Annotated in this window: 32 protein-coding genes, 6 tRNA genes and 1 riboswitch; of the genes, 9 read left to right on the forward strand and 29 right to left on the reverse strand. The window is 41.1% G+C overall.

Annotated elements, in window-relative coordinates; genetic code table 11:
- On the reverse strand, positions 1-4,269 hold a 4,269-nt coding region (locus tag Q9Q35_RS08565), incomplete at its 3' end, for a MucBP domain-containing protein (RefSeq protein ID WP_304652992.1).
- A gap of 272 nt (positions 4,270-4,541) precedes the next feature.
- Between Q9Q35_RS08565 and Q9Q35_RS08570 the strand changes: the two genes are divergently transcribed.
- Positions 4,542-5,729 (forward strand): YSIRK-targeted surface antigen transcriptional regulator, encoded by a 1,188-nt coding sequence (locus Q9Q35_RS08570; protein WP_304652993.1) that lies wholly within the window; start codon positions 4,542-4,544, stop codon positions 5,727-5,729.
- A 100-nt stretch (positions 5,730-5,829) separates the two neighbouring features.
- On the opposite strand, the gene Q9Q35_RS08575 is transcribed toward Q9Q35_RS08570, so the two are convergent.
- From Q9Q35_RS08575 to Q9Q35_RS08620, 10 genes are all read right to left on the reverse strand, one after another.
- Positions 5,830-8,088 (reverse strand): MucBP domain-containing protein, encoded by a 2,259-nt coding sequence (locus Q9Q35_RS08575; RefSeq protein WP_304653020.1) that lies wholly within the window; start codon positions 8,086-8,088, stop codon positions 5,830-5,832.
- A 2-nt stretch (positions 8,089-8,090) separates the two neighbouring features.
- Positions 8,091-16,142 (reverse strand): MucBP domain-containing protein, encoded by an 8,052-nt coding sequence (locus Q9Q35_RS08580; protein ID WP_304652994.1) that lies wholly within the window; start codon positions 16,140-16,142, stop codon positions 8,091-8,093.
- A gap of 259 nt (positions 16,143-16,401) precedes the next feature.
- The gene (locus Q9Q35_RS08585; RefSeq protein ID WP_289190476.1) at positions 16,402-16,923 is read right to left on the reverse strand and encodes an NYN domain-containing protein; all 522 of its coding nucleotides are present in this window, start codon (positions 16,921-16,923) and stop codon (positions 16,402-16,404) included.
- Positions 16,924-16,925: 2 nt separating this feature from the next.
- Complete coding sequence (gene rlmB / locus Q9Q35_RS08590; protein ID WP_304652995.1) at positions 16,926-17,666, reverse strand: 23S rRNA (guanosine(2251)-2'-O)-methyltransferase RlmB; 741 nt, start codon at positions 17,664-17,666, stop codon at positions 16,926-16,928.
- Positions 17,666-18,061, reverse strand: coding sequence for a Mini-ribonuclease 3 (locus Q9Q35_RS08595; protein ID WP_304652996.1), 396 nt, complete (start codon positions 18,059-18,061; stop codon positions 17,666-17,668). The genes rlmB and Q9Q35_RS08595 overlap by 1 nt, the downstream gene beginning before the upstream one ends.
- A 1-nt stretch (position 18,062) precedes the next feature.
- Positions 18,063-19,472 (reverse strand): cysteine--tRNA ligase, encoded by a 1,410-nt coding sequence (gene cysS, locus Q9Q35_RS08600; protein ID WP_304652997.1) that lies wholly within the window; start codon positions 19,470-19,472, stop codon positions 18,063-18,065.
- A 264-nt stretch (positions 19,473-19,736) separates the two neighbouring features.
- Positions 19,737-21,227: a glutamate--tRNA ligase gene (gltX, locus tag Q9Q35_RS08605; protein WP_304652998.1), complete on the reverse strand. Its 1,491-nt coding sequence runs from the start codon at positions 21,225-21,227 to the stop codon at positions 19,737-19,739.
- 88 nt (positions 21,228-21,315) lie between these two features.
- Positions 21,316-22,425: a PIN/TRAM domain-containing protein gene (locus Q9Q35_RS08610; protein ID WP_304652999.1), complete on the reverse strand. Its 1,110-nt coding sequence runs from the start codon at positions 22,423-22,425 to the stop codon at positions 21,316-21,318.
- A gap of 18 nt (positions 22,426-22,443) precedes the next feature.
- Positions 22,444-23,814 (reverse strand): DNA repair protein RadA, encoded by a 1,371-nt coding sequence (radA, locus tag Q9Q35_RS08615; protein ID WP_304653000.1) that lies wholly within the window; start codon positions 23,812-23,814, stop codon positions 22,444-22,446.
- Positions 23,815-23,890: 76 nt separating this feature from the next.
- Positions 23,891-24,427: a dUTP diphosphatase gene (locus Q9Q35_RS08620; protein ID WP_304653001.1), complete on the reverse strand. Its 537-nt coding sequence runs from the start codon at positions 24,425-24,427 to the stop codon at positions 23,891-23,893.
- Between the two features lie 136 nt (positions 24,428-24,563).
- Between Q9Q35_RS08620 and Q9Q35_RS08625 the strand changes: the two genes are divergently transcribed.
- The 3 genes from Q9Q35_RS08625 to Q9Q35_RS08635 all read left to right on the forward strand — a co-directional run bounded on the left by Q9Q35_RS08625 (position 24,564) and on the right by Q9Q35_RS08635 (position 27,082).
- Positions 24,564-24,851 (forward strand): GNAT family N-acetyltransferase, encoded by a 288-nt coding sequence (locus tag Q9Q35_RS08625; RefSeq protein ID WP_039936561.1) that lies wholly within the window; start codon positions 24,564-24,566, stop codon positions 24,849-24,851.
- Positions 24,852-24,875: 24 nt separating this feature from the next.
- Positions 24,876-25,562 (forward strand): ribose-5-phosphate isomerase RpiA, encoded by a 687-nt coding sequence (gene rpiA, locus Q9Q35_RS08630; RefSeq protein WP_304653002.1) that lies wholly within the window; start codon positions 24,876-24,878, stop codon positions 25,560-25,562.
- Positions 25,563-25,747: 185 nt separating this feature from the next.
- The gene (locus Q9Q35_RS08635; protein WP_304653003.1) at positions 25,748-27,082 is read left to right on the forward strand and encodes a C1 family peptidase; all 1,335 of its coding nucleotides are present in this window, start codon (positions 25,748-25,750) and stop codon (positions 27,080-27,082) included.
- 50 nt (positions 27,083-27,132) lie between these two features.
- Here the strand turns inward: Q9Q35_RS08635 and Q9Q35_RS08640 are convergent, their stop codons facing one another.
- Positions 27,133-27,804, reverse strand: coding sequence for a 2,3-diphosphoglycerate-dependent phosphoglycerate mutase (locus tag Q9Q35_RS08640; RefSeq protein WP_304653004.1), 672 nt, complete (start codon positions 27,802-27,804; stop codon positions 27,133-27,135).
- Between the two features lie 91 nt (positions 27,805-27,895).
- Positions 27,896-29,266, reverse strand: coding sequence for a threonine/serine exporter ThrE family protein (locus Q9Q35_RS08645; protein WP_304653005.1), 1,371 nt, complete (start codon positions 29,264-29,266; stop codon positions 27,896-27,898).
- A 229-nt stretch (positions 29,267-29,495) separates the two neighbouring features.
- On the opposite strand from Q9Q35_RS08645, the gene Q9Q35_RS08650 reads away from it, so the two are divergent.
- Complete coding sequence (locus tag Q9Q35_RS08650; protein ID WP_304653006.1) at positions 29,496-30,608, forward strand: LCP family protein; 1,113 nt, start codon at positions 29,496-29,498, stop codon at positions 30,606-30,608.
- 227 nt (positions 30,609-30,835) lie between these two features.
- On the opposite strand, the gene Q9Q35_RS08655 is transcribed toward Q9Q35_RS08650, so the two are convergent.
- From Q9Q35_RS08655 to Q9Q35_RS08675, 5 genes are all read right to left on the reverse strand, one after another.
- A complete protein-coding gene (locus Q9Q35_RS08655; RefSeq protein ID WP_304653007.1) occupies positions 30,836-32,068 on the reverse strand; it encodes a CHAP domain-containing protein in 1,233 nt (410 codons plus the stop codon).
- 167 nt (positions 32,069-32,235) lie between these two features.
- Complete coding sequence (locus Q9Q35_RS08660; protein ID WP_304653008.1) at positions 32,236-33,216, reverse strand: beta-ketoacyl-ACP synthase III; 981 nt, start codon at positions 33,214-33,216, stop codon at positions 32,236-32,238.
- A 131-nt stretch (positions 33,217-33,347) separates the two neighbouring features.
- A tRNA-Leu gene (locus tag Q9Q35_RS08665) sits at positions 33,348-33,433 on the reverse strand.
- A gap of 50 nt (positions 33,434-33,483) precedes the next feature.
- Positions 33,484-33,927 carry a SprT family protein gene (locus tag Q9Q35_RS08670; RefSeq protein WP_304653009.1) on the reverse strand — a complete coding sequence of 148 codons (444 nt, stop codon included), beginning with the start codon at positions 33,925-33,927 and terminating at the stop codon, positions 33,484-33,486.
- On the reverse strand, positions 33,920-36,100 hold the full coding sequence (locus Q9Q35_RS08675) for a Tex family protein (protein WP_304653010.1): 2,181 nt from the start codon (positions 36,098-36,100) through the stop codon (positions 33,920-33,922). The genes Q9Q35_RS08670 and Q9Q35_RS08675 overlap by 8 nt, the downstream gene beginning before the upstream one ends.
- 127 nt (positions 36,101-36,227) lie before the next feature.
- Here Q9Q35_RS08675 and recQ point away from each other — a divergent pair, with 127 nt between their 5' ends.
- The gene (gene recQ / locus Q9Q35_RS08680) at positions 36,228-37,997 is read left to right on the forward strand and encodes a DNA helicase RecQ (RefSeq protein ID WP_304653011.1); all 1,770 of its coding nucleotides are present in this window, start codon (positions 36,228-36,230) and stop codon (positions 37,995-37,997) included.
- Between the two features lie 204 nt (positions 37,998-38,201).
- Here the strand turns inward: recQ and nadE are convergent, their stop codons facing one another.
- A complete protein-coding gene (nadE, locus tag Q9Q35_RS08685) occupies positions 38,202-39,029 on the reverse strand; it encodes an ammonia-dependent NAD(+) synthetase (protein WP_304653012.1) in 828 nt (275 codons plus the stop codon).
- A gap of 14 nt (positions 39,030-39,043) precedes the next feature.
- Complete coding sequence (locus tag Q9Q35_RS08690; protein ID WP_304653013.1) at positions 39,044-40,513, reverse strand: nicotinate phosphoribosyltransferase; 1,470 nt, start codon at positions 40,511-40,513, stop codon at positions 39,044-39,046.
- A 144-nt stretch (positions 40,514-40,657) separates the two neighbouring features.
- Here Q9Q35_RS08690 and Q9Q35_RS08695 point away from each other — a divergent pair, with 144 nt between their 5' ends.
- From Q9Q35_RS08695 to Q9Q35_RS08705, 3 genes are all read left to right on the forward strand, one after another.
- Positions 40,658-41,392 (forward strand): WecB/TagA/CpsF family glycosyltransferase, encoded by a 735-nt coding sequence (locus Q9Q35_RS08695; RefSeq protein WP_304653014.1) that lies wholly within the window; start codon positions 40,658-40,660, stop codon positions 41,390-41,392.
- Positions 41,393-41,470: 78 nt separating this feature from the next.
- A riboswitch (PreQ1 riboswitch) is annotated at positions 41,471-41,515 on the forward strand.
- Positions 41,516-41,533: 18 nt separating this feature from the next.
- Positions 41,534-42,526, forward strand: coding sequence for a nucleoside hydrolase (locus tag Q9Q35_RS08700; protein ID WP_304653015.1), 993 nt, complete (start codon positions 41,534-41,536; stop codon positions 42,524-42,526).
- Positions 42,526-43,080, forward strand: a complete 555-nt coding sequence (locus Q9Q35_RS08705) for an ECF transporter S component (RefSeq protein ID WP_304653016.1) — start codon at positions 42,526-42,528, stop codon at positions 43,078-43,080. Before Q9Q35_RS08700 ends, Q9Q35_RS08705 begins: the two co-directional genes overlap by 1 nt.
- Before the next feature lie 45 nt (positions 43,081-43,125).
- Here the strand turns inward: Q9Q35_RS08705 and Q9Q35_RS08710 are convergent, their stop codons facing one another.
- The 9 genes from Q9Q35_RS08710 to Q9Q35_RS08750 all read right to left on the reverse strand — a co-directional run bounded on the left by Q9Q35_RS08710 (position 43,126) and on the right by Q9Q35_RS08750 (position 48,394).
- Positions 43,126-43,824 (reverse strand): GntR family transcriptional regulator, encoded by a 699-nt coding sequence (locus tag Q9Q35_RS08710; RefSeq protein ID WP_278873499.1) that lies wholly within the window; start codon positions 43,822-43,824, stop codon positions 43,126-43,128.
- A 24-nt stretch (positions 43,825-43,848) separates the two neighbouring features.
- Complete coding sequence (nagA, locus tag Q9Q35_RS08715) at positions 43,849-44,985, reverse strand: N-acetylglucosamine-6-phosphate deacetylase (protein WP_304653017.1); 1,137 nt, start codon at positions 44,983-44,985, stop codon at positions 43,849-43,851.
- A 74-nt stretch (positions 44,986-45,059) separates the two neighbouring features.
- Positions 45,060-45,860 carry a pyrroline-5-carboxylate reductase gene (gene proC, locus Q9Q35_RS08720; protein WP_304653018.1) on the reverse strand — a complete coding sequence of 267 codons (801 nt, stop codon included), beginning with the start codon at positions 45,858-45,860 and terminating at the stop codon, positions 45,060-45,062.
- 65 nt (positions 45,861-45,925) lie between these two features.
- A tRNA-Gln gene (locus Q9Q35_RS08725) sits at positions 45,926-45,997 on the reverse strand.
- Between the two features lie 3 nt (positions 45,998-46,000).
- Positions 46,001-46,086 (reverse strand) — tRNA-Tyr (locus tag Q9Q35_RS08730).
- A 181-nt stretch (positions 46,087-46,267) separates the two neighbouring features.
- Positions 46,268-47,737, reverse strand: a complete 1,470-nt coding sequence (locus Q9Q35_RS08735; protein WP_304653019.1) for a peptide MFS transporter — start codon at positions 47,735-47,737, stop codon at positions 46,268-46,270.
- Between the two features lie 413 nt (positions 47,738-48,150).
- Positions 48,151-48,223 (reverse strand) — tRNA-Thr (locus Q9Q35_RS08740).
- A 10-nt stretch (positions 48,224-48,233) separates the two neighbouring features.
- A tRNA-Glu gene (locus Q9Q35_RS08745) sits at positions 48,234-48,305 on the reverse strand.
- Between the two features lie 16 nt (positions 48,306-48,321).
- Positions 48,322-48,394: transfer RNA gene (locus Q9Q35_RS08750), tRNA-Asn, on the reverse strand.
- Positions 48,395-48,454 lie beyond the last annotated feature (60 nt).

Below are 48,454 nucleotides of genomic sequence, written 5' to 3' on the forward strand. Positions count from 1 at the left end.
AACTTTACCTAATGGTGCGTACGTAAATGTTACCGTTACGTCATCTTTACCAAATGTACCTTTAGCGTTATCAGATACTGCCTTCAAGTAGTAACCATCGATCACTTTAGCGTCGCCTGTTACATCGTAGTCAGTTCCTTCTTGATAATCTGTGCCTTTAGTTACGTTTGGTGTTAATTCTTTGCCGTTTTCGTCAACGAATTTTTCGACCAAGCTGTACTTAGCTACTTCATCTTTGACGTAAACAACTGGTGTATCTTCACCTGGCTTATCTGGTGTGACAGTTGTCTTACCTGGATCTTGTGGGTGATATCCTGGAACATCTGGGATCGGTGTTGTGCCACCCTTGGTTGGATCACTTGGATCATTAGGGTATTGTGGTTGATCTGCACCTGGAATTGGATTGCCTTCTGGATCAACTGGAACAACTTTACCTAATGGTGCGTACGTAAATGTTACCGTTACGTCATCTTTACCAAATGTACCTTTAGCGTTATCAGATACTGCCTTCAAGTAGTAACCATCGATCACTTTGCCATCGCCTGTTACATCGTAGGCTGATCCTTCTTCATAGTCTGTACCCTTAGTTACGTTTGGTGCTAATTCCTTGCCATTTTCGTCAACAAATTTTTCGACTAAGCTGTACTTAGCTACTTCATCTTTGACGTAAACAACTGGTGTATCTTCACCTGGCTTGTCTGGTGTCACACTTGTCTTAGATGGATCTTGGAGATGATATCCTGGGATCGTTGGGAAATCTGTTATACCAGCCTTAGTTGGATCTGTTGGATCATTAGGGTATTGTGGTTGATCTGCACCTGGAATTGGGTTGCCTTCTGGATCAACTGGGGTTACCTTGCCCAATGGCTTGTAAACAACTTTTTCGACCAGATCTGTTTGTTCTGTTGTTTTTGCAGGAACTTCTGGCTTATCAGCATAGTAACCTGGAACAACTGGAACTGTTACTTTATCATAGTTTGGTTTATCTGGAGTCCAAGCTTCATTTGGATTTAAGATCTCACCTGTAACTTTATCTACATTTAAAGTACGTGTCCATGTAGATGTTTGTTTGTTATCAGGAATATTAGGCATCTTATTGCCTTGTTCATCAACAAATTCAACTGTTGAGGTATATTCCTTTTCGTAGTTATCCTTTGTAGGCCATTTTGGACCGTCTGGATCATTAGGATTGATCGGTGTACCTGGTTCATGTGGATCATTTGGTCCAACTGGTGCGATATCATGTTCTAATGTTACATAATATGTTTCTGGTGCATCACCAAATGTAGCATTAGCTGGAACACCATCACTTACTAACTTGTAGCCCTTAGCAACATAGCTAGCGATCGTATCTTTAGTCGTATAACCTAAAGAATCACCAGGATCACCTTTAAGTTCTTTAGTCTCAAGAACTTTATTGTTCTCTGTCTTATCTTGATAAATGATCGTTACAGGTTGTTGTTGCACGGCTTTCTTATAAACTACAACTGTTTCGTAGTTTGCAGGCATTGGTGCTACACCATTGTTGTTCATGAAAGCTTCTGTCAACTTGCCGTTTTGAACGACAGTATCATTAGACATATCCAATATTGCATGAACTGAACTTGCATCCCCGCCAACTGTTACACCATTGGCATTAGTTGACTTGATACTTGCAGTGTAACCATCGATCGTTGGTGTGTTTACCGCATCATAGGCTGTCTTGGTATTGACACCATTAGTAACTTGCCAACCTGAATCTTTAGAAACAACATATAGATTCTTGATATAGTCTAAAATTTGATCAGCTGTATGCGTAGCAGCATATGCTTTGACCGCGTTGATTTGATCAGCTGTCAGATCAAGTGTGATATCACGCGTTACATCAACTGTTTGTGTAACAGTTGGGGCTGCTTCTGTTCCATCTTCATAAACGTACTTGATCACGTTTTTATGTTGTCCAGCAGCTTGTGTTTCTGTTGAGTGTGGGAACCAGATCTGGTGTGAAGCACGCATCGTAGAGATACCATAATACGGTGCTGTACCTTTAGCACCTTTAACAGTTGGTGAAGATTGGTTATCTTTGATATCATTTGCAAGAATATTTCCTGTCAAACCGATACCACTGATCGATACATCTGGATTTGCACCGTTGTCCCAAATATCTTTAGAAGCAAAACCAGATTTATCAAATTCAACTGAGTTAACATTCAACCAAATTTGTTGTGCACTGTCAGATTTGATCTGTTGGTAAACAACATAATCTGTACCACCGATCTTAAGAACACCTTTAGTTCCACCCATATAGATCAAGTTGGCAGTGTATTGGTTACTTGTCGTGTTGATACTTGTACCACCAACAGGCATCCAGCCCGTTGTAGCACCACCTGCAGAATAACGTTGCAAGTTAAGGTACAACGGATCTTGGATATCGATAACAGAGTTTGCTGAACCTAATGGGAAGGAGATCAATTCAGCATAGAAGTTCGTATTATCATCGCGAATATCAACAACTGCACCTTTTTTGGAAGTAAAGGCTGCGTGTGTATTGGCATTTTGTGAGTCTAAAGAAATAACATCATCCCAAGGGTTATCTCCACGACCTGTTAAAATAACACGGAAAGTAGCATATTCATCGATCGTGATGTTACCACCTTCGTTGACCCCGATATAGTTATAACCATCATAACTACCAGATGTACCTGTCTTACCACTTGATTCAAACAATGTGTTTGAATGCTTAGAGATCAGGATATTGGAGTTATCTGCTAGATCTAACGCCACACCACGCCCCTTATTTTGGAAGTGGACATTTGAATATTCACCAGAAGTAAAGTTGGCGTTGTTACCTAAGATGAAACCATCACGTCCAGTGAAATTAAAGTTTGAATAATTCCCAAATGTCACGGTTGTAGGGCCAGCATTACGCGAACGTGCTGCATAACCACCAAAGCGATCACTATCTGTGATCCCGATCGCTGGACGAGTTGCCCCGATCGAAACAGCTTGACCGATACTTGTGTTCATGTTTACTGTGGAGTTCTTACCTGTTAAGAAACTACCACCATTTAGCATGAAGATACCAGCATCATGATAGCGAGCACTATCTGTTGCATTATTGGTGTTCATGTTTACTGTCATCGTAGCGTTGTCACCAACACGAACAGTCGAACCGTCTGGTAAGTTGATACCATCACCGATCGCAGAACGGTTAAGGGTAAAGTTAGCACCATCTTTGACAGTTACTGACTTAGCCCCCCAAATATTAGCATCATTACCGTTATCTTTATATGTGTTAACTGTTGGTTTACTTGAAGTTGAAACCGTCGATGTCGTCGTGCCATCGATCACGACATTACCATTTCCACTGCCACCGTAAAGGGAAGCACCAGAATGTCTTACATCTTTAAAGGTAACTGTTGAATCACTGTTAGTAAATGTTACCGCACCATTTGCACTTGAAGTAAAGATATTCAAGTTATCAAACGTGAGATTCATAGTACCATTAACTTTTAACGGATTAGTACCAAAATTGATACCCGAATTGTTATCAGTCCCTTTGATCACAACATCGCGTCCGTTAGCATAAACTGAACTTGAGCCAGCTGTGATCGTACCGCTAACGTTGATCGTATTATATTGTGAGCTGTTTAGGGCATTGACAAGACCCATCCAGTTGTTGACAGTGGTGGAAGTACTGTTATCATCTGCTGTTGTTGCAGCACGGAAAACAGGATTTGTTTCAACAACTTGGTCTTTATCAGCTGCTGTATCCTCATTTACTTGACTTACAGCTGTTTTTGATTCATCATTATTGGATAATGTAGATTCTTTTGTTGATTCGTTTGTTACTGTATTTTCTTGTTTACTGTTGTCTACTTGCGTATTTTGTTCTTCTTTAGCGGAGGAAGTTATTTCTGTTGTAGCATCATTGGTGGAAGTGGAAGTTGATGCTTGTGTTTGAGTATTTTCATTGGCTTCTGCTGTTTCAGAAGTATTATCAGCTGTTGTCACATCATCATTAGTGGAAGAAGTGGAAGAAGTTGATGATGTGGCTTTCAATTTGACCGTTTGCTCGTTGATATTTGTGGAAGAATCATCTTGAGTTGCGATCTCTGGTTGTTTATCAGTATTTTGTTCAGCTGCACTAGCATCTGTGGCTTGCCCAAGGAAGAAGGCCGTACCTACTAAAACCGATGTTACACCTACACTGAGCTTTTTGATCGTATATTTGGAAACTTTATTGGCAGACTTTCGCAAATATAGATCTCGATTATTTCTTGAGACCATTGTCTATGTTTCTCTCCTTCAACTTAAATTTTAGAACCGTTATTTATGTTAAACGTTGTTTTATATTTAGAAAATGTATTTTTCAATAAAAATTGTAAAAAAACATCATGAATTTTATATAAATAATTGTATTTTTCAATAAAATTTGTAAAATTGTTAAATTTGTTAACTAGATTAAACGAAAAAAAGTTATAATGTTAATTGAGTTAGCCAATTATTAAAAGTATTATATATCAATTTTAATTTATATATGTAAAGAGGTCACGATTTATATGAAAAGACTAAAAATGATCAAATCTCTGCATGTTTGTCTTAGACTTCCAATTATTGTCTTTGACGAAAATCTAGAGATCATCGAAGAGTATCGTTCTAATCAAACACCAGTGCTCTTTAACGACTATGAAAATATTCTAAAAGAAGCTTTGAATTCACATGAGTTATTCAATTTCATTAGTGGGGAACTAAATGACATGTTTTTACTCTATAATTTTGAGAATTTTCATATCCTATTTGGTCCCTTCAAATGCAATATCGTTGACAAAACCTTCTTCTATAAGGAAATGAAAGATTTAAAGATCGGCGCTAAAGATCAAGAGATACTCTATAGTTATTTAAATGACCTACCGTTATTTTCAACTAGTGAGCTACGTGATATTTTGATCATGGTCCACTACTTTTTTTCTGGTGAAATAAAAGATCTAATGTCTGATAAGGTCCATCTTGAAACAAAGAATTATTCAACTGAGATCACCGATGAACGGATCGAATATTTGGTTTCTCAAAACTTCGATTCAAATATGTATCTTTATCTCTATGAACACAAGATATTGGACTATGTGCGTAGTGGTGATGTCAACAAATTACGTGATATGGTCTTCAAATTAAGCAACGGTGTCATCCCTGCGGTTACGGGCGATACCTTACGCTCAGAAAAAAATTATTCGATCGTGGTTTTTGAAAAACTATCTCAGGTCGGAATCGAGTTAGGAATGGATATCATCACTGCTTATGGTAGTCGTGATCTTTTCATCAAAAAGACTGAACTAAGTAACACTTTAGATGAGATCTTACAGGTCAGAGATTCGGCGATCGTTTATTACACTAGCGAAGTAAATAAGGTGATCACCTTACACTTGTCACCACTGACAACTTCGATCATTCAATATATCAACACTAATATGTACCGGCCCTTGAAAGTCAAAGAGTTAGCTAGTTATTTTAATATCAGTGAATCTAAACTGCGAACACTCTTTAAGACTGAATTAGGCTCGACGGTCCAAGATTATATCATCGATCGTAAGATAGAAGAAGCAAAACTCATGCTCAAGTCAAATGTTACAACTAATGAAGCAGCTTATACCCTTGGTTTTGCAGATGCATCTCACTTCTCACGGGTCTTTAAAAAGATCGTGGGCAAGACACCAAAACACTATCAGCAATCAGCTACTTTGGTCGATTGATACAAAAAGGCTAAAACTCAAATGAGCTCTGGCCTTTTTTATTATATCCACATACTAAAAAAGAGGAGAATTGTTCTCCTCTTTTTTAGGCTTTTAGAAATTAGATTTCATTTTCATCTTTTTTCCTTTTGCTTGTGAAAGCCATCAAGCCTAACAAACCTGCGACCATTGCGACACCAATTGCTGCCATGTTGTTAGTGTCTGCATCACCTGTTTGTGGCAATTCAGCTGCTGGTTGTTGCTGTGGTTTTGTCTCAGGTGTCACAACTGTTGGGGCTGGTGTGTCTGGTTTAACTGATTCTGGTGTCTTTTCAGGTTCTGCTACCTTGGTGTAGACAACTGGGGTATCCTCACCTGGCATATCTGGTTCAACACTGATAGTACCAGTTGTGTAACCTAAAACATCTGGGGTATCAGTTACGACGACCTTCGTTGGATCGTTAGGATCGTTCTTGTATTGAGGTGTTGGTGCACCCGGAATCGGGTTACCTTCTGGATCAACTGGGACGATCTTACCGATCTTATTGTAGACCACATTTGTTTCGATATTTTCTTGTGTAGCCTTAGGACCTAATACATTTGCTTTGTCAGCATAGTAACCTTCGATCACAGGAACTTTGACATCGTTGTAGTTAGCCTTATCACTTGTCCATGCAGCATCTGGGTTCTTGACCTTACCTGTAACTGTGTCAACGATCAATGTCCGTGTCCATGTTGATGTTTGAACGTCATCATCACGTAACTTATTACCATCCTTATCAACGAAGTGCACTGTAGAAGTGTATTGCTTGGTGTATTCGTCTTTAGCTGGCCATTTTGGTCCATTTGGATCATTAGGGTTGATCGGGGTACCCGGTTTATGGGGATCGTTTGGTCCAACCGGTGCTTCACCATGCTTGAATGTTACATAGTAAGTTTGATCCACGTCATTGTCGTTATCAAAGGTTGCATCACTTGGGAAACCGTCATTCACTAGAACATAACCTTTGGCAAGTAATTCCTTGATCTTGTCAGCTGTGCTGTATGTGATCTTAGAACCTGACTTACCAGTAAATTTCTCTGTTGCTAAGTCCGTATCTGTTGTCACATCACGGAAGATGACCTTAGCATTTTGATCACGTTCATTTGAAATATCTGGTTTCTTAGGATCTTCATTCTTTTCGTAAACGACTGGTGTATCCTTACCTGGATCTTCTGGGTTAACGTTTGGTACGCGTGGGGTGTAACCCGGGATCTCAGGAACTGGCGTGATAGCACCCTTAGTTGGGTCTTTTGGATCATTGTTGTAACCTGGTGTTGGTGCATTTGGGATCGGATCACCATTTGGATCTTGTGGTGTGATCTTACCTAATGGAGTATAGGTGATCTTTTCAACTAGATCTTCTTGCACCGTTGTCTTACCAGTCACACGACTCTTGTCTGCATAGTAGCCTTCGATGACTGGAGCAGTTACGTCGTCATATTTGCCCTTATCGCTTGTCCAAGCTTGGTCAGGATTTTTGACTTTACCTGTAACCGAATCAACGATCAATGTCCGTGTCCATGTTGATGTTTGAACATCATCATCACGTAACTTGTTACCATCTTTATCGACAAATTGCACTGTAGAAGTATATTGCTTGGTGTATTCGTCTTTAGCTGGCCATTTTGGTCCATTTGGATCATTAGGGTTGATCGGGGTACCTGGTTCATGGGGATCGTTTGGTCCAACTGGGGCTTCACCATGCTTGAATGTTACATGGTAAGTTTGCACTGTGTTGTCATCGTTATCAAAAGTTGCTCCAGCTGGGAAGCCATCTTCAACTAAGACGTAACCTTTGTTGGTCAATTCTTTGATCTTATCAGCTGTGCTGTAGTCGATCAAAGAATCTGGATCACCGTAAACATCAACACTGTCGATCACTGTACCTGTTGTTGTATCACGATAGATGATGCGTGCAGCTTGTTTGTCCTTTTCAGGTGTTACTGGAACATAAACGACTGGTGTATCTTCTCCTGGCTTATCTGGTGTCACACTTGGCACTTGTGGTGTGTAACCTGGAACGACTGGTACTGGTTGATTTGGAACGACTTTGCCCGGCTCTTCTGGATCATTGCTGTAGGTCGGTGTATCAGCACCTGGGATCGGAGCGCCACTTGGATCGACTGGTACAATATTGCCTAACTTAGCGTAGACAAACATTACCGTCACATTATCGCTTCCGATAGTTCCCTTAGCATTTACTGGTGTTTCCTTCAAATAATAACCTTCGATCACTTTAGCATCGCCAGATACATCGTAGTCAGCACCCTTCTTGTAATCGGAGCCCTTGATTACTTGTGGCGCAAGTTCATTACCAGCTTCGTCAATAAATTTCACCGTCAAACTGTATTTAGCCTCATCTTTAACATACTTGACTGGTGTATCTTCTCCTGGCTTTCTGGTGTTACACTTGGTACTTCTGGTGTGTAGCCTGGGATCTCTGGTACTGGTTGGTTTGGTGTGACCTCTGTTGGATCGTTAGGATCGTTGTTGTATTCTGGTGTTGGTGCACCTGGAATTGGCTCACCATTTGGTCCAACTGGCACGATCTTACCTACTGGGTTGTAAGTGATCGTTTCTTCGATGTTTTCTTGAACTGTATCCTTAGCAGGAACACTTGCCTTATCAGCATAGTAGTCTTCGATGACTGGGGCTGTCACTTCAGCATACCTATCCTTGTCAGACTTCCAAGTTTCATTAGGGTTCTTAACTTCACCTGTTACCGTGTCAACGTAAAGTGTACGTGTCCATGTTGATGTTTGAACATCATCATCTTTAACCTTATTACCCTTGTTATCAACAAAGTGAACTGTTGAAGTAAATTCCTTGGTGTATTCATCTTTAGCTGGCCATTTTGGTCCGTTTGGATCATTAGGGTTGATCGGTTCACCTGGTCTGTGTGGATCATTTGGTCCAACTGGTACTTCACCGTGCTTAAATGTTACATAGTAAGTTTGATCTACGTCATCATTCTTATCAAAGGCTGCATCACTTGGAAAACCATCCTTAACAAGTACATAACCCTTGTTTGTCAATCCCTTGATCTTATCAGCTGTGCTGTAGTCGATCTTGTCACCTGGTCTACCAGTTAGATCACTTTCATCAAGTGTTGTATCTGTTGTCACATCGTAATAAACGATCTTAGCCTTTTGGTCATTTTGAGTTGGGACTGTTGGCTTATTTGGATCATTCTTGACGTAAACAACTGGGGTATCTTCACCTGGTTTTTCTGGTGTCACACTTGGTACTTGTGGTGTATAACCTGGGATCTCTGGTACTGGGGTCTTGCCACCCTTAGTTGGGTCTTTTGGATCGTTGTTGTATTGTGGCGTTGGTGCACCTGGGATCTTATTACCTTCTGGATCAACAGGTACGATGTTACCTAATGGTTTATAGGTGATCATTTCTTCTAAGTTTTCTTGCACTGCAACTTTTCCTGCAACACGATCTTTGTCAGCATAGTATCCATCAACGACTGGAGCAGTCACATCAGTATACTTATCTTTATCTGACTTCCAGGATTCATTAGGATTCTTAACTTCACCTGTTACCGTGTCAACATAAAGTGTACGTGTCCATGTTGATGTTTGAACATCATCATCAAAGACCTTGTTACCTTTATCATCAATAAAGTGAACTGTTGAAGTGAATTCCTTGGTGTATTCATCCTTAGCTGGCCATTTTGGACCATCTGGATCGTTAGGATCGATCGGGGTACCTGGTTCATGGGGATCGTTTGGACCAACTGGTGCTTCACCGTGCTTGAAGTTGACGTAGTATGTTTGATCAACATCGCCGTCATTATCAAAGATCGCATCGGTTGGGAAACCATCATTTACCAAAACATAACCTTTATTTGTAAATTCTTTGATCTTATCAGCTGTACTGTAGTCGATCTTAGAACCGGATCTACCTGTTAGATCAGCGGAGTCAAGGTCTTGACCAGTTGTTGTATCACGGTAGATAACTTTAGCCTTTTGTGTTGTTTCTTCTGGCGCTACTGGAACATAAACAACTGGGGTATCTTCTCCTGGCTTATCTGGTGTTACACTTGGCACTTGTGGCACGAAGCCTGGGATCTCTGGTACTGGTTGATTTGGTGTAACTTTTGTTGGATCGTCTGGATCATTATTGTAACTTGGTTGATCTACACCTGGAATTTCATTTCCTGCTGGATCAACTGGCACGATCTTACCTACTTTGGTATAAGTTACTGTTACCTCGATGTCGTCTTGTGTTACGGCTGTACTTGGTACTGTTGCTTTATCTGCCACGTAACCTTTTACAACTGGTGTTTTGACTTCATCGTAGTTTTCTTTGTCAGACTTCCAATCACCTGTTTTTACGATCTCACCTGTTACCTTATCAACTGTGAGTTCGCGTGTCCAAGTTGCATCTTGGGCCACATCTGCTGGTGTCTTATCACCTGCACCAACGTAGTGAACTGTTTCTTTAACTGGTTTTTGTAGGCTATCTTTATCTGTGCCAATTGGCCACTTTGGTCCGTCTGGATCGTTAGGGTTGATCGGTTCACCTGGTTTACCTGGATTTTCTGGAGTTACCGGTGTTGTACCATGTTTGAAGGTTACGTAGTAAATTTGATCAACTTTATCGTCGTTATCAAATGTTACACCTGTTGGGAATCCATCATTTACCAAGACATAACCTTTATCTGTCAATTCTTTGATCTTGTCAGCTGTACTGTAATCGATCTTAGAACCTGGTTTACCAGTTAAGCTATCTGAAGAGATATCTTGACCAGTTGTTTCATCACGATAGATGATCTTAGCTGTTTGATCTTTTGCTTCTGGTGTAACTGGAACATATTTAACTGGCGTATCTTCACCTGGTTTATCAGGTGTTACCGTTGATACTTCTGGTACGAAGCCTGGGATCTCTGGTACTGGTTGGTTTGGTGTGACTTTGGTCGGCTCTTCTGGATCATTGGTATATTCCGGTGTTGGTGCATTTGGAATTGGATCACCATTTGGATCAACAGGAACGATCTTACCTACTTTAGCGTAAACAAAGTCAACTGTCACATTACCTTTACCAAATGTACCTTTAGCATTAACTGGTACTTCCTTCAAATAGTAACCTTCGATCACTTTAGCGTCGCCTGTTACGTCATAGTCGTTACCTTCTTTATAGTCAGTGCCCTTGGTTACAGGATCAGCTAACTTGTTACCTGCTTCATCAACAAAGTTTTCGACTAAGCTATATTTGTTTTCTTCGTTCTTTTCATAAACAACTTTTGTGTCATCTCCTGGCGTTTGTGGTGTTACTGTTTTACCATCTGGAGATACACCTGGAGTTGGTTGAACTGGAACTACATGCCAACCCGGAATTTCTGGTGTTGGTTGGTTTGGTGTGACTTTGGTCGGCTCTTCTGGATCATTGGTATATTCCGGTGTTGGTGCATTTGGAATTGGATCACCATTTGGATCAACAGGAACGATCTTACCTACTTTAGCATAGACAAAGTCAACTGTTACATTACCTTTACCAAATGTCCCTTTAGCATTAGCTGGCACTTCTTTCAAGTAGTAACCTTCGATGACTTTGGCATCGCTTGTTACGTCATAGTCATTACCTTCTTTATAGTCAGTACCCTTGGTCACAGGATCAGCTAACTTGTTACCTGCTTCGTCAACAAAGTTTTCGACTAAAGTGTACTTAGCAACTTCATCTTTAGTGTACTTAACAGGTGTATCTTTAGTTGGATCGTCTGGTGTTACACTTGGCACTTCTGGTGTGTACCCTGGGATGCTTGGAACTGGTTGATTTGGTGTAACTTTTGTTGGATCGTCTGGATCATTGGTATATTCCGGTGTTGGTGCATTTGGAATTGGATTACCGCTTGGATCAACTGGTACGATCTTACCTACTTTGGTATAAGTTACTGTTACTTCGATATCATCTTGTGTTACAGCTGTGCTTGGTATTGTTGCTTTATCTGCCACGTAACCTTTTACAACTGGTGTTTTGACTTCATCGTAGTTTTCTTTGTCAGACTTCCAATCACCTGTTTTTACGATCTCACCTGTTACCTTATCAACTGTGAGTTCACGTGTCCAAGTTGCATCTTGGACCACATCTGCTGGTGTCTTATCACCTGCACCAACGTAGTGAACTGTTTCTTTAACTGGTTTTTGTACGCTATCTTTGTCTGTGCCGGCTGGCCATTTTGGACCGTCTGGATCGTTAGGATTGATCGGTTCACCTGGTTTACCTGGGTTTTCTGGAGTTACTGGTGTTGTCCCGTGTTTCAAGACGATCGTGAAGTTTTGATCAACAGCTGTGTCATCGTCAAAATCTGTCCCTGACTTGTAGTCATTTGATTCAACTTCATAACCACGATCTTTGTAGTATTCAATAACCTCAGCTACTGTCTTACCTTCTAAAGCAGGAACGCTAAAGTTGGTAAATACATCAGCGATCTTTTCACCTGGTTTACCTGTTTGACTAGCTGTTGCTACAACTGCATCATTTCTGTCCTTGTCAATAATTGTCAAGGTCGCCCGTTGAGCATCTGGGGTCTTCACAAATTCTTGTTCAGTATCCTTAGTTGGATCTGTATTTGGTGTGTAAGTGTTGTTTGTACCATTTGGATTTTGTGGCTCGTAACCAGTTGGTGTCGTTGGTGTGTTGTTCCCTGTCACCTTAGTTGGATCGCTTGGATCATTTGCATAAGGTGTCTTAGTTGCGCCTGGGATCGGTTCTTTAGTTACAGAATCGACTGGTACATAGTTACCCACTTTTTTGTAAACAACAGTTACTTCAGATGGTGTTGTCGCTGTAGCGCCAGTTTGTGCATTAGCATTAACAACAACTTTCACACCGTCAACTGCTTTATCAGCGTTGATCGTACCACGACCATCGTTTGTGTCGTATTCTTCAGTTGTAGCTACATAACCAGCAACAACTGGTGTTACCACAGAAGTATAATCTGCGTTAGCTGCAGTCCAAGGTGTTGAAGAAAGCACTTCACCTGTTACTTTATCGATCGTTACTGTCCGTGTCACCTCAACATTAGCTGTCCTGTCAGCTGCCTTAGTTGCACCAGATTCATCTTTATAATGAACTGTCAATGTAGCTGTTGCTTTAAGATTATCTGCTTGCGCTTCTGTTGGATATTTCGGACTAGCTGGATTGTTAGGGTTGATCGGTGTGTTTGGCCCTTTTGGATCGTTTGGTGTAATTGTTACTGTGTCATGTTCAAATGTCACGTAGTAAGTTTCTGGAGTATCACCAAATGTACCATTCTTTGGCACACCATCAGTAACTAACTTGTAACCCTTGTTGGTTAATTCTGTGATCTTATCTGTTGTTGTATATCCAAGTTCTGTTCCCGGTTTACCTGTGATCGTATCAGTCGCTAAGACTGCATTGCCATTTGTCTTATCTTGATAAATGATCGTTACAGTTTGATCTTGAACTTCTTTCTTGTAGACAACAACTGTCTCGTAGTTTGCAGGCATTGGTGCCATACCGTTGTTGTTCATAAAAGCTTCTGTCAATTTACCATTTTCAACAACAGTATCATTTGGCATATCTAATGTTGCATGAATAGATGCTACATTGCCACCAACTGTCACACCATTAGCGTTAGTCGACTGGATACTTGCAGTATAACCAGCGATCGTTGGTGTATTTACTGCATCATAAGCAGTCTTAGTGTTTTCTCCATTAGTAACTTTCCACCCAGAGTCTTTAGTAACAGCATATGCATTCTTGATATAGTCTAAAATTTGATCTGCATTATGTGTAGCTGCATATTTTCTAATTGCATCAATTTGATCTGGAGTGATATCAAGTTTGATATCACGTGTCACATCAACTGTTTGGGTCACTGTTGGTGCGGCTTCTGTGCCGTCTTCATAAACATACTTGATCACATTTTGATGTTGTCCAGCAGCTTGTACTTCTGTACCGTGCGGGAACCAGATCTGATGATTAGCACGTTGTGATGAAATACCATAGTATGGGGCAGTCCCTTGGGCTCCCTTAGCTGTAGGTGACGTATTATTATCTTTAACATTATTTGCCGCTACATTTGCTGTTAGATCAACACCAGAGATCGACATATCTGGATTAACGTTATTATTGTAAATCTCTGCAGCGTTGAACCCGTGTTTTGGTGAAGTCATACTGTTAATATTTAGCCAGATCTGTTGTGCACTATCGGATTTGATCTGTTGGTAGACAACATAATCTGTTCCACCGATCTTCAAGACACCCTTAGTGCCTCCCATATAAATGAGGTTACCATAGTTTTTGTTATCTGTTAGCAAGATCTCTGTCCCACCAACTGGCATCCAACCATCGATCTTGCCACCTGCAGAATAACGTTGTAAGTTGAGATACAATGGATTTTGAATGTCGATCAACGAGTTAGCAGCACCTAATGGGAAGGAGATCAACTCAGCATAGAAGTTGGTATTATCATCACGAATATCGACGACCGCACCCTTCTTAGAAACAAAGCTCGCCGAAGTCGTTGCTTTACGCGAATCAAGTGAGATCACGTCATCCCAAGGGTTAGCACCACGATTTGTCATGATAACTCTGAAGGTCGCAAATTCATCGATCAAGATGTTACCGCCTTCATTTACTCCAATATAGTTATATGCGTTGTATGAACCTGAGATCGTGTCTGAGCCATCAGTTCCAGCTTTGTTACCCTTACCATCTGATTCAAATAACGTGTTAGAATGTTTAGAAATAACAATATTAGAGTCATTTGCAAGATCGAGCGCTACACCATTTCCTTTATTTTGGAAATGAACATTTGAATATTCACCGGAAGTAAAGTTAGCATTGTTACCTAAGATAAAACCATCACGTCCAGTGAAATTAAAGTTCGAATAATCACCAAACTTCACCGTTGTAGGACCAGCATTACGTGATTGGTTAGCTGTATAACCACCGAAGCGATCTCTGTCTGTAACTGCAATACCCGGACGATCTGCTCCGATCGAAACAGCTTGACCGATACTTGTATTCATGTTTACGGTAGAGTTACGCCCAGTCGTGAAACTACCACTATTTTCCATGAAAATACCAGCATTATGATATCGAGCACTATCTGTAGCATTGTTGGTATTCATATTAATAGTGAAAGTCGCATTGTTGCCAACAGAAACACTTCCGCCGTCACTGATCAATTTGATACCATCACCAATTGAACTACGATTTAAGGTAAAATTAGCCCCATCAGCTATAATAACAGCTTTAGCATCATGGATATTTGCTGTGCCACTCTCTAATATAGTGCCATTATTCTGGATAGTTACGCCGTATTGCCTACCAGAATTACCATAGGCCTGAACAAATGGCGCGGTATTAACAGTAGATGTCGTATTACCTTCGATCTTGATAGTAGTATTAGCCCCTGAGATCAAAGCATTATTAGCTGTATCTGCTCTTGCTCCCCCAAATAGGGAATTACCAGTGTGAGTAACATCTTTAAAGGTTATCGTATTATTGCCTTGTCCTGTATCGATCACACCACGACCACTACCAGTTATGATACGCAAATTATCAAAGGTCAAGTCCCAACCGCTACCTGTTGTGGTAAGTAGATTTGTGCCAAAATTGATCCCTGCACCATTTTGACCTTTAACTGTTACCTTATGACCAGAATAACCAATATCTTCAGTACTTGTTGCTGTAAGGGTACCATTAACATTGATCAAGGAATTATTAGAGTTACGTAAGGCACTAACTAATTGTGACCAGCTAGTAACTGTTACACCTTCATCAGTTGTTGGTGTTGCTGTTGCAGCACGTAAGGAGGCATTTGGGCTGATACGACGGAAAGTTGCTGGAACTTCGACTGGTGTATCAGTTGTTGTTGCAGATGCTTTAGTTGCATCAGCTGTTGTTACAATGTCTTTTGCTTGTGATGTTTGTTCTGTTGTAGTATTTGCTACTTCTTCTGTAGCTTGTTGGTTATTTTTAGCTGTTGTATCTTGTTTTTCTGTTTGTTCAGGGGAGGATTTTGTAGAATTATCGGTGGAAGATGATACTTCTGTTTGGGAAACTGTTGTGTCTTCAAAAGCTGGGCTACTTTGAGCTTCAGTAGCTGGTTGTTGTTCTGCTACAGCATCGGTCGTGGTGGAAGATGATGTGTCTTCTGTAGCAGTGGTCGAACTTTTAAGTGTTACTTCTGAGCTACTTAGATCTGTTGCATCGGTAGAAGATGATGTTGCTTCTGTTTCTTTAGCTTGATCGTCCCCCGTAGCATCAGCACTAGCTGCTGTACCCAGAAAGAAGGTGGTACTCAATAAGACAGAGGCAACGCCAACACTAAGTTTCTTGATCGTATACTTAGAAACCTTGTTAGCAGATTTTCTCAAATAAAAGTCTTTATTATTTTTAGAGACCATTTGTCAGATTCTCTCCTTTAACTAATTATTTATTAATACTCCTAAAGTTTACATTACTTATAAAATTTTAGGAATTAATATTCCAGCAAAATTAGTACAAAATAATTTTATTTTTTAGCTAAAAAATTGGATATTTTAGCAAAATTTTAAAAAATCAACAAATAGTTAACAAAATGATAAAATACAAATATTTTTATATTATATTTTCATATTTTTTCTAACAAAAAGTCGAGTCCTACTCGAACTCGACTTAAAACTCTTATTTAGAAAGGTCATCGCGCAACTTAGCTAAAACATCCAACTGCTCGTCACTAAATGGCGACCGTCTAACTAACGCTTGATCTTGGTATTGTCTTGCGGCCACATGAACTTCACGCTTGGCCCTTTTTATATCTTGGTACAACTCCCAAGCTGGCTTGCGCAAAGCACCTTGCGAAAAGATCGTCCACTGTTCAGCTCCATCGCTGGTCGCAACTTCAACTTGGGTCAAACGTGTCTGCAATTTTCCAGCTAAAGATTCAATATAACTATCAGCAGTTTGGCCTTCATCAGTCCAAATAACTTGCAGACCATACTGTTCATAACTTTTTGATAATCCCGGCACATACATCGCATCAAAAACTACAATGATCTCTGCATTACTTTGCTTATAATAATCTGAGAGAATATATAATAGTTTATCGCGAGCTTCTTCTAAACGATCAGCCTTTTTCAACTTCTCTAATTCTGGCCAATGCCCGATCATATTGTAGGCATCAACGATCAAAATTCGCTTTTTCATCGTTAATTGCCCCGTGAAGTAAAGCCTTGGTAGATCAAGAGACTAGCAGCAACACTAGCATTTAAGCTTTGAACATGGCCGACCATTGGGATCGTCAACATCTCATCACACTTTTTCTTAAGTAATGGTGCGATCCCTTTACCTTCATTGCCGATCACCAAAGCAGTAGGTCCCTTGGCACTCCATTTTCTAAAATCAGTCCCCTGCATATCAGTTCCAAAGACCCAAATACCCCGTTTTTTAAGCTCTTCGACTGTTTGAACAAGATTAGTTACCCGACATACTGGCACATATTCGATCGCTCCAGTTGAAGTCTTCGCTACTGTCGAGGTCAATTGCACAGCTCGGCGCTTAGGAATAATGATCCCATGCACTCCCGCAGCATCAGCTGTTCGCATGATCGATCCTAAATTGTGTGGGTCTTCGATGCCATCTAAGATGATAAAAAATGGATCTTCATCTTTAGCCTGAGCTTTAGCAAATAGATCATCTAAACTCGCATATTCATAAGCCGCTACAGCCAACACGACCCCCTGGTGGTTTTGACCATCAGCTAATAGATCTAACTTAGCTTTTGGAACTTGGTTGACGATCACACCTTTTTTCTTGGCCAAACTAGCCACTTCTTTTAAGGCATCGGCTTTTAGACCTGATTGTAAAAATACTTTATTGACCGCTTGATTGCTCTTCAAAGCTGCCACAGCCGGGTGGCGTCCGATCACAAAATCTTCATTTGTTGCCATTATTTTCCCTCCGCTTCAACTGTTTTGATGCACCAAGCTGCTAGTTCATCTAGACGCTTCGTCTGTCCACTTAGATAAAGATAACCAAACAAAGCTTCAAAACCAGTCGAGATCCGATAAGTCACAACTGAAGTGTTCTTAGCCGAAGTATAACTCTTTGCATTTCTACCGCGTCGAAAATACTCTTGTTCTTCTTGTGTTAACAGTTCTTGTTCTTCCATTTTTTTGATGAGCATCGCTTGTGCTTTAGCCGATACATAGTGCGTCGCGCGATGATGCAAACGTGTTGGTTTAGTCATCCCTTCATCTAATAAATGCTTTCTGATATAGACTTCATAGATCGCATCCCCCATATAAGCAAGTGCGATCCCATTTACCTGTTTGTAATCTGCCATTTTACCCTCTCTTCCATCGTGTACCTTGTGGGGTATCTTCTAAAATGATACCTTGATCTTTCAAAATATCTCTGATCTCATCACTTGTGGCAAAATCACGGTTTGCTCGCGCTTCATCACGTTTTTTGATCAACGCTTCGATTTTTTCATCACCGAGCTCTTCATTTTCAAATTCGATCCCAAAAATTTCGACTAAAGTTGCAAAATTTTGCAAAAGATATTCTAAAGTTTCGCGATCGACCTCTTCTCTAGCTGCATAAACATTTAATTCACGCGCTAATTCATAGACCACTGTGATCCCATTTTGCGTATTAAAGTCATCATCCATCGCTACTTTGAATTTCGCTACTAATTCTTCAACTTTGGCTTGGACCTCAGCATCAAGTGCACCATCACCAGCATCTTCCAAGCGATAGCGCACATTTTGCGCAGCTGTCTTTAATTTGTTCAAGTTAGTCTTAGCATCATCTAAATTGGCTTGACTATAGCGGATCGGATGACGATATTGTGTCGTTGCCATCAAGAAGCGGATGATCTGCGGATCGATCTTTTTGACTAATTCATGGACCGTCACGAAGTTTCCCAGTGACTTACTCATCTTTTCATCGTCTTGACCGATCGTTACAAAACCATTGTGCATCCAATAGTTGGCAAACTTTTGATCATTTTTAGCCTCACTTTGAGCGATCTCATTTTCATGGTGTGGAAATTCCAGATCTTGACCACCAGCGTGAATGTCGATCGTCTTACCAAGATATTTACCAGCCATCACAGAACATTCGATATGCCATCCTGGACGTCCTTTACCCCAAGGAGAATCCCAAGCGATCTCTCCAAGTTTAGCACTTTTCCAAAGTGCAAAATCTAATGGATCTTCTTTTTTGCCTTGATCACTTGCTTGGACACGTTCACTGGCTCCTTGTTCTAAAGCATCGATCGATTGTCCCGAAAGTTTCCCGTAGTCTTTAAATTTACGGGCACGATAATACACGTCTCCTTGCGCCTCATAAGCATAGCCTTTATCCACTAAAGTAGCGATAAAATCAATTATCTCTGGCATATTTTCCATGACTCGCGGATTTTTGCTTGCCTTTTTGATGTTCAAAGCAGCGATATCTTCATAAAAGGCTGCAATAAATTTAGTTGTCACTTCTTGAACAGATAGACCCGTTTCTTGACTAGCTTTGATGATCTTATCATCAACATCGGTAAAGTTAGAAACATAATTTACTTCATAGCCACGATATTCAAGGTAGCGTCGAACAGTATCAAAAGCGATCGCTGAGCGAGCATTACCGATGTGGATATAATTATAAACAGTGGGCCCGCAGACATACATGCTGACCTTACCAGCAACAAGCGGTTTAAACGCTTCTTTTTCTTTTGTTAAAGTATTATAGATCTGGATCATATTGTAAACCCCCTTTTATTTGAGTGTAACAACTTGGGTTAAGGCGTATGAATAACTGGGCTATAAGACTGATGCGCTTTTTGCATCTGGCTTAGAGCCTTGTTATTCACTAGCCTTAAACTTGTGCAACACGTTATTTGAGTGTGGAGCAAAGCGACTTGCTTCGTACAGATAAAATAAAAGGGCTGCAACTTTTGTCACAGCCCTGATTAAGCTGCCCTTGCGCAGACTAATGTCTTTTTTATCGCAGCTTGTTATTATATTCTAAGCTTTCATTTCAGCTAAAGTCTTATCCAAATGTTCCAAAACTTTTTGGCGACCTAAAAGCTCGATCGAAGGAGCTAATTCCGGTCCATGCATTTCACGCGTCGTTGCGATCCGGATAGGCATGTAAAGCTTGCGCCCACGCACACCAGTATCTTTTTGGATCTGACGGATCATATTTTGGATAGATACAGCATCAAAAATCGGTAATTGTTTTGCTTGCTTAGCAAATTCTTCTAACACGATCGTTGCTGACTCATCTGCTAATTCAGCTTTAGCTTCTTCATCTAGCATTGGTGGTTCAGTGAAGAAGATCTCAGCCATTTCAGCTAATTGACCCGTATAAGACATTTGACGCTTATACAAGTTAACTAATTGACGGACCCATTGGATCTCCATCGTATCTGGATCTGCTTGGATCTTGCCCGCTTTGATCAATTGCTTCAAAGATGAATCTGTGATCTCATCACTATCAGCCGATTTGACATATTGGTTGTTGATCCATTCAAGTTTCTTACCATCAAAGGCTGCTGGTGATTTACTTAAACGTTTTGGATCAAACATCTTGACAAAATCTTTTTGTGAAAAGATCTCAGATTCACCCACTGGCGACCAACCAAGCAAGGTGATGAAGTTAAACATTGCTTCTGGCAAGTAACCTAGTGAACGATATTGTTCGATAAATTGCAAGACAGATTCATCACGCTTGGAAAGCTTCTTACCTGTTTCGGAGTTGATGATAAGTGACATATGCCCAAAGACTGGAGCTTCCCAGCCAAAAGCATCATAAACAGCCAATTGTTTTGGTGTGTTAGCCACATGATCATCACCACGTAAAACGTGCGTGATATTCATCAAGTGATCATCTACAACTACCGCAAAGTTGTAAGTTGGCATCCCATCGCGTTTTTGGATCACAAAGTCGCCTCCGATAGTATCGGAATTAAAGCTAACTTTACCTTTAACGATATCATCCCATTCGTAGACCTTATCATGTGGTAAACGGATCCGGATAACTGGTTTTAAGCCTTTTGCTTTAGCTTCTTCTTGTGAAGCTTTGATCTGATCAGCTGTCATACCTTCGTATTCGTAGATATAACGTGGTGCTTCACCATTAGCTTTTTGTTCTTCACGTTGCGCTTGTAATTCTTCTTCTGTCATATAAGATTCATACGCTAGACCCTTGTCCAATAATTCTTGGATCAATGGTTGGTAGATATCTTTACGTTCGGACTGACGGTAAGGCCCATATTTACCTGGTTTATCTGGACCTTCATCCCAGTCGATCCCTAACCATTTAAGGTTATCGAGCTGGCTTTTTTCGCCGTCTGCAATATTACGTTTAGTATCCGTATCTTCAATTCGTAAAACGAATGTCCCTTTATTGTGACGTGCAAATAAATAGTTAAATAACGCGGTTCGTGCATTACCGATATGCAAATGCCCCGTTGGACTTGGTGCATAACGAACGCGAATCTTATCTTTTGCCAATTTAAGCGCCTCTTTCTTGTTATTACTTTACATACCCTACAATTTTACAATGAATAAGGCAAAAAATAAACTACTCTAGGCTAATTCCTTAGTTTTTTTCACGTAACTTCTTCTTAGAATGATAAGGTTTTGCAAAGATCATCCGCCCAGCATCGGTCTGGATCGCTGAAGTAACTTCAACTTCGATCGTCTTGTTCATATAATAACGCCCATCTTCAACCACGATCATCGTACCATCATCGAGATAAGCGACTCCTTGTTGACGCTCAGTCCCGTTCTTGATCACCATGACGTTCAACCGTTCACCTGGGATCACTCGAGGCTTGAGTGACTTAGCCAACGCATTGACGTTTAAAACCTTCACATTTTGAAATTCGCTGACTTTATTCAAATTGTAGTCATTAGTTACGATCACCGCATCTAACATTTTGGCAAGCTTGATCAATTTGGAATCAACTTCTTGGATATCATCAAAATCGCCTTCATACATCTCAACTGGCACGATCTTTTCATTTTGCAACTTATTCAAAATATCTAGTCCACGTCGCCCACGAACACGTTTGATACTATCACCTGAATCAGCGATATATTGCAATTCATACAAGACAAAGTTAGGTACGACTAAGGTCCCTTCTAAAAAGCCAGTCTTGGCGAGATCATAGATCCGACCATCGATCAAAATGTTAGTATCTAACAATTTGTATTTATAAAAGTTGTCGCCTACTTTACGTTCTAAAACGTTATTTTCTTCGGCTTCTTTTTTCTTAGCCCGCGTCGAGAACAACTTAGGCAGATCACCTAAGCGCGTGCGTCCTACGAACCAGCCGAGATAGGCAAATAAGATCATCACGATCACTGGCAAGATCGTATTGATAAAGAACAGTGGTGATTGCCAAAAAAGCGTTGAGATCAAGACCGCGATCACAAGTGACACAATAATTGCAATACTCTCAGAAATGATCGCCTCGGTCTTTTGTTTAGCAAGTGTCTCTTCGACTTTTTTTAGTACACCTTCAAGTGGTTCAGCTAAGATAAATGAGCATAGCATCATTAAAACTAACCCGATAAACATATTTACGATCGGATTATATAAAACTTGTATCTGAATGTTTAATAGGTCCCACAGACCGGGCAAAAAGGAATACCCCGCCCCGATACCGAGGAACGCAAAGATCAATTGGATTATTCGTTTGCGCATGTATTAATGACCCCTTTCTTAAAAAACATGCCTTAAAGCTTCACTGATCGTCTTAACGCCGACCACATCGATATTAGTTGGCAATTCCAGACCATTTAAATTATTTTGGGGAATAAAGACCCGTTTAAAGCCTAATTTAGCTGCTTCAGATATTCTTTGGTCGATCCGGGTCACACGTCTGATCTCACCGGTCAAACCTAATTCACCGATAAAGCAGTCGTCTGGCGCAGTCTGTTGGTCACGATAACTCGACACCAAACTCATCGCAATAGCTAGATCGATCGCAGGTTCGTCTAATTTAACGCCCCCAGCTGCTTTCAAGTAAGCATCTTGATTTTGCAAAAGTAGCCCAGCACGCTTTTCGAGCACTGCCATGATCAACGAGACCCGATTGTGATCTAATCCCGTCGTTGTTCGCTTAGCATTGCCAAATGCAGTTGGGGTGACTAACGCTTGGATCTCTGCTAAGATCGGGCGTGTCCCTTCCATTGAGACCACGACAGCCGAACCGGTCGCGCCACTTAAACGCTCTTCTAAAAAGATCTCAGATGGATTAGGTACTTCAACTAGACCGCCATCGCGCATCTCAAACACGCCGATCTCATTAGTCGAACCAAAACGATTTTTAACTGCACGTAAGATCCGGTAGGTGCGATGCATATCACCTTCAAAGTACAACACCGTATCGACCATATGCTCTAAGATCTTCGGCCCGGCGATCGCGCCACCCTTAGTCACATGACCAACGATAAAGATCGTGATCCCATTTGTCTTAGCAACTTGCATCAAAGCAGCAGTCACTTCGCGGATCTGCGCCACACTCCCGACTGCCGAAGTAACTTCTGGCATCTGCATCGTTTGAACTGAGTCAATGATGACATAGTCTGGTTTTAAGTCTTCGATATTTTGTAAAATACTTCCCATATCAGTCTCAGGGTAAAGGTAAAATTCACTACCTGAGACCCCCAAGCGTTGAGCACGCATCTTGATCTGGTTAGCACTTTCTTCACCTGAAACGTAGAGCAACTTTCCCCCTTGATCTGATAAACTTCCCGAAACTTGTAAAAGCAACGTTGATTTACCGATCCCAGGATCGCCCCCGATCAAGACCATTGATCCTGGAACCACACCACCACCTAAGACACGATTCAATTCACCATTTTTCGTATCAACTCTAGGTGTCTGTGAGATCTCGATCGTATCGATCTTTTGTGGGGTATTCGTTGTTCCTGTCAAAGTAACTCGTGGGGCAGCTTTAACGGCCACACTTTTTTGTTCAACTTCTTCAACTAAAGTGTTCCATTCACTACAGTTAGGACACCGCCCCAAATAGCGCGGTGATACATAGCCACAGTTTTGACATACATATCTAGTTTTGACTTTTGCCATAATTGCCCCCCTCTACTTATAAAATATTAGTATACCCGAAAATCATTAAAAAAAATCATAAGATATCTTTAAATTCCTAACGTCCTGATGAACCAAAACCACCAGTTCTCTTAGCTAAAGGCGCTGCTTCATCATCAGCCAAAAGATACGGCAAAAAGATGCCTTGGCCTAATCTTTCACCCTTTTTGATCACTTTGTCCGTTAACCCAAAATTGACCAATTGGAAAAAGATCTCGCCTTCATTGTTATCATTTCCATAATAATCAGCATCAACGATCCCGACCCCATTTGGTAAGATCAAACCGTGTTTTAACGGATTGCTGGAGCGGTTAGCCAACATCAAGAACTCATCAGGCTGCATATAAGCCTTGATCCCAGTTGGCACAAGGTATGGCTTTAAGACCTTATTAGCAGCCACCATATCTTCTACCGTATACTCTTTTTGTTTACGTAACGCATGTAAGACCTTCAAAAAGTTACGCTTCCAAATACTTGGCAAGACAAAATCTTTAGCTGCACAAAAATCATAGCCCGCTGCATTTTGTGTTGCTCTAACTGGCAACGTCAAGTCCTCACCTTGATATTTTGAAACGATCTCAAATCCTCTTTTCATTTCTCAAACCCCATTCATTTTAGTAGTTGTCAGTACTATATTTATGATACCATTAATTTTGAAGGCAAACAGCATTTCACATTATTTAATGTTATGTTTTTTACCGCTGATAATTATTTAATTTGGGGTGATAGATATGGATTTCATCTGGCAAGACGACCAACTAATTTGTCAAAACGAGCAGCAAGAAATGCTCGGTAATATTGGCTTTAAAATGATCAACAATGACCAAACTTATGTTATCGAACGTACATTTGTCGCTGAACAAGCACGTGGCCAAGGACTTGCAAAAAAGATGACCGTCTTCTTTTTAGAGCACGCAAAGGCGCAAAATAAGACGATCCTGCCTTTGTGCTCTTACACGCAAAAATATTTTGCAGCTAATCCTGAACTTGAACACTTATTATTCAAGCAAAATAAATAAGTTAAATCTGAAAGGATCTTTTACATGAATCAAAATGAACTAAAACGTCTGGTAGGCGAAAAATCAGTTGAATGGGTCAAAAATGGCATGATCGTCGGCTTAGGTACCGGCTCGACCGTCCGCTATATGGTCGATGCTTTGGGACGTAGGATCGCTGAAGAAGATCTCCAAATAACTGGCGTGACTACCTCAAGTGTTACAGCTAAACAAGCTGAAGCCTTAGGCATTCCTTTGATCTCAGTCGATGAAGCTGACCATATCGATATCGTGATCGATGGTGCCGATGAGATCTCAAGCGATTTTCAAGGTATCAAGGGTGGGGGCGCTGCTCTTTTATTTGAAAAGATCGTTGCAGTCAACTCCACTAAAGTCCTCTGGATCGTGGATGAAAGCAAGATGGTCGATAAATTAGGCGCTTTTCCATTACCAGTTGAGGTCATCCCATATGGTAGCCAAAAATTATTTGACCGTTTTGTGGCTAAGGGCTTGAATCCAACTTTTCGCAAACAAGAAAATGGTAGTCTCTTATTGACCGATTCAGATAATTACATCATCGACCTACACCTAAAACAGATCGATGATCCACACGCTTTAGCCGAATATCTCATCCACCAGGTCGGCGTCGTTGAACACGGTCTTTTCTTAGATATGGTAAACGATGTGATCGTTGGCAAACAAGTCGGGCCTGTAGTCTTACATGCCCGTGACTAGTACATTTTACAAAAAGAAGCACCAAAATGTGCTTCTTTTTGTAATTCAGTCAAAACTTGTAGCTTTTATCACCATAGACTAATATTAAAAAAATTAGATTTAATAATTTAAAGCTAATTCATTGTTTACTTATAGCTAAAAGAGGACTACACTATTAGTAGTTCATTAAAGGGGGATGATTTCCAGTGACTAAATCAATCAGCACTGCGCAACTCAAAAATTTTAAAAATTTACTTGAAAAACGTAATGATCACCGTGTTCTTGAACGGACTGTAACACAAAATGGGATCCTAGCTTCCAGCCGTGACTATCGTGCGGAAGTAAACACAACACCTGTTTTCTCGGTCGATCTTGATACAGGTAAGGTCGCTGATCAAAAACAATCCGGTCGTTGCTGGATGTTTGCTGCCTTGAATACTTTGCGTCACGATCTACGCAATCGCTTAAATCTACCAGATGATTTTGAATTATCACAAAACTTTACATTCTTCTGGGATAAACTTGAAAAAGCAAATTATTTTTATGAAAACATCTTAAAAACAGCAGGCTTCCCAACGTCTGACCGGAAAGTTGCGTGGTTGCTAGCAACGCCACAACAAGATGGTGGCCAATGGGATATGATCATGGGCTTGATCGAAAAATATGGCGTTATGCCTAAGTCTGCTATGCCAGAGACCCACAACTCCTCAGCTTCAAGTGAGTTCAATTCACTTTTGAACCTTAAATTGCGTAAAGATGCAGTCTTGTTGCGCGAATTAGTTCAAAATAAGGCAACTGAAGCTCAGATCGAAACTCAAAAAGAAAAAATGTTAGCTGAAGTTTATCGCATGGCGGCTTACAGCTTTGGTGAACCACCGGCAACGTTTGATTTTGAATATCGTGATAAAGATAACAACTATCACCTTGATCGTGACTTGACGCCAAAAGAATTCTTCGATAAATATCTCGGTTGGGAAACCAAAGATTACATCTCAGTGATCAACGGACCAACAGATGATAAGCCTTTCAACCACATGTACACAGTTGATATGTTAGGCAATGTCGTTGGTGGGCGTGAAGTACGGCACTTAAACGTTGATATGGATACCTTCAAAAAATTAGCTGTCAAGCAGTTAGAGTCAGGAGAAAGCGTTTGGTTCGGTTGTGATGTCGGCAAATCTTCTGACCGCAAACAAGGGATCATGGATACTGAACTCTACCACCGCGATCAACTCTTTGATGTTGACCTTGCAATGTCAAAAGCAGAACGCTTAGATTACGGCGAAAGCTTGATGACACATGCTATGGTCTTGACTGGAGTCGATCTTATTGACGGTCGACCTAAGAAATGGAAAGTTGAAAACTCTTGGGGTGATAAAGTCGGGACGAAAGGATTTTTTGTGATGACAGATGACTGGATGGATGAATATTGCTACCAGATCGTTATCAACAAGAATTTCTTACCTGATGAATTAAAAGAAGTTCTAAAAGAAGAACCTAAAGTCCTAGCACCTTGGGATCCTATGGGTTCATTGGCTTAACGATATAAAAAGATCTCACTGAGGTTTTGATAACTTCAGTGAGATCTTTTTTACAATGTCGTTTTAGAGATGATCTGTAATTTATCGTCTAATTCATAGATGATCGGCGCTGCATTAGCAACTTCGACCCCATCGATCCCTGTATCTGAGATCGCTTCTAGGTATTTGATCAATGCCCGTAAAGTACTACCATGAGCCACGATCAATTGATCTTTTCCTTGCAGTACCCGCGGAGCAATATGATCGACCCAGTAAGGGATGATCCGAGCTGAGGCCTGTTTTAAGCTCTCGGCTCGTGGGACGATCGTTTTAGGATACCCTTGATAGCGGCGATCGTTTTGGGGCTTTTCCAACAAAGGCGGGATAGCTTCAAATGACCGACGCCACAAAGCTACTTGCTTTTTTCCATAAAGTTTACGGGTATAGTCTTTATTCAGTCCACGCAATGCACCATAATGTCGTTCATTTAAGCGCCAAGTTTTGGTGAGTGGTAAATACTCCTGCCCTAACTCAGTTAACACGATATCGGCTGTTTTGATCGCACGTTGCAAAACTGATGTATGTACGTGTTCAAATACGATCCCTGTTTGACGTAATTTTTCACCAGCTATTTTAGCTTCTCTGATACCTTGAACTGTCAAAGGCGAATCCGACCAGCCAGTATATTCGTTTTCTTGATTAGCTAAACTTTGACCATGCCGGATCAATACTAACTTTGTCATCCGTCATTTCCTTTCCAATTGATCTTACTTCTACTACTATAACGAAAAAAGAAGCGTCAAAAAAGGTCTGTCGCTTCTTTTTTATTAAATATCAATCACTATATCGCCATTTTGGATCTGTCAAGATCCGAGCTGCGATCAAGCCCAAAGGTAAAGCCAAGACGATCAATGTTGCTTGAGTCAACCAATATGCCCCAACACTGATCGAGTTTAAGCCAATGTTGTACACCGCCCGATACATGTAAAGCCCAGGGACCATGATCACGATCGCAGGTACTGTCAAAGAAATGCGTGGATAACCGGCTTTTTTCCCCAATATCGAAGCCAACAAACCTGCCAGCAAGGCTCCAACAAAGGCGGCAGCTGCAGGAGGAACGCTAGTATAATCGACTAATTCCAAACGTAACGTATTCGCTAAGGCCCCAATGATCCCCGCTGTTGAAGCTAGTTTAGGTGAGCTATTGAACATCAAGGAAAAGCCAAAGACACCACAAAAACTAGCTGGTAGCCTTAAAGCGAGCAACTGCCAAGAAGTGAGTTGCAAGGGGATAAAATCTTCGGGCTTAAAGTTGATGCTCATCGCAGTCAACCAACCGACCATGGTGGCAACGATGATGATCGTCAAGGCATGTGCCATGCGTTCCAAACCCGAACGCATATCAAGTTTAGCGATATCTAGTCCACTTGTAATAAATGGAAATCCTGGGATCACAAATAACATCGCTCCAATATAGCCTGCTTCGTGACGACTAGAAACAGAAAACAGTGCCTCGATCCCACGAAAAGAGACCATATACATCAAACAGGCCACCGCCACACTGACAAAGATCCCCGCAAATAATGTGATCTTGTGCTGATTCATCTTAGCGCGCACATAATTGCCAAAGCCCGCCCCTATAAAGGCACAGATCATTTCGATCAAACCACCACCAAGTAAAAAGACAAAGGCACTGCAGGCAAGCGCAGCTGCTAAACCTAAAACAGGTGGTTTATATAAACCTGATTTAGCTCGGATCTGATCGATCAAATAATGGATATCTGAGATCGTCATCTGCCGACCATGGCGTTCAAATTCTCGAACAAACCACTCGAGATCAGTCAACTTACTCGTATTGACACCTGAAGTCGCTAGTGCCAAAGTTTGAGTATAACTTTCATCGAGTTCGACACAAGTGTATTCGATCGAGACTAGACCAACATCAGCCGTACAGGTCAAGCCTAGAACTCGGGCAATAATATTCATTGAATTTCTAACGCGCCAGGCCCCAGTTCCACAGGCGAGCATCAAGATCCCGATCCGCCCAACGATCGCTGCTCGCTCCTTTAAACTTGCATCAATTGCCAATTCATCGCCGGCATCTCCGATAAATTCGTCCCATCGGATAGTCATATGGTGATGCTTGGATAATGGCGCACGTTTTCTTTTAGTAGCTTTTTTACTAAAATTTTTCTGCTGTTCCATTTTTGCCTCCAAACTATCAATGTAAATTACCGTGTTACTTTCACGATTTTGTAAACAATATGTAACATTACCGATTATAGCACAAAATCCCTGTATTTTCGGGCTTTTTACAAAAAGAAATATTTGACTTAAATCTTAATTTAAATTAAAATTCCTTCCTAAACCTTATATTTTATGTCCAAACGTGTATAATTCAATGAGAGAGCATAAAAAATAAGGAGCACCATATATGAATAATGAAATTGAACCGCGATCGAGAAAAAGTTCGACCTCGCATGTCAAAAAGCGTGATCCCAAATTACGCAAACGGATCTGTTGGACTTTATTAGTATTGACCTTGATCGTTTTTTTGGGAGCTGGAACTTACATATATCACATTCTAAATTCAGCTAAAAACACGTTAGACAAGACCTACAACGGTTCAAATGTAACTAAGAGTCGCGACGTTTCCTCTGTCTTAAAAGACAAGCGTCCGATCTCGATCTTACTGCTTGGGACCGACACAGGTGATCTAGGGCGCGATGACACCGGGCGAACCGATACGATCATTGTCGCCACTTTAAATCCAGAAACTAAGACAACTACTCTAACAAGTATCCCACGCGATACTAAAGTCGAGGTCCCAGACTCAGTCAATTCATATGATAAAGTCAACTCAGCCTACACGATCGGTGGTGTCTCAACTGCGATCGAAACGATCCAAGATACACTTGATATCCCGATCGATTACTACGTGTTAGTCAATATGCGTGGTCTGACGCAGATCGTTGATGCCGTGGGGGGGATCACGATCAAACCACTACTTACCTTCAAGTATGAAGATGCTGATGTAACTAAGGGTAAAACAGTAACGCTAAATGGGAAGCAAGCCTTGGCTTACTCACGAATGCGTTATGATGATCCAGAAGGTGATTACGGTCGACAAAAACGGCAAAAGCAAGTTATCGAAGCCATCGTTAATAAATCACTTTCTGTTTCTGCGGTCTCTAACTATCAAAAATTACTTAAATCGATCGGAAGCAATATGCAGACCGATCTAACTTATGGCGATATGATCACGATCGCAACTAGCTATAAAGATGCTGGTCAAACGATCGAATCTAACGTGCTACAAGGGCAAGATACTATGCTAGATGGTCTTTCATACCAAGTCGCATCTGCTTCTGAAAAGAAAAAAGTTTCAGATGCGATCCGTAAACAACTTGGCTTAGATGCTTCAACTAAGAGTTTTGACGATGATTCGACTGATGATCCTACTTATCAGACCACTGATGATCCAACAACTACTTACACCAATGACTATGGCAACACTTCCTATCATACTGGAAATTATGCTTATTAATATTTTAAAGACACGCGATCGGGCGTGTTTTTTTATATGCTCTCAAATGCTATAACACTACCAAGCGTTTACGTTTATGATCTTTCAAAGGTTTTCTTTGGTTTTCATTTAGTATGCTGTAAAGACTCATTCTGGTCGCCTTTACTTATCAACGTTATATTTCCAGAACACAAAAAAGCTCATTGAAAATGAACTTATCATTTCCAATGAGCTTTTGAAAGCTTATCTTAACGGTGGATGTAGATATAGCTACCTGCACCAGAGATTGTTTGTGTGTTAGGACCAGCTGGATTGCTAAAGCCCATACCGCCTTGGCTGATCGTTACAGAGTTACCGTTAACAGATTCAACGTAAGCAACGTGTCCGTAAGCACCATCAGCTGTCCATTGACCACCAACAGATTGACCTGGTAAGAAAACGATGATCGAACCAGCAGCTGGTGAGTGATCTACTCTAAAGCCAGCAGCTGCTGCAGATGAACCCCATTGTCCACCATTGCCCCAGTTATTGCCAGCCCAAGGAGCAACTTGTTTTACGTACCATGTACATTGCCCCCATGGATATGTGTTGCCTGCTACGATACCATGTGTGCTACCATCACCTTGGCTGATGCTACCAGCGTTAGAACTCGTAGCTTCTGGTGTTGTTTTGTTTTCAGTAGCTTTGTTATCGGTGTTGTTTGACTTGTTATCATCTTTCTTAGCGTCAGCAACTTGTGCAGTTGCGTTTGCCTTATCTTGAGCAAGTTTAACTGCATTTGCTGCTTCTTCATATTGAGATTGTAAAGCAACCAAAGTAGCCTTGTTATCTTCGATCTTCTTGTTTAAGTCAGCTTGTTGTTGATCAGATTTTTCTTTCATTGATTTCAAATCATTTTGCTTTGTTTCAAGCTCAGATTTATCTGATTGCAAATTAGCTTTTGTCTTTTCTTGTTCATTCAATAATGCTGTGTATTGATCTTTTGCTTCTTTAACATCGTTCAAAGCTTCTTTGTTAGCTTGGTTCAATTTGTTGACAGCAAAAGTACGTGAAACTAAGTCAGAGAAGTCTTCTGAGTTGATCACGAAATCAAGGTAGATGTTACCACTAACTGTGTCACCAGATTTCTTTTGTAAAGCAACTAATTGACCCTTAAGTGCTTCTGTACGTTTTTCAACTTCGACCTTAGCACCTTCGATCTGACCATTTAACTTGTCGATCTTTTCATTTGACTGATCGATATCAGTCTTTAATTTTTCGATCTTTTCAGTGTTATCTGAAATTTGTTCTTGTAACTTAATGTTGTCAGCGTTTGCTGATGCAATATCTTTTAATAATTTATCTGTTTCATTCTTATTAGTATTGATCGCATTTTGAGTATCAGATACAGTATCTGCACTCACTGCTGTTGTTGTGTTTAAAACAGACACAGCCAACATACTAAGTGCGACTGTACTTGTGATTACTTTCTTTAAAAACATAATTTTGGATACCTCGTCGATTTATTTACTTTTCATAGTATACACTAGTAAGATTACAGAAATGTTACTCTTAAATTACATATTTGTACTTATTTATCTATCGTATGTTACTTAGAAATACGAAAAAACCCGTGTTTGTAGCATTACATCCACGGGTCAAATACATTTTATTTTCCAAATTCACTTAAATCTAACAAGATACTGCCATAGGCTAACCCAGCACCAAAACCGGTCAACAAGACTTTTTTAGGCCGTTTTCCCTGCTCTAAAGCTTGCGCCAAGGCTAACGGGATCCCTACCGACGAAGTATTTCCCGCTTCAGTGACATTGATCGCAAACTTGTCTATATCCAAAGCTAAATGTTGCGCAATGTTTTCGATCAACCGCAAATTAGCTTGATGGGTGATCACTAGATCAAGGTCAGCTGGTTTAACACCATTATCTGCCAAAAATTCATCGATATGAGCATTAACGTCATTTGTTACAAAATTGTAAACTGCTCGTCCGTCTTGATAGAATGCATCTAGTTGTGGATAATTGTCTGCAGCGACTTTTTGTAGCGGTGCCACACGTCCGCTGTGGATAACTTCAGTATTACCTCGTGTGGCGATCTTTTCAGCTAAATACGCTGTCTTACCTGCACTTTTTTCTAAGATCACACCAGCAGCACCATCCCCAAAAAAGACTGCTGAGGTCCGATCGCTAAAGTCCATCATCTTGGAATTAGTTTCCGCACTGATGACCATTGCACGCTGATACATCCCGCTGTGGATAAATTTTTCAGCAGTTGCCAACGCAAAGATAAAACCTGCACACGCGGCTGACAAATCATAGGCAAAGGCATTGCTAGCTTGGATATTTTTTTGGACGATCGCTGCCGTCGCCGGTGTTAAAGCATCCGGTGTGATCGTTGATACGATGATCAGATCGATCGCAGTCGCATCTAACTTAGCTTGCTTTAATAACTTTTGAGCGACCTTTGTAGCTAGATCTGACGTATTTTCAGCGATCGCATAGTGCCGTTGCTTGATCCCAGTATGAGACACGATCCATTCATCGGACGTATCCATCAACTGGCTCAATTCATCATTAGTCACTACCTTTTCAGGAAGATACCCCGCACTTGCGGTAATTTTTACGGCTGTCATAGTAGGCCCTCTTTCAAAAATATTTATCATTAGCTTTATCATAGCATATCGTTTTGTGGATAAACTACCTCTTTGCTTTTATCCACAAATGAAAAAACAGGACTGTGAATATTCACAGCCCTGCTTAGTGATGCGGGTAAATGGATTCGAACCATCACGAGCTCAATTGCTCACCAGATCCTTAGTCTGACGCGTCTGCCAATTCCGCCATACCCGCGACAACAGAATTAATTATAGCAGACAAACTAGACCCCTGCAACTATTTTTTTAGATTTTTTTCAAAAGGCGCAACTTCCCGTGACAACGACTGCAGACAAAACGTTTGATATCGACCCGACGTTGGCGCAGATATCTTTGCCCGCAAGTTTGACAACTGTATGTGTAACGGTAATTCTTGCTACTGACCGGAGCATACCGTAAGCCTCCGACCTGACGCAATAATTGTTTGAAATCTTGATCGCGATGCCGATACCCTCGCCCTGTCAAATGCAGATGGTAGTGACAAAGCTCATGCTTGATCGTTCCGATAAGGGTATCTTTGCCATATTTTGTCAACATCTTTTCATTGATCTCGATGTCATGACTTGTCAATAAATACCGCCCTCCAGTGGTTTTCAAACGCCGATTGAAGTAAGCGCGGTGGGTAAAAGTACGTTTGAAATATTTCAATGAGAGCTCTTCGACTAGTGCTTGAAGCTGTTGATCAGTCATCGGCTGGCGCTAACATACTCAACTGGATGCGCCCACGCTTAAGATCGACATCCGTCACATAAACATCAACGATATCACCGATTGTAACGACTTGACTTGGATGTTTGATAAATTTTTGACTCATCTTGGAGACGTGAACTAAACCATCTTGCTTGACCCCAATATCCACAAAGGCACCAAAATCGACAACATTCCGCACCGTTCCCTGTAATTTCATCCCTACCTTGAGATCTTCTAAGTGTAAGACATCGGCTTTTAGTAATGGTGCTGGCATTGAATCGCGTAAAGTGCGCCCCGGTTTCTTTAAGCTCGCTACGATATCTTTGACCGTGGCTAGTCCCGCTTGATTGGCTTTAGCAAAAGTTTTAGCATCAAAATGGGCTAATTTTTCTTCCGCCAAAGCAGTCCCGATCTCTTTTTGTTTGATCTGCGCTTTTGCTAAGATCGCTTTAGCTAAAGGATAACTTTCAGGGTGAATATCAGTGTTATCAAAAACATTTTTGCCCCCAATGATCCGCAAGAAACCAGCGGCTTGCTCATACGCTTTTTGGCCTAAACGGGCAACTTTTTTGAGCTGGGTCCGCGTGGTAAAGCGCCCATTTTCATCCCGATAAGCAACGATATTTTTAGCAGTCGTTTTATTTAGACCTGAAATATGTTGCAGTAAAGTAGCACTAGCTGTGTTCAAATTGACTCCTGCTTGATTGACCCCAGTTTCGATCACAGTTTGGAGTTCATCATCTAATTCTTTTTCTGGCAGATCGTGTTGATATTGACCGACCCCGATAGCTTTAGGGTCGATCTTGATCAATTCCGCTAACGGATCTTGTAAACGCCGAGCAATACTTACCGCTGAGCGCTCTTCCACATTAAAATCAGGAAATTCTTCACGCGCCTGGGCACTGGCAGAATAAACTGAGGCTCCAGCTTCGTTGACGATCACATAATAGACCTTGTGCTTTAGCTCACTTAAAACTTCTGCCACAAAACTTTCCGACTCCCGACTCGCTGTCCCATTACCGATCGCGATCATTTCAACTTGATATTTTTCTAGTAATTCAAGCAAAATTTGTTTTGCTTGAGCTCGTTTTTTAGGATCTGGTCGCTTGCCTTTAGCCTTTTCATGTGGATAGATCACTGCTTTAGCTAAAAATTTTCCAGTTGGATCAACGATAGCTAATTTACAACCAGTTCTAAAAGCAGGGTCAAGCCCTAAAACAGTCTTGCCTTTTAAAGGCGCTTGCATCAATAAGTGGTAAAGATTATCACCAAAGACTTTGATCGCACTAGCAGTTGCCCGCGCAGTCAATTCTTTGCGCAATTCGCGTTCGATCGCCGGCCGGATAAAGCGTCTATAGGCATCGGTATACGCTTGTTCTACGTATTGCATACTTGACCCTGACTTTTGTCCGATGATCCGTGCATGAAAATAGCGAAGCACATACTCATCATCGAGTTTGACTTTGACTTGTAAGATCTTCTCCTTTTCTCCTCGGTCAAGGGCTAAGATCCGATGGTCTAAGATCGTTTTGATCCCTTCTTCAAACGCATAATAGTCTTGATAGATCCCTTTTTCATCTAAACTTTCATCTTTGACTTTTGCTACTAACTTTCCTTTTGTTTGAGCATGCTTTCTGACCCAAGCCCGTAGACTTGCATCCTCACCAAAAGCTTCTGCTAAGATCTCATGTGCGCCTGCCAAAGCTTCTTTTGGCGTATTGATCTCTTTTTTGGGATCGACATATTTTTTTGCTTGGCTAATAACATCCTCTGAGCTATCTGTCAGTAAAAATTTAGCTAAGCCTTCCAAGCCCCGGTGACGAGCGATCTGAGCTTTTGTCTGGCGTTTTTGCTTGAAAGGTAGATAAAGGTCTTCGAGCTGTTGTAATGTTTTGGCTTGAGCTAACATTTGCTCTAGTTTAGGCGTTAATTTCTTTTGCTCAGCTATTTTAGCTTTAACATCAGCCCGTCTTTTTTCAAGTTTTTCAACTTGCTGGTAAGTCGCGGTGATCTCACGCAATTGAACTTCATCTAAGCTTCCCGTCGCTTCTTTACGATAGCGTGCGATAAATGGGATCGTATTGCCTTCTTCAACTAATTTTAGAACTTGCTTGATCTGATCAGGACGATAGGCTAACTGTTGCTCAACTAATTGTAAGTAATCTGCTTCCACATTTTTCCCTCACATTCTATGATTTAACTAGATTATAGTGATTTTTTGATAAATGAACAAGTTTGCGCTTTGGCTGATAAAAAGCTAAAATCATACGTGACACTATTTTAAAGGGGGGCAACATTTTTTGACACCAATAGCAGCACTTAAACATTACTTTGGTTATACCGAATTTAAAGCCGGCCAAAAAAAGGTGATCAACTTACTACTAGAACATAAAAATACTCTCGCACTCTTACCGACCGGAGGCGGGAAATCCTTATGCTATCAGATCCCAGCCCTTTTAGAAGATGGTTTGACCTTGGTCATCTCACCTTTGATCTCATTGATGAAAGACCAAGTCGATAGTTTACAACAAAATGGGATCCCCGCTGCCTTTATCAACAGTTCCCAGGAATTTGAAACTGCTAAAGCGGTCCTAACAAAAGCACGCCGGCACGAATTAAAATTACTCTATATCGCTCCTGAGCGCCTAGAAAATCAATTTTTCTTAGAATTATTGCAGACATTACCGATTTCTTTAGTCGCAGTCGATGAAGCACACTGCATCTCTCAATGGGGTCACGATTTTCGTCCCAGTTATTTGAAATTGCCTGCTTTGTTAGCAAAACTGCCCGTCTCTCCTACGCTAGTTGCTTTGACCGCTACAGCTACACCACAAGTTGCCCGAGATATCAAAGAATTACTTTTGATACCCGCTGAAAATGAAATCAAAACGAGCTTTGCTCGCAATAATTTGACCTTTAAGCTTATCAAAGGCACTGATTTTGAACATTATCTTCTCAGCTATCTCAAGCAAAATCGAAATGATTCTGGTATCATCTACGCATCAACTCGCAAAAGAGTCGAACAGCTAGGCATCATGTTAAATAAAATGGGGATCAAAGCGGGGATTTACCATGCGGGCTTAAGTGAATTACAACGTCGTGAAAGCCAAGAAGATTTTCTTTACGATCGTACCCCCGTCATGGTCGCTACCAATGCTTTTGGGATGGGGATCGATAAAAGTAACGTACGCTTTGTGATCCATGCCCAAGTTCCCGGTAGTCTGGAGGCCTATTATCAAGAAGCAGGGCGCGCCGGGCGTGACGGACTACCAAGTGAAGCGATCTTATTTTACAAAGACGCTGACCTGCAAGTCCAACGTTTCTTTATCGACAATTCACAAGCCGATGAACAACATCGTGAATTTGACTACCAAAAACTCCAGGCCTTGACCCGTTATGCCAATACCGAAGAATGTTTGCAACGCTTCTTAGTCCAATATTTCGGCCAAGATTGTCCTGATTGCCAAAAATGTACAAATTGTACTGATACTCGTGAAAAACAAGACATCACCAAAGAATCCCAGATGATCATGTCGTGTATCGTGCGGATGCAATCGCGCTTTGGCAAAAAGATCGTAGCCCAAGTTTTAGCAGGTTCTAAGGCTAAACGGATCCTTGAGTTGAATTTCGATCAGCTTTCAACTTATGGTATCATGCACCAAAAAACCAAAGAGATCGAAACTTTGATCGACTTTTTGACGGCCAGTGGTTATCTCAAAACAAGCAGTGGACAATTTCCTACGCTCCATGTGACTCAAACGGGACTAGAGGTCTTACGCGGTCAAGCAAAAGTTTATGCACGTATCGAAAAAGCTGAGCGTAACAGCGAACAACTGGTGGAAAGTGGCTTATTTGAACATCTCCGCCAATTGCGTCGTCAGCTGGCCGAAGCTCAACACGTACCACCATTTGTCATCTTCTCCGACCAAGCTTTACAAGACATGTGCGTGATCTTACCGACAAATGAGATGGAATTCTTAGAAGTCAAAGGTGTTGGCCATAGCAAACTTGAAAAATACGGAACGATCTTTTTAGATGCCATCAAAGAATATAAGAGACAGGGCGAGTAGCCCAGTACAGATAATAAGAGATCCACCAAGATGTCAAAAAACGCATTTTGGTGGATCTCTTATTATCGGCTAGGATGTGCTGTCGAACAAGTTTCCACTATATATAAGTATATAAAAAAGATCACCCAAATTTATCAAAAAATTCGAGTGATCTTCATTCAAATATATGTCACAGGCTTTTTTGCCTGAGTGTATTTACTAAGATCATTTCCAAAATGTATCGTAGACTGTGATCGGCAAATGCCGTTTATGTCTTGTCTTGATAAACCAATTTTCGATCTTTTCAACTGCATCAGTGCGCACTTCTTTGCCCTCTAAATAGTCATCGATATCATCATATGTCACACCTAAGGCTACTTCATCTGGTAAAGCTGGGCGATCTTCTTCTAGATCAGCTGTCGGTGTCTTTTGATAAAGATGCTTTGGAGCGCCTAAGACTTCTAGCATTGCTCTACCTTGGCGCTTGTTTAGTCGCCATAATGGCATGATATCAGCACCGCCATCTCCAAACTTGGTGTAAAAACCAGTGATCGCTTCAGCCGCATGGTCGGTACCTACAACAGCCCCACTGTTAGCACCTGCGATCGCATATTGGGCGATCATACGTTGGCGTGCCTTGATATTGCCTTTGTTGAAGTCACTTACAGTCACATCATTAGCTTGAACAGCTGCTACCATCGCATCAGCTGCTTCTTTGATGTTGACTCGCATCATTTCATCAGCTTGCATAAATTCGATCGCATCCAAAGCATCACTTTCATCGGCTTGAGTCCCATAAGGTAAGCGTACAGCGATAAATTTATAACTGTCATCACCTGTCTCTGCGCGCAATTCAGTGATCGCCATTTGACATAACTTACCACATAGTGTTGAGTCTTGCCCCCCAGAAATACCTAATACAAGTGTCTTTAAAAATGAATGCTTGTGTAGATAAGCTTTCATAAAATCGATCGAGCGTCTGATCTCAGCTTCAGGATCGATCGTTGGTTGAACTTTTAATTCCGTAATGATCTCTTGTTGTAATGTTCTCATTAACTTTGACCTTCTTACTTTTCAAGTTTTTGATTGATACTTTCGCGAACCTCTTTGATGATCTTCATCTTGTTGTCGTAACATTTTTGTGAAAGATCAACTGGATAATCTTGCGGGTTTAGATCACGCTTGTATTCTTCCCAAAGACTATCTAAATGCAATTTGGAATATTCTTTGATCTCTTCTAAAGTCGGTAGCTCATAGACCAACTCACCTTCTTTGAAAATATCACGCAACAAAGGCCGCGCGTTAAAGTCAGTCACATCTTTATTGATATAGGTATATTGTGGATGGAACATATAAAGTGACTTTTCCTTGCGTGGATCTTCATCCCCGATCGTAATGTAATCACCTTCGGATTTACCATCGGTCTTTTTAGTGATCCGCCAGACTTGCTTACGTCCTGGGGTCGATACTTTTTCGGCATTGCTTGAGATCTTGATCGTATCCTCTAACACACCATTTTCATCCTCGATCGCTACCATCTTGTAGACCGCACCTAAAGCTGGTTGATCATAGGCCGTGATGAGCTTAGTTCCCACGCCCCAAACATCGATCTTAGCTCCTTGCATCTTCAAGTTGGTGATCGTCTTTTCATCTAGATCGTTTGAAGCATAGATCTTAGCGTCAGGAAAACCTGCTTCATCAAGTTGTTCACGGACACGTTTTGAAATATAAGCCATATCGCCAGAATCGATCCGTACCCCTAAGAAGTTGATCTGATCGCCTAGTTCTTTAGCCACTTTGATCGCATTAGGCACACCTGAACGTAAAGTGTCATAAGTATCAACTAAAAAGACACAATCTTTATGCGTTTTAGCATATGCCATAAAAGCATCATGGTCATTGCGGTAAGCTTGAACTAAAGCATGCGCATGTGTCCCACTAGCTGGGATCCCAAAGATCTTAGCTGCCCGCACATTGCTAGTCGCATCAAAGCCCCCGATATAGGCCGCACGCGTCCCCCACAAAGCTGCATCAAATTCTTGCGCGCGCCGTGTACCAAATTCAAGCAAGGCATCATCCCCACAAGCCGAACGGACACGAGCTGCTTTGGTTGCGATCAAAGTTTGATAATTAACAATGTTCAAGATCGCCGTTTCGACTAATTGGCAATCTACTAATGGGCCTTCCACTTGGATCAAAGGTTCATTGTTGAAGACGACTTCACCTTCAACGACTGAACGGATCGTCGCTTTAAATTTAAAATTGCGGAGATATTCGATAAAATCATCCGGATAGTCGCCGATCTCTTTTAAGTAGGCGAGATCATGTTCAGTAAAGCGCAAATTTTGAATATAATCAACAATGCGCTCTAACCCTGCAAATATTGCATACCCATTTTGAAACGGCAGCTTACGAAAATAAACTTCAAAGATCGCCTTACGCTCTGCCAGACCTTGACGCCAATATGTCTGCATCATATTGATCTGATAAGCATCAGTATGCAAGGTATAACTGTCGTCTGGATATAATTTAACCATTTCTTTCCTCTTCATTAATCAATTGTTTTTCCGAAAAATTTTTAGCGGATTTGACTACATGTGTTTAATTTTATCACTTTTGAGCCAAAACACCAATCCAACTGCTATAATAATAGCAAACCCTTAAAGTAAACGAGGTATATCATGCAAAATAATTTTGATACGGTCAATGTTTTAGGGCTTGATTTCATCAAAGCATCTCAAACACAATTTTTAGACCAACTAAAACGCGACAGTCAAACTAAGGCAAGGCGTTTTGTCGTGACAGCTAACCCTGAGATCGTCTTAGCTGCTAAAAAAGATCAAAAATACGCTCAGACGCTAAAAAGTGCTGATTATATCACGGCCGATGGGATCGGCATCATCAAAGGAGCTAAGATCTTAGGTGATCCACTACCTGAGCGTGTGACTGGTTATGATACACTGCTCGCCTTGCTTTCTTTTGCCAATAAACATCACAAACGAGTCTTTTTCTTAGGGGCTAAACCTGCTGTCCTACAACAAGTTTTGACCAAAGTAGCTACAAACTATCCTGCCATAACGATCGCTGGAAGTTGTGATGGCTACTTTAAAGATGAGGCCAAAGTTGCTGAGCAGATCAAAAAAGCCGAGCCTGACTTTGTTTTTGTCGCTTTAGGTTTTCCCAAACAAGAGTTTTTTATCGCTAAATATCAAGACCTTGCATCTGCTATCTGGATGGGCGTTGGTGGAAGTTTTGATGTTTTATCTGGTCAAACAAAGCGCGCACCTAAATGGTGGATCGACCATCACCTCGAATGGGCCTATCGCTTATTAAAAGAGCCGAGTCGCTTCATTCGGATGCTTGCCTTACCCAAATATCTCTTATTAATCTATCGCAAAAAATATTTTAAACATTGATCTTTAAAGTCGTTAGCTGTTGTTTAACGGCTTATTTTTTTCTATAATGGAAAGTGCATTTATAAAAATCAAGGATAACTTGGACTGGTTCGTAAACTTCCCAGGATAAAAAACCAAGAATCTCATAAGGAGGTAGGAAATATGAATGCAACTCTTCGAAAAAAAGTCATTATCGACTGTGACCCTGGTATCGATGATAGTCTAGCTTTGATGCTAGCCCTTGCATCACCTGAGCTTGAAGTCCTCGGGATCACCACTGTCGCCGGTAATGTCCCTTCAGATCTAGGTGCTAAAAATGCACTCAAAATTTTAGCTCATTGCCATCAATTAGCGATCCCAGTCTATTGCGGTGCAGACAAGCCTTTAAAGCGTAACTATGTCAGTGCCCAAGATACCCATGGAAATGATGGTTTAGGTCAAAGTAAACTACCTGAAGTACATAAAAATTATCACCCAAATGCTTGTGAATTTATCAATGATACGCTCAGACGAGAACAAAATGTAACACTCATCGCACTTGGTCCTTTGACCAATATCGCTTTAGCCCATCAAAAAGATCCGAAGTCTTGGAAAAATTGCTCACGTTTCGTGTCGATGGGGGGAAATTTCAAGAGCTTTGGAAATTGTTCTCCTGTAGCTGAATATAATTATTGGTGTGATCCTGATGCTGCTGCTTATTGTTTTGAGCACTTACCTATCAAGATCGAAATGATCGGTCTTGATGTTACCCGCAAAATGCTTTTCACACCCAACATGCTTGAGTTGATCTACCAAAATGCACCTAAAGAAGCTGAATTCATTCAAAGGCTCACGCGCTTTTATTTTGATTTTCATTGGCAATATGAAAAAGTCATCGGTTGTGTCATAAATGATCCTTTAGCTGTCCTCTATACGATCTTCCCTGAGCTTTGCGTTGGTTTTGACGCCAATACTCAAATCGTTACTTCAGGGATCGCACTTGGGCAAAGCATCGTTGATGAGAAAAATTTCTGGCATCGTTCACCTAATAGTCACGTCTTGGTAAAGGTCGATGCCTTAAAAGCGATGCAACTCTTTTTGGCGCGGACTTGTGGTCTCGATCCTAAAATGCTAGCACAGATCTTACCACAGATAACTGAGCTGGAGGAAAAATAATGCTAGAAAAAATGACACCAAAAACTTTGACTCTCTGCGCTTTCGGGATCGCTTTAAATATCGTTGGCAGTGACCTAGCTTTATTTTTACATCTACCGCTTTATCTTGATACCTTAGGAACAATGCTTTGTGCCGCCTTGCTTGGTCCTATTTTAGGGATGCTTGTCGGAGCAAGTACAGCACTTTTTGTCGGATTGACCACCGATGTTTTTTCTTTATATTATTCCCCGATCCAATTATTGATCGGGGCGATCGTTGGTCTGCTTTTCAAATATCTCCATTCGCCTAAAAACTGGCAGATCTTAGGTACAGCTGGATTGATCTCTTTACCTGGGACCTTGACGAGTACAGTGATCACTTACTTCTTATTCAATGGTATCACTAGTTCAGGTTCTAGTATGTTGGTCCAACTCTTAAGTGGTTTGGGACTACAAAAAGCTTTAGCGATCTTTTTAGTTCAGCTAGGAACTGATTATTTAGACCGACTCTTGACTTTTTACTTGGTCTTACTGATCGTTTCAGCGCTCAAAAAGCGCCAACTTTTTACTTCTTAAAATTAAGCGACGTCCAAGCCTTATTTGGCTTGGACGTCGCTTTTTTTATTTTTCTAAATAAAATTCAAACCGCTCACCAGCATATTGGGTCCGAACGTATTCAAAGGGACGACCATCACCTAATTTAGTGATCTGACGTAGGCGCAAGATCGCTGACCCACGTTTTAACTCAAGATATTCAGCGATCTTTTCAGAAGCCAACATCGAGCTGACCGTTTGTTGCGCATGACCGATCGTCAGGCCATTTTCTTGTAACGTACCGTAAAGTGAATTGGTGATCTGTTTGCGTTGGTAATTTTTGATCAGATCATATGGTAAAGTCGCTACTTCAAAACAGATCGGAACTTCATCGGCATATCTGATACGCTCCATCCGCAATACTTTTTGGCCAGGCTCTAACTTTAAATGCTCACTTTCACTGAGCGAAGGGGCAGTCACCAAATAAGAGACCGTCTTACTGGAAGGTGTCTTTCCTTGCGCTTCCGTCAACGCCGTAAAACTCGTGACCCCAGACATTTTTTCTTGGACCTTTTTGCGTGCTACATAAGTACCTGACCCGATCTGGCGCTCTAAGATCCCTTCTTCGACTAAAGTCTGGATCGCTTGACGCAAGGTCATTCGACTGACACCAAACTGCACCGCTAGATCACGTTCTGAGGGGATCCGATCACCGACCGCCCAACGATTAGCTTCGATCTCTTGCTTGATTTTATTATGGATCTGAATGTAAATGGGTGAACCCATGACTACCACCTTCCATATTGGGGATTATTTTTTAAATCGGCGTCCAAAGCTATATGTTTCGACTAGATCAAGATCATGATCAAAGACGTTAAAATCAGCGTCTTTGCCCACTGCTAACACACCTTTTTGTGTTAAGCCAAATTCTTTAGCTTGATTTAAAGAAGTCATCTTGATCGCGTCTTCTAGTGAACAGCCGGTAAACTTCATGATATTTACAAAAGCGTCCTTATATTGTAAAACACTTCCGGCTAAATTACCACTCTCAAGGCGAGCTTGTTTATCTTTGACGATAACTTTTTGGCCACCTAATTCAGAAACTCCTTCGGGCATACCCTTAGCTCGCATCGAATCAGTTACTAATTCGATCTTATCTGGTCCCTTCAATTCATACGCTAATTTGATCATATCAGGACACACATGGAAACCATCAGCGATCAATTCACAATAGATATTATCTTCTAGCAAAGCGTGACCCGTCACACCTGGTTCACGATGTTTGAATTCGCGTTGCGCATTATACAAATGCGTTACGTGGCTAGCACGGGAATGCTTCATCTGTTCGCGAGTCGCATTACTATGCCCAACAGAAGGCACGATCCCATGTTCAAGACAGTATTGCTCAAATTCAGGCGAAGTTTCATGCTCAGGTGCATAGGTCACCAATTTGATCATGTTACCAGATAATTCGTTCCAATGATCAAATAATTTCGTATCTGGAGCTTGAATATATTCTTCTGGTTGTGCCCCCTTAAAGACTGGCGAAACAAAGGGCCCTTCCAAATGGATACCTTGAATAACTGGATTCTTAGCTGCGGCTTCTTTGATCGCTGTCATCGCATGCGCAATATTTTCGGGTGATTGAGTCATTGTCGTTGGAAAATAAGTCGTGACACCTTCATAGACCATATCATCGACCATTTCACTCAATTCTTTAGCATTACCATCCATCGCATCAAAATTATAACCACCGTGACTATGTACATCGATAAAGCCCGGCACGATGATCTTACCTTCAACATCGATCACCTCTTGATCAGCTGGTGAAACTCGATATTCACTCATTGGACCGATCGCTTCGATCTGCTCATCAAATCGAATATAGGCGTCATCTATCTTATCTTCTCCTGTGTAAACAACAGCATGCTTGATAACTTTGCTCATAATTGAACCCGCTTTCTTATTTTGATTACAACTTAATAGTAATAGGTATAGACCAAAATTACAAGCACAAACGCTTATTTTCCTTGATCTTTATCGATCGTCGCATCCATGCCCTTGATCACAGCCGTCATAAAGCCGGCTTCTTCCATGGCAAGTAAGCCAGCGATCGTCGTTCCGCCAGGTGAACAAACATCATCAACTAGTTGCATCGGTGTCTTTTGATCAGCTAAAACTTTTTGCGCACTCCCCAAAACAGCTTGAGCTGCGATCTTGGTCGCTTGCTCTTTTTTCAAGCCATATTTGACCCCAGCTCGTGACATCGCATCGATGAAAAAATAAACATAAGCTGGCGAACTACCCGCTAAAGCAACAAAAGTACTGAAATCTTTTTCAGGCAATATCTCAGTTTGGCCGATCATTTCAAATAGTCCTTTGACGCGCATAAAATTAGTCTCAGTCACAGCAGGGCTTGCATTCAAAGCTGTCATTCCAGCCGCGATCTCTGCATTGACATTTGGCATTATACGGACGATCTCTAGATCTTTAGGTGTTAGCTCTAGTAAATCAGCGATCTCTGCGATAGATACTCCCGTCACCATTGAAACGATGACCGGCTTTTTGGCTTGTACTGTCGCCTTGATCTCGTGTAAGACCTCAGCTAATACGATCGGTTTGACTGCTAAGAAAATAATGTCTGCATTTGAAATGACTTCTGTATTGCTAGCACAAGCGTGTAGCCCATGTTCTTTAGCATATGGTCCATAGCTTGCTTTATGGGCGCTGTGGAGATAGATCTCAGCTTTTTGCCCCTGACTTAACCAACCATTGATAATTGCCCGTGCCATATTTCCAGCACCGATAAATCCTAATTTCATTTACTCACCTGCTTTTTTAAATTAAAAAAAGGTCACGACCTAAGTAAGTCGTGACCTATCAGTCATTGGGCTAGCTGGATTCGAACCAGCGCATGACGGTACCAAAAACCGTTGCCTTACCGCTTGGCTATAGCCCAATATGGTGGAAGGGAGTGGATTCGAACCACCGAACCCGAAGGAGCGGATTTACAGTCCGCCGCGTTTAGCCAGACTTCGCTACCCTTCCGTATTCCATATCTCATATCAGATGACTTAACGCATCCGACTTAATTATAATACCCTGTTTAGGATCAAAATGCAACACTTTTTGAAAATTTTTTTAAATAATTTTTTTCTGACCCTTTTTAAAGCTTTAAACTAATCGCCAATAAAAAAACTGTACCGCTGATCTGCGATACAGTCAAATGTTAATTAACGTTTTCCATTAGTTTTTTGATACGTGGTGTTAAAACTAAAAGTAATCCACCAAAGACTACAGTAACGATCCCGATAGTCCCAAAGTAAACTACTTCAGTTCCATCATTGTAGAGACGTACGATCTGTGCATTGAAGGCTTGGGCCACCGCGTCACCTAAGAACCAAATACTCATCATTTGAGCTTGGAAAGCTTTAGGCGCTAATTTGGTCGTCACAGAAAGGCCGATCGGTGAGATCAACATTTCCCCGATGATAACTAAAGCCCAACTCATGATCAACCACAACGGGCTGACCTTAGCATCTGTCCCAAATAAAAGACCTGGTAACATCATCCAGATAAAGGATGCCCCAGCAAAGAACAGACCAAAAGAAAACTTCATTGGTGATGATGGTTGTTTCTTCCCTAACTTAGTCCATAATTTTGCAAAGAATGGAACATACAACATGATGAAGAGTGGATTCATACTTTGGAACCAACTTGATGGGAAGTTAAAGCCAAATAATGATAGGCGTGTTTGTTCGTTGGCAAATAATGCTAAAACAACCGAGCCTTGTTCTTCGATCGACCAGAAAAGCACAGATGCGATGAACAATGGGATATAGGCTAACACACGTGAACGTTCCACTTTATCGATCTTGTTACTTGCCAAGATCTTAACGAAGTAATAAATCGGAATACATACCGCAAAGATCGTCAATAAGTTGATGATGTTCATGATCGTAAACATATTGAAGAGCAACATCAAAGCAATGATCAAGGCGACCAAGACGCTCCAAACAGCGGTCTTTTTACCCAGGCTCTTTATTTCATCTGGTTCAAGTGGATCAGTTGGATATAAGCTTTCTTTAGAAAGATACTTCCGGCCATCGATCGAGTATTGGATCAAACCAAAGAACATTCCGATCGCAGCCAATGAAAAGCCAAGGTGGAAATTGACTTGTTGTCCCAACCAACCAACTGTTAGTGGTGCGATAAACGCTCCCATGTTGATCCCAAAGACAAAGATACTAAAGCCTGAATCCCGTCTTGTATCTTCAGGAGTATATAAGCCACCGACCATTTCGGAAACATTTGGTTTAAGTAGCCCCGTCCCGATCACGATCAAGGCGATCGATAAGAAGAGAGCCAATCTGCCAAATGGAGTCGCTAAAACGATATGACCTAGCATGATCAAGACCCCACCGACAAAGACTGTTTTCCGACTTCCCCAGATACGGTCACTGACAAAGCCACCGATCACACTGGATAAGTAAACAAGCGAACCATAGATCGACATAATTGAAGCTGCTGTCGTCTTATCAAAACCTAGACCGCCTTGTGAGACGGAATAATACATATAGTAAAGTAAGATGGCACGCATACCATAGTAACTAAATCTTTCCCACATTTCCGTGAAAAAGAGTGTTGATAAACCGCGTGGATGCCCTAGAAACGTGGGCTCCTGTGTTTTATCTGTCATTTAAATTCCTCCAAACAGTGCCAAAAGACATCAATTGTTCGTTACACAATTACAATACATTGAATAAATAATAAGAAAAATGCAATGTATAACAGTACTATTATAAGTTTCAAAAAATGATACGTCAAATCAATATTAGAATAAATTTACTGAATATACCCCCTAACTAAGAATAATTACATTATCATATCATGTTTTTTTGCATAAATAGTTAATATAATGGATAAAACTCGCTATTTTACTTAAATTCCAACATTTTTCCCTAAATGTCTTACTTCATAATAATTCGACTGAGCAAGTTAAGATATTTAAGAATTCTTCTCAGAAAACTCATGCTATTCAGATGCTTAAATGCTTTTAATACAAAAAGAGATCTAGGAGAATTCCTAGATCTCTTACCGTGTAAAACCTACTGCCGGTTGCAGGATTCGAACCTGTGACCCTCGGTTTACGATACCGATGCTCTACCAACTGAGCTAAACCGGCGAAACAATGATGACCCGTACGGGATTTGAACCCATGTTACCGCCGTGAAAGGGCGGTGTCTTAACCACTTGACCAACGGGCCATGATATAAAAATCAACTCCGGCAGGCGGACTCGAACCGTCGACAGCCTGATTAACAGTCAGGTGCTCTACCAACTGAGCTATGCCGGAATAACGCGTGGCAACTTCCTACCCTCGCAAGGGGCGATCCCCTAACTACTATCGGCGTTA

Origin of the sequence: uncultured Ligilactobacillus sp., assembly GCF_948826705.1 — a bacterium.
In the GTDB taxonomy this organism is placed as follows: domain Bacteria; phylum Bacillota; class Bacilli; order Lactobacillales; family Lactobacillaceae; genus Ligilactobacillus.

What these genes read in the sequence shown, in the direction of transcription:
- Q9Q35_RS08580 (WP_304652994.1), bottom strand. Translation starts at nt 16,142, where the DNA reads ATGGTCTCTAAAAATAATAAAGACTTTTATTTGAGAAAATCTGCTAAC.
- Q9Q35_RS08695 (WP_304653014.1), top strand. Translation starts at nt 40,658, where the DNA reads ATGCAAAATAATTTTGATACGGTCAATGTTTTAGGGCTTGATTTCATC.
- cysS (WP_304652997.1), bottom strand. Translation starts at nt 19,472, where the DNA reads ATGATCCAGATCTATAATACTTTAACAAAAGAAAAAGAAGCGTTTAAA.
- Q9Q35_RS08700 (WP_304653015.1), top strand. Translation starts at nt 41,534, where the DNA reads ATGAATGCAACTCTTCGAAAAAAAGTCATTATCGACTGTGACCCTGGT.
- Q9Q35_RS08655 (WP_304653007.1), bottom strand. Translation starts at nt 32,068, where the DNA reads ATGTTTTTAAAGAAAGTAATCACAAGTACAGTCGCACTTAGTATGTTG.
- Q9Q35_RS08705 (WP_304653016.1), top strand. Translation starts at nt 42,526, where the DNA reads ATGCTAGAAAAAATGACACCAAAAACTTTGACTCTCTGCGCTTTCGGG.
- Q9Q35_RS08585 (WP_289190476.1), bottom strand. Translation starts at nt 16,923, where the DNA reads ATGAAAAAGCGAATTTTGATCGTTGATGCCTACAATATGATCGGGCAT.
- rlmB (WP_304652995.1), bottom strand. Translation starts at nt 17,666, where the DNA reads ATGGCAACAAATGAAGATTTTGTGATCGGACGCCACCCGGCTGTGGCA.
- Q9Q35_RS08710 (WP_278873499.1), bottom strand. Translation starts at nt 43,824, where the DNA reads ATGGGTTCACCCATTTACATTCAGATCCATAATAAAATCAAGCAAGAG.
- radA (WP_304653000.1), bottom strand. Translation starts at nt 23,814, where the DNA reads ATGGCAAAAGTCAAAACTAGATATGTATGTCAAAACTGTGGCTATGTA.
- Q9Q35_RS08620 (WP_304653001.1), bottom strand. Translation starts at nt 24,427, where the DNA reads ATGAAAAGAGGATTTGAGATCGTTTCAAAATATCAAGGTGAGGACTTG.
- Q9Q35_RS08690 (WP_304653013.1), bottom strand. Translation starts at nt 40,513, where the DNA reads ATGGTTAAATTATATCCAGACGACAGTTATACCTTGCATACTGATGCT.
- Q9Q35_RS08625 (WP_039936561.1), top strand. Translation starts at nt 24,564, where the DNA reads ATGGATTTCATCTGGCAAGACGACCAACTAATTTGTCAAAACGAGCAG.
- proC (WP_304653018.1), bottom strand. Translation starts at nt 45,860, where the DNA reads ATGAAATTAGGATTTATCGGTGCTGGAAATATGGCACGGGCAATTATC.
- Q9Q35_RS08670 (WP_304653009.1), bottom strand. Translation starts at nt 33,927, where the DNA reads ATGACTGATCAACAGCTTCAAGCACTAGTCGAAGAGCTCTCATTGAAA.
- Q9Q35_RS08640 (WP_304653004.1), bottom strand. Translation starts at nt 27,804, where the DNA reads ATGACAAAGTTAGTATTGATCCGGCATGGTCAAAGTTTAGCTAATCAA.
- Q9Q35_RS08570 (WP_304652993.1), top strand. Translation starts at nt 4,542, where the DNA reads ATGAAAAGACTAAAAATGATCAAATCTCTGCATGTTTGTCTTAGACTT.
- nadE (WP_304653012.1), bottom strand. Translation starts at nt 39,029, where the DNA reads ATGAGAACATTACAACAAGAGATCATTACGGAATTAAAAGTTCAACCA.
- Q9Q35_RS08660 (WP_304653008.1), bottom strand. Translation starts at nt 33,216, where the DNA reads ATGACAGCCGTAAAAATTACCGCAAGTGCGGGGTATCTTCCTGAAAAG.
- Q9Q35_RS08610 (WP_304652999.1), bottom strand. Translation starts at nt 22,425, where the DNA reads ATGCGCAAACGAATAATCCAATTGATCTTTGCGTTCCTCGGTATCGGG.
- Q9Q35_RS08650 (WP_304653006.1), top strand. Translation starts at nt 29,496, where the DNA reads ATGAATAATGAAATTGAACCGCGATCGAGAAAAAGTTCGACCTCGCAT.
- Q9Q35_RS08735 (WP_304653019.1), bottom strand. Translation starts at nt 47,737, where the DNA reads ATGACAGATAAAACACAGGAGCCCACGTTTCTAGGGCATCCACGCGGT.
- Q9Q35_RS08595 (WP_304652996.1), bottom strand. Translation starts at nt 18,061, where the DNA reads ATGGCAGATTACAAACAGGTAAATGGGATCGCACTTGCTTATATGGGG.
- nagA (WP_304653017.1), bottom strand. Translation starts at nt 44,985, where the DNA reads ATGAGCAAAGTTATCAAGCATGCTGTTGTTTACACAGGAGAAGATAAG.
- rpiA (WP_304653002.1), top strand. Translation starts at nt 24,876, where the DNA reads ATGAATCAAAATGAACTAAAACGTCTGGTAGGCGAAAAATCAGTTGAA.
- Q9Q35_RS08645 (WP_304653005.1), bottom strand. Translation starts at nt 29,266, where the DNA reads ATGGAACAGCAGAAAAATTTTAGTAAAAAAGCTACTAAAAGAAAACGT.